Source organism: Thalassospira xianhensis MCCC 1A02616 (genome assembly GCF_003326475.1).
Taxonomy (GTDB): Bacteria; Pseudomonadota; Alphaproteobacteria; order Rhodospirillales; family Thalassospiraceae; genus Thalassospira; species Thalassospira xianhensis.
The window spans coordinates 1-55,159 of record NZ_JPWA01000023.1 but is presented as its reverse complement, the minus strand read 5'-3'; the positions used below and the strand labels follow the sequence as shown (position 1 = coordinate 55,159).

The window sequence follows — 55,159 nt, the reverse complement described above, 5'->3', positions numbered from 1 at the left end:
AACTTTATCGTTGATGGCGGCTGGGTCTGATCCGGGCGGGGTATAAACGCCGCCGCGGATTTTAACCGTTACAGATTATCAAGCAGATTATCAGGACAGATTTCATGAGACTGGTTCAATACAAGGATACGAGCGGCGCGCAGCATGTGGCCGTGGTCGAGGATGCCAAGACCCTGATCCCGCTTAAGGGCGTTGCCACCACGCGCGAGCTTGCCAGTGCGGCAATTGCCGAAGGCACGACGATGATCGCGGCCGCCAAGGCGCGCCTGGGCGACACCCGCGTTGATTATGACGAAGTCGCCAAATCCGGCCGTCTGTTGCCACCGATCACCCATGCCGATCCGGCGCATTTCCTTGTTACCGGAACGGGGTTGACCCACCTTGGCTCTGCCTCGGCACGGGCGAACATGCACAAGGCCGATAACAAGGCGGCGGACGAAACGGATTCCATGAAGATGTTTCGCATGGGCGTTGAAGGCGGCAAGCCGAAAGCAGGCGAACAGGGCGTGCAGCCGGAATGGTTTTACAAGGGCGATGGCTCCGTCGTGGCCAATCCGGGCGCGGATATTCCAAGCCCGTCCTTTGCCCTTGATGGCAGCGAGGAACCCGAAATTGCCGCGATTTACGTAATTGACCCCGAAGGCAATCCGGTGCGCATCGGCTTTGCGATTGGCAACGAGTTTTCCGACCATGTGATGGAACGCCAGAATTACCTTTATCTGGCGCATTCGAAATTGCGTGCCTGCGCGATGGGGCCGGAATTGCTTCTGGGCGATCTGCCAAGCCATGTTGAAGGCACGTCACGGCTTTATCGCGATGGCAAGGTGATCTGGGAAAAACCATTCCTGAGTGGCGAGGACAATATGTCTCACTCTCTCGCCAATCTTGAATACCATCACTTCAAATATGATCTGTTCTGCCGCCCGGGCGATGTGCATGCGCATTTCTTTGGCACGGCGACGCTTAGCTTTGCCGATGGCATCAAGACGCAGGATGGCGACGAGTTCGAGATCGAGGCCGCCCCGTTTGGCCGCGCATTGCGCAACCGGCTGAAAACGCAGGCGGAACGCAAGGTGACGATCAGGTCGATCTGATTGGTCGGATCTATCTGACGCCCAAGGGATATCTGGGTTTTACCAAGGGGCCACGATAAAAGCCCCGTCTCCCTCCAGAGCACTTCGTGCCCCGGCTCAAGTTATTGGGCCGGGGTTTTGTTTTTTGAGGTCGATGAAGTTGATGCTTTTCGCCAGTGTTTTGAGGTGCTGGCGTATTCAAGAATTCGAAAATCTCAGCACGGTAGGGAGAATGGTCTTTATCTTGCATAGGTTGCAGTAGACGCAATGTAAAAATGTTTCACATGCAAATGCATAGGCCGGTATGGCCGCATTTAAATACGGGAAGATATTCATGGTCGCTGCACTTAACGCTTACTCACAAGGCTTGTCGGTACAGGAAAGTGCTTCGCGCAGTGCGGGCAGGGGAGCAGTAAAGACAGAGGCCCAAAACCAATCACCCGGCAATAGCGGCGCGAGGTCCGCCGATACGGTGGAAATATCTGCCGAGGCGCAAAAACGAATGCAGGCGGAAGAGGCACAAAATGCCGCGCTTGATGAAAAAATTTCTTACTTCGAACAATTCAGGCCAACCCGAGAAGGGTTTTCTTCGCGTAACCTGGCTCAGGGTATTGTAGACCCCGGGGCGCAACCATTCTCGCAAAATCGTTCTTTTGAAGAAGTTGCGCAAGCTGCCCGTGAAAACATGGACGGCAAATATCAGCAGATGCGCGACAGTGGTGAGCCATATGGCACGGATAATTTTGAAGGGAAAGAATGGTATTCTCTCATGGGCGATTTAGATCGTCGGGCCCTTTATGCCGTGGCAAGCAATGAAGGGGGATCTTTTTCCAAAGAGGAGCAAGATATAGCGAGAAATATCATGCTCGGCCAGCAGGGTATGGCTATGGGGCTGTATAACGGCCCAACCCGTCTGGCGGGAGAGTTTACAGCTTTGCTCCCGACCTCCAATGCCGATCATATGCGCAACTATAAGGCGGGCATCCAGTTTCTCGATCAGGTGAGCATCGAAGAAAAAGCAATGAGCGTTGAATGGGCGTATCAACGGGGCAGCCTGCAATACAGCTATGAACTCATGGCGCGTGGCGAGGGGGTAACCCCGCAGAATTTCGATATCGATCATCCGCTTGTGAATCTGATCTTGGGAGCACTGGAATCATCCTCCGGCTTTAGCCGTGATGCAGATGTCAGCAGCAAGGAAGAATTGCTTGATGAACCGTGGTTTGAGGGCTACGTAGATCGCCTTGATAATGTCATGGCGCAAGTGCGTGACGTATACGGCCTGTCTGAATAATTAAGTCTCCATGCTTCAAAAAGAGGACAAAGCCTTTTTGTTGCTGATGCGTGCATGTGCGATTGGGCCGGGGTTTTGTTTCTGGGGGACACAGGGCCTTTCAGATTTCATCATCCCTTGTCTGGCAGACGCATTCGATATTGTTGCCGTCCGGGTCCAATATGAAGGCGGCATAGTAGTTCGAATGATAGTTGTGTCGAATGCCGGGTGCGCCGTTATCGCGGCCACCAGCGGCAAGGGCGGCTGCGTGAAACGCATCGACAGTCGCCCTTTGGGGAGCCGAAAACCCAATATGTATCGGGCTGTTTACAGGTTTACCATCATGGAACCACAGTCTGGGGTAGCCATCCCTGCCAAGGCCGTAATGTATTGCGCCCGAGCGGGTTTGCATCGCGTTCTGGCTGATAATGCATTTGATGCCAAGCGGTGCCAGCGCGGCTTCGTAAAAGCGTTTGGAGGTGTCGGCATTTGTTACGGCAAATTCGATGTGATCCAAAAACATGCAGAGTTCCCTTTTGGTCGTGATCGGGTGTCAGACGTCCATGATTTGCGTGTCGGCAATCGTTTCGGCAAAATCACTGCCAAATAAACCAAGCGGTGTCTGGAAGCCCGGTTTGACGGTACCTGCCAGAACGCGGCGGGCGGCCTCGGCCGCGGCAAGCGGTGTGAAAGAATAGCCATTGACCGTATCGAGCCGTGCCCGATGGATTGAGCCATCCATGTCTGTGATTTCGACCGCTGCCTGATAGCGGTTTGCCTGTCGTTCGGTTTCCGATGGGCCGTCAGGGAGGTCGGCAAGGTTGCCGTTGGGAAAAGCATCCCCTGAAACATGAACATATGTTTCAATGTCGGGGATACGGGTTGCCTGCCACAGGGTAATCAGGTCCGGCAATGTTAAGGGGATACCAGATACCGGCCCGTTGCCGAAATCGAACATCTGTAAATGACCGGAGGTGCGGGGCTGGAGTTTGCCATCTTTGCACACCAGTGTTTCGACCATCATGTTTTCGGAAGCGCTGATGGCCGAGCCGCGCGACATCGTGCCGGAAACATGCAATGCGATGGCAATTTTCCTGGCATTCTTCGTGTTTTTGATCACATGACCCGCAAGAGACCCAAGTATCGCAACGCTGCCGCCACTTCCGGGCAAGAGCATGACGCCTGCTGTCGCCGCCGATGCATCAAGCTGCTGTGCAAGGAGGTAGCTGTTTAGTTCGGCGGATACATCAAGATAATGCACCCCATTGCGAATGGCGGCATGCATCAATGGTTCTGCCGTATGCAGATACGGCCCCGCGCAATTCAAAAGCACGCCACAATCAGATAGGGCCGCGTCAAGGGTGTCAGGGTCGTCGAGGGCGAACACCCGTGTGGCGACACCGAGGTCTTTGGCGAGTATTTCAAGCTGTTGCGCGTTACGTCCGGCAATCAGAAGCGGCAGCCCGAGAGAGTGTGCCGCTTTTGCCGTCAACCGGCCTGTATACCCGGTTGCGCCATAGATGATGAGGTGTTTCATGATGCGTGCTGCCAGCTTTTGTAAACGAATTCGAGACTGTATCCATCGGGATCGCGAACCTGCGCCGCGTAGTAGTGCGGGTCGTAATGCAATTGTGCGCCGGGGGCGTGTATCTCCGTCGCACCGGCTTCGAGAGCAGCCGAATGGGCGGCTTTAACCTCTGCCTCCGAATTGGCAACAAAACCTATATGCACGGCATTCATCGAGGGTTCTCCTTGGCGGAGCCAGAAGAAGATACGCCCGTTGGCGCCAAAGCCCTTCAGGTCGGGATGGCCCGCCGGGCCGTCTTTTCCGTCATAATCGTGACGCACCGTAATGTGCAGTGAAGGCAGGACTGCTTCGTAAAATGCGATGGAGCGCGTCATATTCGAAACGGTGAGAAAGATGTGGTCCAGCATGTCTATTGATATCCTTGACGGTGATCAGATCATGTAGCCGCCGCTGATTTCGATGGTCTGTGCATTGACCCAGCGGTTATGCGTCGAAAGCAGGCTTGCGATGGCTTCGCCGACGTCTTCGGGTTCGCCGACGCGGCCCAGAGATGTTTGCCCGGCAAGCAGGGTTTCGAATTCTTCGTTCAGACCGCCGCCCAATTCTGTGCGGATCGGGCCGGGGGCAATGGCATTTGCGCGAATGGACCGGTTGCCAAATTCTTTCGCCTGATAGCGGGTCAGGGTTTCAAGAGCGGCCTTGAAACTCGCATAGGGGGCAACGCCAGCGGTGGCGACGCGCGATGTGGCACTGGTGACATTGATGATATGCCCGCCATCCGCCATCAGCGGGAGCAGGGTTTGGGTCAGGAAGAACGGCCCCTTCAGATGAACCTTAAACAGGCCATCGAACTGTTCTTCGGTTACGGTCTCCATCAGATTATAAAGACCGTAACCGGCATTATTGACCAGATAATCGAAATCAGTGCGATCCCAATGTGACGCCAGCGCATTTGAGACAGCGTCACGGAAGGCCGGAAAGGTGAGGCTTTGGGAGACATCAAGCGGCAGGGCGATGGCGTTGCCGCCTTTTTCAACGATATGATCCACCACGGCCTGAGCCTTTTGCGGGTTGGTATTGTAGGTCAGAATGACGCCCAGTCCGGCCATTGCGCAGGCGGTTGCGGTTGCAGCCCCGATCCCGCGGCTTCCACCGGTGATGATGACGATTTTCATGGTTGGCTCTTTTTGTTGTGTTGACTGATGGAGACAACATATGACGGAGCCGCTGTGCCTGCTCACCCGTTCCTGTCTGGAACTTGCCTATTTCTGCTTTTGTCTTGTTCGCGGTTCTTCCTTGTGACTAAAGTCCGGCCATGGAAAAGCAGCTTGCAGAACTCAGACATCTTGCCAGTCGTGCGGAAAACCGGAAAACCGAAACGGGTATTCCCCGGGTTGCCATGGTGCAGGGCGAAATACCGGAACATCATCTTTCGGCTGTCTATGAGCCGATGGTGAACCTTATTTTGCGCGGTTCAAAAACGATGACGGTCGGGGATCGGACCTATCACTATGATCCTGCCACCTATTTCGTGATGTCGGTTGATTTGCCTGCGGTCGGTTCGGTGCATCCATCAGAAGAGGGGACACCTTATTTGGCGGTCAGTCTGACATTGTCGCCGCCGGTTGTGGCGGATTTTCTTGCTGACTTGCCTGTTCCTGCCAATGGCGGGGTTGATCGTTCCGGCTTTTCGGTGGCACCGGTTACGACGGAATTGTTGGATGCCTGGCTTCGCATGTTGCGGTTGATGGACAAACCTGACGAGATTGCGGCACTTGCGCCGGCATATGAGCGGGAAATTCTGTTTCGGGTCTTGCAGGGGCCGCTTGGCTGGATGCTGCGCGATATTGCAATGCCTGATACGGCCCTGTCACGTATTGCCGTGACCATCCAATGGATACGGGAAAATTTCGCCGAGCGACTGAGCATTGATTCTTTGGCCGGAATGGCCGCCATGAGCGTGTCGGCATTTCATCGGCATTTCAAGGCGGTTACGGCGTTAAGTCCGCTTCAGTACCAAAAACGCATGCGGCTTCTTCAGGCGCGGTCCATGCTTGTTTCCGGCGCGGGCAACGCCACCAGTGTTTCTTTTGGCGTGGGTTATGAAAGCGTGACGCAGTTTAGCCGGGAATATGCACGGTTCTTCGGTTTGCCGCCTTCGCGCGATATTGCACGACTTCGAAAATCAAACGGAAAAACGGGCGGGTAATGGTGGCGGCAAGCCTGATCCAGCCCCAGACTCAGACCCAGACCCAGACCCAGACCCAGACTTTGCCATGGCAAGACCGGAAGACCAAAGTCATCGCGCAATGTTACATTTCGCCGGTGCGTATGGTTTCGGCACCCTTGGCATGGTCAAGCTTGCCCAGGGTTGTCGCCAGAGCGTGCTGCATCTTCCTGGCCGCGCCAGAATATGCGCCTTCAAGCGTTGCGGCCTGTTCGCTGACCACTTCGGGTTGACGTCCTTCCAGGCGGGCTTCGATGAGGCAATGCTTGTCGGACCTGCCGGACTTGTCGCCATCTGCATCGGAAAGGTGGACTTCAATGCGGGTGATGTGTCGGCTGTAGCGATCCAGATGGTTGTAGATCCGGGCTGAAACGTGGGCGGAGAGTTCTTCTCCGCCCGCTATGTTATTGTCGGTATTGACCTGAATTTGCATGACGAATTCCCTTGCTCATCCTTGCGTTTTTTGGCGGGTTTATTGCTTGATGCGGGAAATCTTGGTGCCTTCGATGCTGACGCTGAGCATCAGGCCTTCCTGATCGAAGATGAAGGCATAGGCATCATCCTTTAGGGTTGATGTGGACAGGTTCTTGGCGGCACCTTCGTCCATCACGACCACGGTCGGCCCAACGCCGATTTCCCAGCCGTTGGATTTATCGAGATAGTCTATCGCCTTGTCGGTCATCAGAAACACGGCATAGCCAAAGGATTGCGCGCCGGCCTGAAGGCCCCAGGAGGCCGAAACGGAGTTGTAATACTTGTCGAACTTGCCGTCCTCAAGAAGGGCGCCCTCGCCATAGGCACCGCCAAAGACCAGACCCGCCTTGATAATGCGCGGGAATATCAGGATGGCTTTGGCTTCCTTGGAAAGCTGCTTGGCGACCGGGTGGGTGCCATAGAGCTTTTGCAGGGACTGGTTTGATAAAGTGTTGAGTTCCTCGACCGAAGCCGCATGTGCGACAGGGGCCGTGGCGATCGAGATTGGAAGGGCGGTCGCCCCCGTGAGGACGAGCGCAATTAGTATTTTTCGGATGATTGTCATGTTGGCAGTCCTTCTGAATGAGAGAGGTTCTTAGGGTCACACGGCGCGGCCCTGGAAGGCACGGATAAGCCAGAACACGATGAAGATCGTCAGGATCAAGCCAAGAACACCGCCCAGTCCAACGCCGCCATATGTGCTGTAGCCGTAATATCCACCACCGCCGCCGATAAGCAGGAGCACCAAAACGATGAATATGATTGTTCTCATTACCTGAAATTCCCTTTGAAAACGGATGACCTTCGCGGCATCACGGACCGAGACGTCCGTTGTCTGAAACCCTGGTGAGCCTGCGGCATGTTTTAGACCGAGTTCCGGCAAGCCCAGTCCGTTAGCGTGCCAATGATCGGCGAATAACACACCGCAGCGCGATCAGGCCGCGACCGACGTGATGCCGTAATGGGCGCGGAATTTTTCTTCAAAGGCCGGGTCAATCATTTCAGAGGCGTCGTAGGCCTCACGGTCTTTTACCTTCTGGCGATTGACGCTGATGTTCACCAGTTCGTCCTCCGAATTGATGTCCTTTACCGAGCGCGGGGAGATCAGCACCTTCTTGCCGGTCCACCAGTTTTTTGTATCGATGACGAGGTAATGAATGCCCCAATCAGCATCCTGGATGATCATGTCCTCGACGTGACCGATCTCGCCGTCCGTGGCATTGATGTGATAGCCGGTGACCTCTTCGACGCTGCGCAGATGCACGTCACCGCTGTTTTTGCGGGCAAGGATCATTTCCTCCTCGCGCTGTTTTGAGGCGGATGAAACCGGCATCGCGCCGCCCATTCCGCCCAGGTAACCGTAACCACCGGCCATGCCCGCACCGCCGGTCATGCCATAGCCGCTATTCCAATACGGGCTGTATCCGTAGTAACCGTAAACGTCGGTTTCCATCTGTCGCGACACGGGCTTGTCCGTGTCTACCTTCGGGCTTTCCTCGATCTGCTTTTTTGTCAGTTTTATGGAGCATTCCTCTTTGTCGGTATCGAGGTGGTCCATCGCCGATGTCGGCAGCAGAACCTTGCGACTGGAGAGCCAATTGCCGGTATCGACAACCAGCCACCGGACGAGCCAGTTGGTGTCATCGAAGAAAAAGTCGCTGATCTTGCCGATTTTGCCGTCACTTGCCGAGATGGCGTAGCCAATGATCTTCGATCCATTCCACAACATGTCAGACTCCTTTGCGTTATCGGGGATTGTTGATAACACGGTGATTCTTAAACTAGTTCAGGTGGAACGGAGCTGATGCATATTAACTTCCGCGTGCATTTATTTGATTGGTTGAAGGCAGCGTGATGGGGACTGCATAAAGAAAACCCCGGCAGTCAGGGGAACTGCCGGGGTGCACTGGGCCCGCCTGATCAAGCATCAGGGTGGGGGTGGGGCGATGCTTAAGCCTGTTCGGTTGCGGGAACAGGGCTGGTCCGCAGACCCAGTGTAACGATGATCGATGCGCCCACCAGCAACATGCCGGCGATGGTAAACACGCCAAGCGCGCCGCTGGCGTCAAACAGAAGGCCGCCAACGCCAGAGCCCGTCGCAATCGCAAGCTGGAACCCGGCGACCAGAAGGCCGCCGCCGCTTTCGGCCTCATCCGGGACGGTGCGCGTGATCCAGGTTGACCATGCGACCGGAACGCCGCCAAAGGCCATGCCCCAGATCGCGACAAGAACGGTGGTCGGGACAATCGCGCCCTGGATGGAAACCATGCCGATCCCGGCCAGCCCCATGATCATCGGCATCAGGGCAATCGTCATGCGCAGCGACCGCGCAACCAGCGCACCGCCGACATAGGTGCCGATGAAATTGGCAAGACCAAAGCCGAGCAGAATGCCCGAAACGCCCGCCGTCGCAACGCCGGTGATGTTTTCAAGGAACGGCCGGACATAGGTGAACAGGGCGAAATGGCCGGTAATGATCAGGACCAGCGAAAACAGGCCGAATTTCATGCGCGGGCGGCTGATGACCTCGACCAATGTGCGCAGCGTTGCACGGCCCCGCGGCGGCATTTTCGGCAGGGTCAGGAACTGTACGACGAGGGCTAGAACGCCGAGCAGGGAGGCGAGCAGGAACACATCGCGCCAGCCGATCACATCGCCAAGATAGCTTCCGAGCGGGGCGGCAAAGATGGTGGCAGCGGAAACGCCGCTAAACAGGATGGAGAGCGCGCGCGGAATGCTTTTTTCCGGCACAAGGCGCATGACGGTGGCGGCCGACATGGTCCAGAAACCGCCCAGCGCAATGCCCAGCAGCACACGACCGGCCAGCAGCACCACAAAGCTTGGCGCGGTGGCGACCATGATGTTGGAGATGGTCAGCAGCACGGAAAAGCCCAGCAGGACATAACGGCGGTCAATGCTGCGGGTGACGGTTGCGGTCAAAAGGCTTGTGATCAGGGCCAGAATGGCGGTGGTTGACATCGCCTGACCAGCGAGGCCTTCGGTAATTTGCAGGTCATCGGCCATCGGGGTCAGCAGGCTTACGGGCAGGAATTCGGCCGTGACCAGCCCGAAAACCCCCAATGTCATGGAAATAACCGCCCACCAGGCCGGCGCGCCTTGCGCGGCAGCAGCCGTGGGCCTATTTACTGTCTCAGTCATCGAATGTCCTCTCGGATAGAGTGTTTGTGCATTGCAATCAGAATAGAGTGGACGTGCCGGACGGGCTATGCCAGTTTCTCCTTGATTATTGATCAATCGTCCGAAATTGGGCGAATTATCCCGGAACTGATGACATGCAGATGCTTTCCAGTGACCTGATCAGCGAGCTTTTGCTCGGCATGCGGCTTGACGGGCTGCATTACAACCGCATCCAGATTTCCCCGCCCTTTGGCGTACGATTTGGCGATGACCCGACGCGCGCACAGTTTCATTTCATCGCGCGCGGGCGGGTTTACCTGCGCACCGATAGCGGGGTTGTCCATACGCTTGAGGCCGGTGATGCGGTGCTTTTGCCGCGTGGCGGCATTCATGCGCTGCTCTCGGACCCGTCCATCCCGTGCCTTGACGTGACCGATTACAGTGTCACGACGATCTGTCGCCGGGTGGATGACATTCATGCCTGCAAGGCGGAGCAGTGCCGCAGCACCGATACGCTTATTTTCAGCGGCTGCATGGAATTTGACCTTGGCGGGATGCATCCGCTGGTCAGCATGATGCCGGAAGTCATGCAGGTCGGAACCCTTATTGATCGAAACCCCGAACTTTTACCGGTGCTGGAAGCCATGGCGCGCGAGGTTTCGACCGAGCGCGCCGGTTTTGCCGGCATCCTGACGCGGCTTGCCGATGTGGTGTCGGCATCGATCGTGCGCGACTGGGTCGAATGTGGATGCGGTGATGCGCAAGGTTGGGTCGAGGCATTGCGCGACCCGCGCATGGGGCGTGTGATTGCCGCCATCCATCGCGATCCGGGCCGCAACTGGACCGTCGAGGCGATGGCATCGGAAATGGGCAGTTCGCGGTCGGTCTTTGCCGAACGGTTCCTTGAAGTCACCGGGGTAACGCCGCTTCGTTATGTCACCGAACTTCGCATGCGGCTTGCCAGCCAGTGGATCACACGTGATCGCATGTCGATTGATGTGGTGGCCGAACGGCTTGGCTATGGCTCGCAGGCGGCATTCAGCCGGGCGTTCAAACGCACGACCGGCAAATCACCGGGCACGATCCGAAGTCCCCGGACGGAGCGCGAAACACGGGTGGCCTGAGACCGGTCAGAAATGCCCGTAAAGGGCGCGTGTGCCATTTTCGGCGGCGTCGCGGAGGGCGGCGAGTAGCGTATCGCGTTTCTGTTCGATCAGGGTCGGCGATGCGCCGAATACCGAAAGGGCGGAAACCATGCGGCCATGCTGGGTCAGGATCGGGACGGCGATGGCGTAAATGTCGCTTTCGCGTTCGCCGTTATTTGTTGAAAAGCCCTGTTCGCGGATGGTGCGCAGTTCGGATTTGAGTGCGGGCAGATCGGTGATGGTGCGATCCGTCATACCGGTCAGGCGGATGCCATCGAAATAGCGGTCCTGTTGATCAGGCGCCATGAAAGCCAGCCACAATTTGCCATGTGCCGTGCAAAAGGCATCAAGGCGCGATCCGATGCGGATATCGACATAAAGCGAACGATCCGGCAGGGCCTTGGCGATGCAGACCGCCATGTCGCGATCAAATTCGGTGGCCATGCAGGCCTCGCCGACATTACGGGCCAGATCGTCCAGCACCGGCTGGATCAGATTGGGCAGGCTGCCATCACGCAGCACGCGATCCCCCAGATCGGCAAAGACATAGCCCAGCCGGAACACCCCGCGCGCAACCATGCGCAGCGCACCGGCGTGCTCAAGCGTATGCAGGAACCGGTGGGCGGTGATGGTGTTGATGCCAAGGGCGGCCGCCGTGTCGCTTGCGGTCAGTTCTGTTCGTCCCTCGGCAAACAGTTCGAGGATGCGAAACGCCTTGAGCACCGATCCGTTAAGCTGGCTTGGCATCCTGTTTCCTTTGGTCTGGTGGTTTTGTGCCGCACGCGCGTGATTTTGCATCGCGGTGCCTTGACGCATGCCCGATTTCAAGAATAAACTATATTATAAATCAAATTTCAAATATAGAAATATAGCAGGAACGTCAAATGAAAAATGACAAGGCGCACATCACGCTCACCGCAGGCGGGGCCGTTCTGGCGCGGATGAAAGCGATCGGGGTGGACTATATCTTTGCCAATTCGGGTACGGATTTTCCGCCGATCATCGAAGGGCTGGCCGAAGCCAATGCCAAGGATATCGAGCTTCCCAACGCGCTTGTCATGCCGCACGAAAACGCCGCGATGGGCATGGCGCATGGCTATTACCTTGCTACCGGCAAAACGCAGGCGGTGATGGCGCATACCAATGTCGGGTTGGCCAATTGTGCGATTGGCGCGATCAATGCCGCGACGGAGCATGTGCCGGTGATCCTGATGTCGGGACGCACCCCGGTTATGGAACAGGGGCGGCTTGGCGCGCGCACGGTTCCCATTGGCTGGGGCCAGGAAATGCGCGATCAGGCGGCGATGGTGCGCGAGGCATCGAAATGGGAATATGAACTTAAATTCCCCGAACAGGTGCCCGATGTGGTTGACCGGGCCTATGCGATTGCGTCGTCCGTGCCCAAGGGGCCGGTTTATGTTTCCCTGCCGCGCGAGGTTTTGTGCGAACCCTGCCCAGGGGATGCGATTGACGCGCCGCTTCGCATGCAGCCGGTTCGGGTGATGCCACCGAAGGAAAGCCTTGAGGACGCAGCACGCATTCTTGCCAATGCCAAGAACCCGGTGATCATTGCCCAGCGCGGTACGGGCACGGCGGAGGCATTTGATCGCCTGTCGTCACTGGTGGATCAGTGGGGCATTCCGGTGGTGCAATATTGGGCGATCCAGCTTGCCCTTGGCACCGATCATCCGATGATGGCGGGGATGGACCCGGCACCGTGGCTTAAAAATGCCGACGCAGTTCTGGTGATTGATTGCCTTGCCCCGTGGTCGCCCGATATTCATACGCTCCGCCCCGATTGCAAGGTGATCCAGATCGGGCAGAACCCGCTTTATTCGCGTTTTCCGGGGCGCAATTTTGCCGCCGACCTATCGCTGACCGGGGAAACCGGCGATGTGATCATGGCATTGGCCGATGCGCTGGATCGCCATCATGGGGATCATCGCGAAATGTGCGCGGACCGGCGCGAAAAGGTCGCGGCGATCAATGCGGGCACGCGCAAGAAGGCGCTTGCGGTGGCCGATGCCGGATCGGTTGATCCGATGAGCAAGGCCTATGTTTCGCGCTGCCTGTCGGAGGCGATTGTCGGGCGATCGGCAACGGTGTTTTCGGAGCTTGGCTGCCCGCTGGAGCCACTTTCGCTTTCGGAACATGGTAGCTGGTATCAGGAACCGCATTCCGGCGGGCTTGGCTGGTCCTTCCCGGCATCGATGGGCTATCAGTTGGCGGATAAGGATAAGCTTGTGGTCGCCACCATGGGGGACGGATCCTACATGTTTGCCAATCCGACGGCATGCCATCAGATTGCCGAGGCGCTGGAGCTTCCGATCCTGATCCTTGTTCTGAACAATAATGAATGGGGGGCGGTGCGTCAGTCGGTGACCGGGATGTATCCCGACGGTTATGCCGCGAAAACCAACCAGATGCCATTGACCGGCCTTAAACCCAGCCCCGATTTCACCAAGGTCGCGGAAGCCAGCCGTGCCTGGACGGCGAAGGCCGAACGGGCAGCCGATTTGCCGGAAATCCTGCGCCGTGCGATTGCGCATATCGACACCAACCGCACCCATGCGCTGGTCGAGGTGACGATTGCGCCGTAAGGGGTGGTGATGCAGAGCCGATGATGAAAACCGGGTGTCATGGTGATGATGCCCGGTTTTTTTATGATTTAGGCGCGTCATCGGCCTATGATTTACCGATTATGGAAATCAATCGACGCGGGAGCGTTCGCAGAACATGGGAAATCTGATGGAAAAACATCCGGAGAAAAGCGTGCCCGCCAAGGATGTTCATGACGGGGTGAAGCTGCTTGATAGCGGTGTGAATTTTGTCGGCGAGCAGGTTTCCTATCCGTCGGGCAAGGCGCGGATCAGGTCGGTGCTGGCGACGATGGCGCCGGGGCAGAAAACCGGCTGGCACAAGCATGGCGTGCCGACCTATGGATATATCCTTGAAGGGCAGATTACCGTCGATTACGGCGATGCGGGAAAAACCACCTATCGGGCCGGGGAAGGGGTGCTTGAGGCGATGGATTACTGGCATGAGGGGATCAATGATGGCGACGTTCCCGCGCGTGTCGTTGTCGTCTTTATGGGGGCCGAGGGCGCGGAAAACGTGATCTACAAGCCTGAAGACCCATCTAGCGACGTCTGATTTTGCAAGGTGATAGTGGATGCGGCGGGTTCGATTACCGGGGTTCATCTTTTAGCTGGTCAAAAATCCACTGCCCAACCGGGCCAAGCGGCTTGTCCTGACGGTGAGCGACGACAATGTCGAGGACCGGCATGTGATTTAGTCCATCCCAGCTTTCGGGATCGAGCAGGGCGAGGGTTCTGTTGCGGATATGGTCTGCGACCATATGTTCGGGCATGCCGCCCCAGCCAATCCCGCGTAAAATCATAGCAAGTTTGGTTTCAAGGTCATTGACCTTCCAGTAATTCAGGGCCTGAACAGCGTGATTGCGTTGCAGGGTCGGGGCATCGCGCGCCGATGTGATGATCTGGGTGTGGGCGTGCATCGCATCGATATGGATTTTTCCCGGAAACCAGGCGAGCGGATGGTCCGGTCGTGCCACAGCACACATTCTGACCTGCCCGCAGGCAGCCCGGGCATAGTCGGAACCAAAGGGAATGAATTCCGGCAAAATCGCAAGATCGGACGCGCCGCTGTCAAGGACTTCGGTTGTCTGGATCGTAACCGTCGACAGGCTTACGCGGACTGTCGGGAATTTCCGGGCGAGAACCGCAAGGACATCCATCAGCGGGGCGTTTGATGCAAACTGGCTGATTGTAATCGTGATCGAAGCTTCGAGCCCGTCAGCGATGCCTTTGGCGTGTTGGCGGTAGCTGGAAATATCCGCCATGACCTTGCGTGCATGGGGCAGCAGGGAATGTGCCGCCTTGGTCAGGGTCGGACGATAGGCCGTCCGGTCAAACAGTTCCAGATTGGTCTGTTCTTCGAGTTTCTGGATCGTGTAGGTGACCGACGATTGTGTCCGGTTCAGATGCCGCGCGGTGGCGGCAAAGCTTCCGAGGTCGGCAATGGTGACGAAGACCCGCAATTGATCAAGGGTGATGCCAGACATAAAGCTTCAACTTTTTTGAATGAGATAATCATAAATATAGAATTTTTTTTATGGTCTGACACTCGTAAATTTTGTGCAGGAGCGAAATAGGGGAGGGGCACAAGGAGTGTAAGATCGTGCTGGGCGTTGATCCCCATGAGTTTTTAGTGCCGTTGATCCGGCAGTCGGTTTTGATGTTGCACCTGTTTGCGTTCGCATTTGCGTTTGTTCTGGTGGCGCGGGCAGACATTGCGATGCTGCGTGGTCAGTATCAGGAAGGCAGGTATGACCTAGGCAGGGATGCCGTTTACACGGCTTTGCTGTTGGGGGTGCTTTGGGTATCCGGGGTGGCATTGATCGGGCTTGGTATCGGGTTTGATGTTGCTGCCATTACCGCAAACGGCAAAGTATTTGCCAAGGTTACGGTCGTCACTATCCTGACGATCAATGGCATTTTCCTTCACCTTTATGCTTTTCCGGTATTTGCCGATAAACAGGAAAAAGCGTCATCGGTCAGGCTTTTGATATGCACGATCCTTGGCGCGGTAAGTTCCGTGTCGTGGTTTTGTGCATCTGCGTTCGGGGCCGCACGCGTGGTTGCGCCGTGGCTGGGATATCAGCATTTCATGCTGTTTTATGGCATCAGTCTGTCGGCCGGGCTGTTCGTTGCGATTTTGTTCGTAAGGCCGGTGTTGCGGCGTCAGCTTGAACGTCGGTCGTCGGTTGTGCCGTCTGCCGGCTTTGTTGCAGGGGCGGTTGCCGAATAGCCGGAAACAGTCGGGATGATTTCTGCCGGATGCGGAATATAAGGATTTCAATCACTACCCGGCCATGTGCCGGGTAGGTTTTCTGCGGCGCGATAGGCCGCCTTTGAGGCGGTATAAGCTTCTGCAAGGTTTGGCTGCCTGCTTTGTTAGCACTTTGAAATCGTTGCTTGCATCATAGGCAAAATCATTATTTGATTAAGGTGAATTCCTGATTTGCCTGCCCAAAGGAGCCAGCATGGATCGCGCTATTGGAACCTCGGGGCGTATTGCGTTCGCAAGTGCAATGCGCAATCTGCTTGCGGATGTGTATCCGGAACATGATCACGCGGAACTGGTGCGCCGGGTTTTTGATGTGCTGGACCTGCCGCTTGAGGGGGACGGGGCGGAGCCATGCGAGGAAAATCTGCGCAAATGGGATCAGCGCGATGCGTTTCTGATTACCTATGGGGACAGCATATCGCGCGATGGGCATCACGGGCTTGAAAGCCTTGGTGATTTTTATCGCACATGGCTTAAGGACTGGCTGACCGGGATACATATCCTGCCGTTTCATCCGTTTACGTCCGATGATGGTTTTTCGGTTAGTGATTTCAGTAGTTTGCGACCGGAACTTGGCACATGGGATGATGTGAAGGCATTGTCCAAAGATGCCACCGTGATGGCCGATCTGGTGGCGAACCATATTTCGGCATCGCACGTCTGGTTCCAGCAGTTCCTTGCCGGAGAAAAGCCTGGTGTTGATTACATCAAGACCGCCAGCCCCGATGATGATCTTTCCGATGTGGTGCGTCCGCGAAGCCACCCGCTGTTAAGCAAGGTCACGACATCGGATGGGGAAAAGCATGTCTGGTGCACGTTCAGCTATGATCAGGTCGATCTGGATTACGGCAACCCGGATGTGTTTTTTGAAATCCTGAAGATCGTTCTGGAATATCTTAAACATGGGGTGCGGGTCGTGCGGCTGGATGCCATCGGCTTTATCTGGAAGGTGGCCGGGACCAGTTCGATCAACCTTGATCAGACGCACAAGATCATCAAGGCATTGCGGCTTGCGACGACGGCGGTGCATCCGGATGTGCTGTTTATCACCGAAACCAATCTGCCGCTGCTTGAAAACCTGTCCTATTTCGGTAATCAGGACGAGGCGCATCTGATTTACAATTTCAGCCTGCCGCCGGTGATCATTCATGCGCTGTTATCGGGGCGGAGTGATTGCATCCGCAAATGCATCATGTCGATGCCACCAGCCCCGGCGGGCTGCACATTTTTCAATTTCACCGCCAGCCATGATGGCATTGGCCTGCGCCCGGCCGAAAACCTGATCCCGGATGCGGATATTGATGCCATGACCGACCATGCGCGCAGGATGGGCGGGCAGGTGAGTTACCGGTCGCTTAAGGGCGGCGGGCAGAAGGCCTATGAGTTGAACGTCACGCTGTTTAGCATGCTGGCCGAGAATTTTGCCGGGGATCGCACATATGGGCTGGAACGGTTTGTGATGAGCCAGGCGATTGCCATGTCGCTTGAGGGGGTTCCGGCGATTTATGTGCAGTCGATCTTTGCCACCGAAAACGATCAGACGGGATATGAGGAAACCGGCATTCCGCGCAGGCTTAACCGCAAAATCTGGCAGCTTGAGGAGGCGGAGGAACGGTTATCGGAAGAAGGGATTGCCAAGCGGGCGTTTGATCAGTTGCGCGCATTGATGTCGATCCGCATGGGGCAGCCGGCGTTCCATCCCAATGCGACGCAATATACCCTTAACCTTGGCCCGGAATTGCTGGGCGTGTGGCGGCAAAGCCATTTGAATGATCAAAGCATTTTCTGTGTGTTCAACCTGACCGATCAGGTGCAGGACCTTGATCTTTCGAAGATCAACCTGATCATGACGGAGGGCTGGACCGATCTGCTGTCCCAACAGGTGATCGAGGATTTCAACGGTATCCTGCCGCTGGCACCCTATCAGATCGTGTGGATTTCAAATATCGACGGGCGCAATCGCATTGATAGCCGGTTGTTGCAGCGTTATCGCGATGCGATGCCGGTTTGAGGAAGGCTTTCGGCCCGGTTGCTACGTTGTAATACTTAAAATCAGAAAAGCCTGATGTTTGCGCCTTGCATTGCGTCGTGATGCTTTCCTATGATCGATACAGAGTGAATGGACGTGTCGGGGAGCTGTTGCGTGATGGCCTATGCGCGGGAAATTCGGCTGGATGAGCTGCCGGAAGATGCGGGCGGGCATATTTCTCAATTGTTCGGGCTTTGGCAGGGGGCCTGCCGCAACGGTGATATTCCCGACCGCTGTGATCTGAATGCCGATATTCTGGCACCATGGCGCGACGATATTGGCATTTATGAATATCAGCCAGAACGCAATGATTTCGTCATTCGCATCGATGCGCCGAACATGATTGCGGCGAGTGGCGAGAATTATCAGGGATCAACCCCGCGCCAGATTGATCTGGATTTCGGAACGGCGGTCTATCCGACCCTGTGCGAGGTGGTCAGAACCGGGCAGGCACAAATCCACATGATCGGGGTTGAGCGCAAGCAGTGGGAAAACTGGCTGCGGCTGATGTTGCCGGTGCGAACCCGGTGCAGGAAGGGCGCGCCTGTCATTCAGGTTCTGGTAGTGCATTTTCTTTATAAGGTGTGATACGGGCCGATTTTTCGGCCGGGACTTGTTATTTTACCTTGTATTGCCAATTTTACTAATATTGGGAGAGGCAGAAGGTCACACCGCAGAATGGCCGAGACGACAGATTTCGAACTTGATGAATTACCCGAAAATATCGGGCCGCATGTCACCGATCTGGTCAGGGTCTGGTATGAGGCGCGCGCAGAAGATCCGGAGCAGATTGTACCGTCGCGTGACATTCTGACCGCAGAGCGATTGCGCCCGTGGATCGACGATATCACCATCTATGAATATATGCCGTTAAAGGAAGACTTCGTTGTGCGGATTGATGCGCCGTCGATTGTGGCGTTGAACGGCGAAAGCTTCCAGCGCGCCAGCCCGCGCGAGATCGATATGAAATACGGGTCCTGCCTGACACCGGCATTGTTCAATACCATGATGTGCGGACAGCCGACATTTTACCACGTTACCCTTGCCGTGCGCGCCGACCAGCATTGGCTGCGCGTCCTTTTGCCGGTGCGCACGCGAAACCGGGATGGCTATCCTGTCGACCAGATACTTGGCATCCGGTTCGACTATGAATACCAGTACGATATTTGATCTATTGCGATGTGCAGGTGCATGTTAAGTGCCGATCCCTGCATCGTTCAGGTCGTCTTCGACGGCAGCCGAAAGCTGTTCGAAGATATCGCCCATGGCACTTTCAACGCGTTGCCAGCTTGGGATGAAGGGGCTTTCGAGCGGGTTATCAAGGTAATGCTGCCCCGCACTCATGATGACTTCGGCCAGGACCTCGACACATTTTTCTTCTTCGTCGCGATTGATTTTAAGGCCGTTAAACAGCGCGTCCGCGCGGTATTGTTCGATCAGGTCAAGGGCGGTGCGGTAATAGGTGGCCTTGAGCGTGCGAAACGTTTCGTGCGAGAAGACGGTGCCCTGGGTTGCGAGTTTGCGGAACAGGGATTTCGCGATGTCGCTTGCCATGCGTGACAGGCCATCATCCTTTTCGGCCGGGTCAAATTCGCGGTGTTTGTGATCATAGATATCGGCGATATCGACCTGTGCCAGACGGTGGACCGTATGGTTGCGGTACATTTCCGAGAGCATTGAAATTTCAAGGCCCCAGTCGGATGCGACGCGAAGCCCATAGGCAACGTCGGTACGGATCGCCATTTCGCCCGATAGGGAATAGCGGAAGCAATCAAGGTAATTCAGGAAATCTGTTTTGCCGACGACCTGTTTAAGTGCGCGGATCAGGGGCGTGACAAACAGGCGGCAGACCCGGCCCTTGAGCGTGCCATTGGCAACGCGGGCATAATATCCCTTGGCAAAGGCGAAATTAAATGCCGGGTTGGCAATCGGATACATCAGACGTGCGGGAAGATCGGGCTTGTAGGTTGCGATGTCGCAATCATGAATGCCAATCACCGAGCTTCGCCCCGATGCCAGCGTATAGCCAAGGCAGTACCAGACATTGCGGCCCTTGCCCGGTTCATAGCGTGCCAGATCATATTCGGCGAGCCGGTCATGGACGCTGCGCAGGCGCGGGCCATCATTCCACAGGATGCGGACATGTTGCGGCAGGTCTTTGAAAAATTCCCGTGCATAGGCGTATTGCGTGGCATCGGCCCGGTCCAGTCCGACGACGATCTGATCGATATAGGTGGCCTGCTTCAATCCATTAAGGATGGTGGTCATGGCCGGGGTTTCAAGTTCGGAATAAAGGCAGGGCAGGATCAGGGTTTGCCGACGCTGGCGGGCGAAGGCGGTCATTTCATAAGCGAGTTCTTCGGGGTTGCGGTCGATGATGCGGTGCAGGGTCGTGATCGGCCCGCCCTGATGAAAATCAGCCATGAAGTACCTCGCTTTTGTTATTGGTATTGGTCAATTGATCGAGAAGAGCGTTGATGCCCGCGTTCCAGCCCGAAGGGCCCGGTTCAGGGGCGATGATCAGTTTTTGATCCTGTATCAATGCGGTTGTTGTCGATGCGTGTTTTTGCGGTATCTGGATCGGGAAATCGGCCGCGGCCAGCATGGTCGCGTCATTGGCGGAATCCCCCAAGGCGATTGTGCAAGGCGTTAAACCCGTTGAAGGCAGAACGCCGTTTTTGGCCAATAGTTTCAGCATGCGCGCCATTGCCGCCCCCTTGTCAGTCGGGCCGCAAAGGGTGTGGAAGCGCCCGCCCTTGACCAGTTTCAGGCCGAATGTTTCGGCAATGGTCCGGGCGGTGGTGACATCTTTGTCCGTCGGCGCCCAGATCAGCGGATCAGAGCAGTGCCGACGTCCGGCGCGCGCCGCATCATCGGGGGAAAGACCGGTTTGGGCGGCGATGATTTCGGGCGATGTGCTGCGGAAACTGGCGACGGGAATGGAGAGGGCAGCCCGGATGGCATCGCGGGCGGCGTCAATGGTTTCGGTGGCCGGGCCGGGTTGTTCGGTTTGATCGCCAAGGCGGATGACACCGCCATTTTCGCCAATCAATCCGTCAAACAGGTGATCGGTGGCATTGATATGGGAAAGTTCGGCCAGCGTTTTTGACGAGATCGCAATCAGCGGTATGCCAAGCTTTTTTATGCGTTCAATCGCCGGGGCCGCCGGGGCCCAGGAATAGGTGTCATGATCAAGCAGGGTGCCGTCAAGATCGGTGAAAATGGCGCAGTGGCTGTGTTCTGTCATCGTCCCGTTTGGTCGGTTTCAAAAGGCTTTTGACGGGGCCGGTGCAGTGACCGGAACTTACCTTAGCACACAGGTCGGGGCAGGGCGACAGTGGAAAGGTTAAATTTTATGCGTCGTTACATGTTGATGAAATTAAAGGCATTTTGATCCAGTATCGTGATCGAACGTATGAAAAATATCGAATTTGGCGTTTAATAATCCGTGAGGCTTATCAACATAAGATAAGTCGTGAAAAACAATAAAGTGACGTATCGGGGTAAGGCGGCAGCATATGCCGCAACCATGCAGGAGTGTGGTGTGGGGAAAAGACGGACGGGTGGTATCGCGCCTTTGCTGGCGTTGATGGTGCAGATCACGTGGGCAGCTGTGTGCGTGGTCGTCACGGGGGTATCCGGCGGGGCGGTCGCACAGGAGGCCGGAAAAACCGCAGAAACATCGGTGGCGAAGCCGGAAGTTCTGTTTGCGGTAGGCGAATGGCCGCCGATGATTACGGAAAATGCAGCCGGATACGGCATTCACACCAAGCGGGTGACCGAGGTATTCGAGGCGATGGGATACCGGGTGCGGTATGTTTTTGTGCCGTGGCGACGTGCTTATGAGCAGACCATTGCGGGGCAATATGCCGCGACATTCAGCTGGATCTGGACCGACGAGCGCGCGGCCGAGGTGCTTTATCCGCGCTATCCAATCGCAAAGGCGCGCCAGATCGGATTTTATCGCAAGGACAGGTTTCCGGTCGGGCTTGATATTGACGCAATCGCCGATATTGCCCCCCTGGGGCTGCGTCCGGTCGGGGTTGCCAGTTATTGGTACGAGGTTGAATTTCGCCGTCTGGGCATTCAGGCTGATATTGTCACGTCATCGGAAGCCGCATGGCGGTTTCTGGATGCCGGGCGGGCTGATATCTATTTTGACGAAAAGGATGTCGGCCTGATGGATATGGCGCGGGTTCTGGGCGAGGATGCGGTGAAACGCTATGGCATTACCGATCCGGTGCAATCAGAGAACATGTTCATCCTGTTTTCCCGGGATCACCCGCAAGGCAAAGTGTTGCGCGATGCGTTTGACGGGTTTCTGGATACCCCCGAAGGCCGGGCCATGTGTCGGGGCTGGGGTGTGTGCGAACAAACTGCAAGTGCCACGCCCGGAACGAAAATGACGGTTAACGGACAGGGGAGCGAGCAGGGAAATCCGGTCGGGGCAGATCAGGTGGGGGCAGATCAGGTTGGCGGTTTTTGACCGCCTTTTGATGATCCTTTGACCATCAGCGCCCCGATCAAAACCATCGGGATATGTTGCAATAACCATTGCGATATAGATGTTCGATTTGTCCTATCCTTTTCCCGGTTTATCCATTCTTCCCATGTGAAATCAGGCGTATTCTTTCCTTGTTGGAACGGTTCTTGTTCCAGAAAACCAACAAGAATAGTCGAGTGAGGATTACGTCATGCATGTCCCTGTTGCCATTATCGGCTGCGGTCCTTCGGGGTTGCTGCTTTCGCATTTGCTGCATGTGCAAGGAATTGACAGTGTGATCCTTGAACGCAAGGACCGCGCCTATGTCGAGGGGCGCATCCGGGCCGGTGTTCTTGAAATGGGGACGGTCGGCCTGATGGAGCGTGTCGGCGTTGATGCCCGCATGAAGCGCGAGGGCATCATTCATGGCGGGATTTATATCAGTGTCAATGGCAAGCGCCAGCATGTGAATATCGAAGAACTGACCGGTGGCGCGACCGTGATGATTTACGGCCAGACCGAGGTCACCAAGGATCTGATCGCTGCCCGTCTTGATCATGGTGGCGAGATCGTGTTCGAGGCCGAAGATGTCAGCCTGCATGATATCGAGACCAAGAAGCCGCGTGTTCGATATGTCAAGGATGGCAATCAGGTTGAACTGACATGCGATTATATCGCGGCCTGTGATGGCTTCCACGGGGTCGGGCGGCAGACGATGCCGCAATCGAAACTTCGGACATATGAAAAGGTTTATCCGTTTGGCTGGCTGGGTGTTCTGGCCAAGGCAAAGCCGGTGGCGGACGAGCTGATTTATGCGAGCCATGATCGTGGATTTGCGCTGTGTTCGATGCGATCCGAAACCGTTGTGCGCCACTATGTGCAGGTACCGAGCAGTGATGCGATCAAAGACTGGTCCGATGACCGGTTCTGGAACGAGCTTCGTCTGCGGCTAGGCGAGGCCGATGCGGAACTGGTCAATGAGGGCGAGGTGTTTGAAAAAAGCATCGCACCGCTTCGAAGCTTTGTTGCCGAGCCGCTAAGCCACGGGCGTCTTTTCCTGGCCGGCGATGCAGGTCATATCGTGCCGCCGACGGGGGCCAAGGGGCTTAATCTTGCGGCGAGTGATGTGCATTACCTGTCCGAGGCCTTGATCGGCAAATTCAAGCAGAACCGGGATGATTTGCTTGAAACCTATTCCGATACCGCGCTTGCGCGGGTGTGGAAGGCAGAGCGGTTTAGCTGGTGGATGACATCGATGCTGCACACATTTGATGATCATCACGATTTTGACGGCCGTATTCGCAAGGCCGAGCTGGAATATATCCTGTCATCCAAGGCAGGTTTGACGACGCTTGCAGAAAACTATGTCGGTTTGCCTTACTGACCGGCATGGTTCGGAGCCCCACGCTCCGTAATCCGCCCAGATTTCTGCAAGGGATGAACGGCCCGTTCCCACGACGGGCCGTTCTTTTTTGTCAAAGGCGGATTTCCGTTGGAAAAACGTGTTGGCCCGGGGGCGCAGAATGCCGCGGTTTGAAGCGGGTGCCCCCAAATAATCACAATTTTATGTGGAACTTCTTTGGGGTCCGGTTCGTTAGGCAAGTGTCGAATAAGTTAATGGATAACCACAGGAGTTTTATGATGGTGACCAAGACTGATACGGATAATGCAAAACTTCAGGCCGATGTCGAGGCTTTGCGCAAGGATCTTGCCGAAGTCACCAAGACGCTCAAAACGATGGGAAGCGATCGGGCCAATTCCGTTGCCCAATCCGCCGCAGAGCGCGTCCGCGAGGTTTCCGGCCAGGTTCACGACCAGTTTGACCATGCACGCGGCGTTGCCGTTGATCAGGTGCGCGAGCGCCCGCTGACTTCGGTTGCGGTGACGTTTGGCATTGGTATGCTGGTTGGCGGTCTGCTGCGTAAATGATCGATCAGATCGTTGAAGCGATCACTGAAATCGCAAAGGCCGCCGCCGTAAAGCTGGCGGTCTTTGCGGTTATCGGGGTAACGATCCTGATCGGGATCGGGTTCCTGCTGGCGGCGGTGTTCATTTATCTGGCCGCGCAGTTCGGGACACTTGGTGCTGCCCTTGGTCTGGGGACGGTTCTGGTCGCGCTTGGCTTGGTGGCGCTGGCGATTGTTCTGCAACGCGACCCAAGTGACGGGATTGCGCGACAAGACAAGGCTGATGCCGACCCGGCACGCAGTGAAGATGCGCTTTTATTTGATATGCTGATCCATGCGGCCCGCGCCGGTTACGCAACCGGGCAGGGTGACAAGCCGCAAATGCAGGATGGCCTTGAACGCCTGGTTGCCGATTTATCCGCCCTTGGCGTGTTTGATCGGCCGGTTGGTGCGACAACAAGCCCCGCCGAACAACCGGGTACACCAGACGAGCCGCGAAACGGCAGCACGACATCAGATTCAAAAATGGCGGGATAACCGGATGGTTCCCGCCATTTTTCATTTCAGATTTCCGAAACCTTATTCGCCGTGGAAATGCACCGTGCCGATAAAGGGCAGGTTGCGGTTGGCCTGTGCGTAATCGATGCCATAGCCGACGACAAATTCGTCGGGAATGTCAAAGCCGCAATAATTGATCGGAATTTCGACTTCGCGACGCGACGGTTTATTGAGCAGCGTGCAGATTTCAAGCCGGTTCGGATCGCGGGTTTTAAGCAACCGGACCACTTCGGACAGGGTATAACCGGTATCGATGATGTCTTCGACCAGCAAAACGTCCTTGCCGCGGATTTGACCGTCAAGATCCTTGACGATGCGAACATTGCGCGAGCTTTCGGTGGAATCGCCGTAGCTTGAGGCGACCATGAAATCGACTTCGACCGGAACGGTCAGTTTGCGGGCCAGATCGGCGATGAAAACGAACGATCCGCGCAGCAGACCGACAACGATCAGTTTTTCGGTATCCTTGAAGTTTTCATTGATCCTGGCGGCAAGCGCATCGATCTGTGTGGCAATTTCGTCCGCCGTTATCAGCGGCTTGACATCATAATCGGCCATCAATCTCGGTCCTGAAGCGTTATGGGATGATTTCCCGCTTGCTATCACAAGCGATCCGCCATGACCAGCCCGTGAATGGTAACAGAAGTATAATCCCGTAGAATTCATGCCCTGTTGCACGCCCTGATTGTGCAACAGGCGGGCCATCTATACGACGGCTTTTTCATCAGATGGAAGCTGTGCAGGTGGGACCCGATCAGGCGGCTTTGAAGATCACCGGTTCGTCGCCTTCGTGCCACTGGTCATATTTGACCATTGCGGCCGCAAACCACCGGGAATTCAGGAATTCATCAAGCCAGCGTTGCAGATGGACAAATGGCATCGCATCAAAGGCATCCGTGTCGGTATTGGCGAACTGGCGGATGAAGGGTGCAATCGCAAAATCGGCCAAGGCCGGGCGGGTGCCAAACAGATATTTGCCAACCGCCAGACGGCCATCGAGCCGGTTAAGGATTTTTTCCGCGTCACGGCGATGTTCGGCCGGATCGGCATCCTCGTAGCGGTTGAAATATTTATAGCGATCGAGATGATGTTTGAACGGCCCGTCATTTTGCGAAATCAGGGCCAGCATGTCTTCAAGCGTGCCGCTTTCGGGTTCCAGCCATTTTTCCGGATCATTTTCGGCCAGCGCCCAGACCATGATCTCAAGGCTTTCATCGATCACGTTGCCATCGGGCAGGATCAGCACGGGCACGGTGGCCTTGGGCGAGGCATCGATCATGGATTGGGGTTTGTCGCGCAGAACAACTTCGCGCAGTTCGACATCGATCCCGCTTGCCAGCAGGGCCATGCGGGCGCGCATCGCATAGGGGCAGCGACGGAAACTGTATAAAACCGGGCGTGCTGTTTGTTTGGTCATATAACCCGATTAGCCGTTGGGGCAGCGCATTGCAACCGCTTATCGGACACAAAGCGGATTGTCATGCGTTAGACATTCACGTATCGACTTCCTATGTTCAAAAGACGGACAAGACGGGATCGAGCCAGAAAATTGCGTCCTTTGGGGCCTTTTTTGCGCAAGCGGGGTTGATTTCATGGCACAGTTTGTGAAAGGACAATGCCCGTTATTTATTTCGTAAGACCGGTTTGGGGACGTGCTGGCGCGAACAAGCTGCGCCGTTTGCCCCGAACACGGTTCAAAGACCAAAGCCGATCTGACAGAAGCAAGGGACCAGTTACATGACACCGACCGAAATCGCCCGCGTTACCGATTATCTGCGCCGCACTTTTGATAATCCGAAAATTGCCGTCGATGCGCCCAAGCGCAAAGGCCACCCGATTGAAATGCGCGTTGGCGACGAGTTTGTCGGTGTTGTGCACCGTGACGAGGACGAAGGCGAAGTCAGCTATTCGCTGAATATCGTGATCCTTGAAGAAGACCTGCCGCCGGCCCCGTAAGATCGGTTGCCAAAAGGTTTTGCAAAACGCCCCGTGCCAGTAATGGCCGGGGCGTTTTTGTTTGGGCATCGCGCGGTTTGAAACAAAATGCCCGCTGATACGTTCGTTAACGGGGCTGCCAAGGCCCGCGTGCAGCCTGCACATTTCGCCATCGTTATACGAGGTATCTATGATCGCATGGATGGAGCAGCACGGTACTGTGCTTCAGCTACTGATCAGCTTTGCGACATTGCTGGTCTGGATTTTCTATGCCCAACTGCTTTTTCAAAGCTATCGCCGGGCCAGACGTCCCAAAATCGTGATCAACCAGTTGCTTGATCATGCGCAAACCGCGCGGTTCCTGATCAGCAATATGAGCCAGGAAGCCATCCATATCGAAACGGTTTTGCTGTGCATTGATAGCGGCAATGACCGTGTCTGTCAGGTCATCACCGATGCCGAACCCGGCGAGGGATCCGATGCCCGGAATGAGGACGGGGAGCATCACGGGACGGATGGAAGTCGTGCGCTTTCCGAACGGCTTGACGATTTTACCCTGCAGGGGCCATTGCCGCCGGGGAAATGTATCGAACTTGGTTCGGCCAATCGTCTTCTGGCCCGGGTGCGCCGCCAGATCGCAAGAACATCGGATGATAACGAACAGAAATTCCCAGGCCGGGATCGCGATTGCCGGATCGAGATCATCGTGATCGGTGTTTACAGCTCCGAAAAGGGTGTGATCGGGGCCAGCCGAGCCTTTGTCTATGACCGGGAATTCCGGCTGCGTCCCGAAGAAATCAAAACCACGCAGCATACCGGCTTTTTCGCCCGGCGCGAGATGGGCAGACTGCATTCGCAATATATCTGAGCCGGGAAAAGGCAGGGGTATCCCGGCCAGCCATTTCATCACATCGCCACGGATTGATCACAATCGTTGGACATATCAGGGGGTGATCGCAATCAGTTACGGAATATCATGACACGAACCGACGATCCGCTTCCCAAAGACGGGGCAAGGCTTTCATCGATCTTTGATGCCCTGTTAAACGATGATCAGGCCGTGCAGCCCGCAGATGGCGGGGCGCAGGGTATCAGCCCTGATATCAGTCTGGGTGCGCTGTTTGATGCGATGGGTGAAAAAAGCCAGGGGGCGTTGATTGTCCTGTTTGCGCTGATTGCCTGTGTGCCGGTACCGGGGCCGAATGCGATCCTGACCATTCCGCTGGCGTTTCTAGCGCTGCAACTGGTGATCGGGCGGAAAAAACTTTATCTGCCCGACTGGATGCGCCGCCGCAGGATTGGTCGCCGTCGCCTGAGCGGGTTTTACCGGCATATGCGGCCACGGCTGATCTGGCTTGAAAACCGGATGTCGGACCGCTGGCAGTTCTTTGTCCCGGCGCAGCGCATGCCGGTGATCGGTCTGATCTGCCTTGTCATTGCCTTCATCATTGCCATTCCGATCCCGGTTCCCGGTGCCAACAGCATCCCGGCACTTTGCCTTGTCGTTGTCGGCCTTGGGCTTGTGTTATCAGACGGGGTGGCGATTGCCGCCGGGATTCTGGTTGGCGGGGTGGCGGCAACCGGGATTGCGGGCCTGACATGGTATAGCGTGACTGCGCTGGCGGCGTGATCGCTTGCAAACAAAAAAGGCTGCGAAATCAATCGCAGCCGTTTTGTTTTATACGGTTATGTCCGGGCCACGATCAGGCGGCCTGGGCATCCTCGGCCTTGATGACCTTGTGGTTGTCTTCGTTCAGGCCAAGTTTCCAGTAGCTTGAGATATAAAGATCATCCTTGCCCAAGCCCCGATCATTGCGGAAATGATCGCGCAGCATTTTCATCGCGGTAAATTCGCATGCGGCCCAGACCGACGGGCGGCCATCAGTCCATGGCAGTTTTTTCACGACATCGGGCAGGGCATTGGCATTTTCGCCCGGATGCGGATTGATCACCCATTCGATGGTGACGTTTTCAGGCTTTTGCAAATCCTGCATGTCGGCCTCGGACGCGATTTCGATCACGGCGTAACCGCGTGCATCGGATGGCAGCGTTTCGAGATTGACCGAAATGGCGGGCAGCGCCGTCATATCGCCGACAATCAGGAACCAGTCGGCGGTGGGATCAACAAGCTTTTTCGGGCCGGGGCCGCCGATGGTGATCAGATCGCCGGGTTTGCAATTCACCGCCCAGTTCGAGGCCGGGCCGCCGTGATCGTTATCATCGGAACCATCGCCATGCATGACGAAATCGATATCAATTTCCCGGCCCTGATCGGTGATGCGGTCATGACGGACGGTATAGGTCCGGCGCAAAACCCGGTCCTTTTCATCGCCGTCGATGGGGAAGATCAGTTTGACATAGGCGCTTTCCTGATCGTCGGGGAAGGATGCGATGCCGTCACCGCCCAAGGTCACGCGCAGCATATTGGGCGTGACATAGGTTTTGCGGATGACGGTCAGATCGCGGGGTGCTGGTTTGTTCATTCCAAGCTCCTGTAGGGATTATCTGTTTTCAGGATTCCAGATTGTCGGCCATCAGGCTGGCAATTTCGTTGAAATCCGTGATTTGTTTCTGGCTTAAACCGGTGGCCATGCGCGTGCGGATTTTGGCTTCTACGGCACGGTATTCTTCCATCAGCGCATCGCCCTTTGGCGTCAAATGCAGGGTCTGGCTTCGCCCGTCTTCGGGATGGGGGCGGCGTTCGATCAATCCGTTTTCTTCAAGTTCCTTGACAAGCCGCGTGATGCGGCCCTTGTCCTGCCCGGTGCGGGCGGCGATTTGCTGTGCGGTGACGCCGGGGCTTTTGATGATCCATTTCAGCGTGCGCATCTGCGAGATTGGCAAGGGCATATCGGCATCCTGCAAACCTTCGCGCATCGCACGCTTGAAGGCATGGACAAGCCGGTGAAGGGTTTCGCCGGGGACATGCGCATTTGCGGGTTTGGTTGTTGGCGTTTCCGTTGGCGTTTCCATTGGCTTACTCATCGATATGTTTCTGTCTTGCCAGTGCGCAAGGTGTTGCGGGGTTTGTCATGACTGCTTGGCGACGGCATCCGCACCATGCGGGGCGATGATGCCGATGCGGATGGCATATTTGCGTCCCTCGCAAATGGCGGCCGATATCAGGGCAAAGCCCGCCGCAACCCCCATGATCGCGGTCAGATCAAACGCACCACCGGTACCGATCAGGATGGCGGCCAAGGCCGCACCGACCGATTGCCCGGTCAGGCGTGCGGTTGCCAGCATGCCGCCGGCACCGCCGCTTCTATCCCGTGGGGCGCTTGTCATCATCAGGCGGTTATTGGGCGACTGGAACAGGCCAAAGCCAACGCCGCAGATCATCAGGCAGGCAATGATCGCAAGGGCAGTATGGGGGCTTCCGGCCGGGATCAGGGTGACGGAAAACAGGCCGATGGCAAAAATCCCCATGCCGATGCCGGTCAGATGGATCGGCGAATATCGATCGGCCAGCCGCCCGGCAATGGGGGCGATGATGGCGGTCGCGACCGGCCATGGCGTCATCAGAAGGCCGGTATCGACAGCACTATAGCGCAGCACGTCATGAAAATAGAAGGGGAGTGCGACAAAGGCGATGAATTGGGCGCAAAAGCCCGCAATCGATGACCCGATGGAGCAGGCAAAGACCGGACGCGCCAGCAGATCAAGCGGCAGCATCGGGCGTTCGCGCGAGAACTGGCGGCGCACAAGGAAGAAACCGGCGGTAATCGCTATCACGAATTGCCCCGCGATCAGCATCGGGTGGCTTTGGGTGCCGATATTGCCAAGCGCCGAAATCAGCCCGCCGAATGCCAGCACGTTCAGGAACGCACTGATATAATCAAACCGGGTGCGGGTCGGTTTGGTATAGGGCAGGGCAAAGGTGCCGAGGCCGATTGCCACGATGGATATCGGGATATTGATCAGAAACAGCCAGTGCCATGCCGTCACCGCCAGAATGGCCGAGGCAATGGTGGGGCCAGCAGCGGCCGAGATCGAGACCACCATGGCAATCAGCCCGATGGCGCGGCCAAGCTTTGCCTGCGGGACGCTGTGGCGCATAAGGGCGGCGTTGATGCTCATCAGGGCCGCCCCCCCCAGACCCTGCAACACGCGGGCGAAAGTCAGGAATTCGATATTGGGGGAATAGGCACACAGGGCCGATGCAATGCCGAAAATCACCATCCCGGCCAGATAGACCTTGCGAAAACCGATGGCTTCGCCAAGCGCGGACAGGGGCAGCAGGGCGACGACAACCGCCAACTGATAGGCGGTGATGACCCAGATGGCATGCGCCGGGCTGACATTCTGATCCTGGGCTATGGCAGGCAGGGCGACATTCATGATCGAGCCGTCAAGAACGGCCATCATGACGGTCAATAACACGGCGATCATGGCGAATGACCGCTGGGGCTGCGGCAATCCGTCGGCGTGGATGGTTTTTGATATCTTCATGTGGGGCAACATTCCGAAAACAAAGCGTGCGGTGGCAAGGGGGCGCGAGGAGCGGGCAAACGGGGCAAAATGCCACCCGATATCGCGGTTGCTGGCACGGTTATATGGTTGACTTTATCAACCAATATAAAATGTGGTTGATTTTGTCAACTTGTTTTCGGGGCTGTTCTTCTGGGGCTGTCCTTAGGGGTAGTATTCGAAGGTATATTAGAGGTGTATCATTCAGGATGAATAAGGGAGGACAGAATGATGAAAATGATGATGGTTCTGGGGATCGGTGCGCTGCTTGCGATGGGGACCGCGCCGGTGCCGAAATATGCAGCGCAGGGTTCAATTGCGTTTGATCAGGCGGTTGAACATGGTGGCGGTTGCCGCAAAAGCTCCCCGCCGGGGCAGTGTTGCCATATGGATAACAAGGCTGGGTCTGTGCATTGTCATTGAGGGCATGTGAGAAAGAGAAATATTTTGTGGGGGACTTTCTATGGGCTACTTTAAATCGTGGGCCGACTATTATTCATTCCAACTGGAAGTTCGTTTGAAGCAGCGATATATGCGGAGCAAGGAAGCGGAAAGTTTTCTTGCAGCAATCAAGACTACTTCTAAGTCACGAGTTCAACTATTGGGGGAAAAACGATCATTTTGGCGAGCACAGGTTGGAATTACTACTAGAGAAACTGAAGATGATCCATATGAGATAGAATGTGCATTTCCACCAGAACGTATGAAGCCTCTAAGAGGTAAGGCGACTGAGGGGCGCGCAAATCCGAGGGGCATACCTTACTTGTATCTAGCAACGACAAAAGAGACTGCGATGTCTGAAGTTAGACCATGGATCGGTGCCGAAATTTCTGTTGCTCATTTCGTGACAGCAAGAGAATTGCAAATAGTAGACTGCTCAAGGGGGCATGACGCACTCATCCCAATCTTCGAAACCCCCAAACCGGAAGAAGTGGATGATCTTGCATGGGCAGAGATTGCTAAGGCGTTCTCCAAACCTACTACGCAAGGTGATCAAACTGCAGATTATGTGCCGACGCAAATCATAGCTGAGCTGCTAAAAATCGAAGGTTACGATGGAATTGCATATAAAAGTCAATTCGGCGAGAACGGTTTTAATGTGGTTCTGTTTGATATTGATGATGCTTATCTCGTGAGTTGCGGGATTTATAAAGTAAAAAACATTCAGATGAATTTTTCACAGCAAGACAATCCGTATTTTTGTTCACGACCTAAGAATTTATAGTTTATAGTTTTGTTTGATGTTTTTGTTTGTATTATTTTTTTGTTCTGTTGAACACCCACTCAACAAATACCCCCGTCGGTGCTTCCCAATCTACCATCTCGACCAAGCAATATGTAACGGGGCGTTTTTTTTGAGCTGGAATGTTTCGTCGAGTTCTTCCCATGCGAGCCACTCGCGGTGCTAATGGCTTCGTCAATCGGGCTGGCGGTGGTGATTTTGATTGGTAGGGCCTTGATTGCGATGGGGGCCGCACCGGTTCCAACATATGCAGCGCAAGGTTCAATCGCGATTGATCAAGCCGTTGAACATGGCGGCGTCTGCCGCAAAAGCCTCCCCGCCTGGGCAGTGCTGTCATATCGATAACAGGGCGGGGTCGGTGCATTGTCATTGATGAAGAAAAATAGTGCTTTCGATTGGAATACAGCAACAAGACGTACTCGGAGCAATGATTGGCGACCTATAACGATCTCGAAGTATTTGATCTGAAATGATAAATCTGGGGCGGATGCTTCCTATTCATATGCGATACACCCATCTCCTTTTATGAATTAAATGATGTTTTTTTTACCAGCTTCGTAAGTGCTGTAAATTCTTTGGATCTCTCGAAGCTTCTCTCAATAGCTATTAGTCCAATGTCAGGTGATGCTTGAAGTTCACGTAGATTGGTGGGTGCCTTGCGCTGATCTATCTTTACATATGCGACATAACCCGCAAGATAAAAACGAATATAATTGACGCCATCAAAGCGACTGCGATCAGGATCAAGCATTGCACCCGAAGCTGTTTCAGAGTTGAAGACTGCTAGTACTACCGAAAAATCGTCGGGAGTTCCGGGGTTTTTGTCCAAGATCATTTGGCGTATTTGGTCAATATGTGGTCCCAACTCAACTTTTCTGAAGAAAGGTTGTTTCGTTGTTGATGATCTCCATAGAAGTGTCAAAAAAAATAACTTGAACAATTTATAATCAAAATCTTCTGGAGGTATTTTTTTCGCCTTAATATTTGGCCTTTTTTTCCATACCGATTTCGACCCCAAAAAAATTTCATATGCATATTTGTCTGGTGCTGAAAACATAGACTCACAATCTAGGCAAACAAGTTCTGGATCGTAAACTCCAGTAGCCGACCTAGAGCTGTAAAACCCTTTTACATTTGTAATAAATTTATATGGTTCATAGCCTTTTTCTTTTGGAAACCCATAAAGGCTTCGTGGAATAATATGGGCTTTAACTAATTTTTTGTCTTTTCCGCAAAACTTACATGTCGCCATATTAATTACCCGTATTCATCAAACACCCACTCAACAAATACCCCCCCGTCGGCGCTTCCCAATCGACCATCTCTCCCACGCAATAGGTGCCGGGGCGTTTTTTGAGTTGGAAAGTTTCGTCGAGTTCTTCCCATGCGACACCGCCCGCCGTGCTGATCGCCTCGTCAATCGGGCGGGGGGTGATGATTTTAAGCGGGAGGGCCTTGATCGCGGTGGCGAGTTTGGCGGGGTCGTTCAGGGTTTCACGCGGGGTGACTTCGAAAACGAGCGCGGTTTTGGTGGCGTCCAGACCGAGTGTTTTGCGCAGGTGATTACCGAGCGAGTTTTTGCCGCGTGGTTTGGCAAGGCGGGCTATGACGTCGGCCAGGTCGCGGTCGGGCGTTAGGTCGAGCGTCACGGTGGCATCGCCGGTTTCAAGCCATAGATCGCGAAGGGCTGCCGAGATGGCATAAACTGCACTGCCTTCGATCCCGGTTCTGGAAATCACGAATTCGCCGCGCACGGTTTGCGGGCCGGATTTGGTTGTGACCGTCAGCGTCACGGCCTTGACAGGCGACCCCGCGCATTTATCGATCAGATGGTCGGTCCAGGCGACGTCAAAGCCGCAATTGGCCGGTTTGAACGGGTTGCATCTGATCCCGGCATTGCGCAGGATTTCCATCCATTTGCCATCCGATCCCAGTCGTTTCCAGCTTCCGCCGCCCAATGCCAGAACGGTGATATCGGCCTTGGCCGTCACTTCGCCGTTCGGGGTTTTGAAAACGGCATTTTCGTTATCATCCCAACCGGTCCAGTAATGGCGGTAATGGATTTTGCAGCCCAAACCATCCAGACGCCTAAGCCAGGCGCGCAAAAGCGGGCTTGCCTTCATCGCGGTCGGGAAGACGCGGCCCGAGGAGCCGACAAAGGTTTCGATGCCAAGCCCCGCACACCAGTCGCGGATTTCGTTGGGGCCGAATGTGCGCAGATGCGGTTCGAGCCGTGCGCGTGAGGTGCCATAGCGCGACAAAAACGTTTCGAGGTCTTCGGCATGGGTGATGTTGAGACCCGATTTCCCGGCCATCAGGAGTTTGCGCCCGGCGCTTGGCATGCCTTCATAGATCGTGACGGCATGACCGGACCCGGCGAGGCGTTCAGCCGCCATCAGCCCCGCCGGACCCGCGCCGATGATCATCGCGGTTTTGCCGTTTGGTTTTGGGGGTGGGGTATCCGGGTTTGATGACATGCGGGGCCTTTGTGCGTGGGTTTGTCTCTGGCGGTTTTAGCCGGTTTGGCGGGGGATGGCAATTTGCGGGATTGTTCGCAGACGGGGAGCGGGAAGGGCGGAAGACCCGCGCAAATTCGACCTTGGCGGAAATAGGGGGCGGGGTGACTTGCGCATTAAGGGTGAAATCGACCCTTTTGGCGAAAAAATGCGGCAAAGATTGGCAATTTGTCGATAAATCGGCTAACAAAATTCCGAAGGTTATCATGCATTCAAAAATAATGATCCTGTGGAGGAAACATGCTTTCGATTAGGGGAATGGCGGGCGCGGCACGGCTGGCGCGTGGATCGGTTGTCGCACTGGCGATGGGGGCGAGTGCCCTTGTGGCGTTTGGCGCACAAGCCAACGAAAAGGTCGATATTGCGGCACTGGCGTTTGTTTCAAGCGCGCCGTTATTTATTGCCAAGGAAAAGGGTTACCTTGCCGACGAGGGCCTTGATGCCGAGATTTCGATCTTTCAGGCGGCCCAGCCGGTGGCGGTTGCGATTGCATCGGGCGATGCCGATTTTGGCGTGACGGCGTTTACGGGCGGGTTCTTTAACCTTGCGGCCAAGGGGGCGCTTAAGGTTATTGGGGCGCAGTTGCATGAAGATCCGGGCTATGACGGATCGGCCATTCTGGCATCCAATGCGGCGTTTGAGGCCGGGCTTACCTCGGTTGATAAATTGCCCGGTCATAGCTTTGCCCTGTCGCAGGTGGGGTCGAGCTTCCATTACATGATCGGCAATGTCGCCGAGAAGGCCGGGTTTGACCCCGAAAGCGTTGAATTGAAACCGTTGCAGTCGGTGCCCAACATGATTGGCGCGCTGAAAAGCGGGCAGGTCGATAGCATGATCATCGTGCCGCATATCGCAAAGCCGTTGGCCAATGCGGGGGCGGCGCATATTATCGGCTGGGTGAAGGATTACGTGCCTTATCAGGTCGGTGGCCTGTTTACATCGACCGAGAATGTCGAAGAAAACCGCGAGATGGTCGAGAAATTCGTGCGCGCCTATCAGAAGGGTGTCGCGGATTACCGTGCGGCCCTTTTGGCGACGGATGCGGATGGCAAGCTTGTTGAGAGCGACACCACGCAGGAGATTTTGGAGATCGTGCATAAATATGTCTATGCCAACGATCCGGCGGACAAGGCCTATCCCAAAATCCGCAATGGCGCGATGTTCATCACCGAGGAAGCCAGACTTGACGTTGCCGATGTGAAGGCGCAGGTCAAATGGTATCAGGATCGCGGTTATGTTTCCGCAGATGCCGATCCGGCGAAATTCATCGATACCAGCTTTATCCCGGCCCTTGGTCAGTAACTGAGCGTATTTTCCGACCGGGCCGCCATTTTGCGCGGCCCGGTCGTTTCATTTGTAGATTTCAGATAAACGGATTGTGCCATGCGGCTGCAAATCAAGGGCATTTGCCATTCATATGATCAGGTCGAGGCGCTGCGCGATATCGATTTTGGGATCGAACCGGGCGAGGTCGTCGCATTGATCGGGCCGTCGGGCTGCGGCAAATCGACATTGCTGTCGATCATTGGCGGGTTGCTGGCCCCCACACGCGGCGAGATTCTGATTTGCGACAAGGCGACGCCCGAAGGGTGCCTTAACCCGCTGACTTATGTGTTTCAGGATTTCGCGCTTTTGCCGTGGCGGACGGTGGCGGGCAATATCAGCCTTGTGCTGGAAGACCATGGATTATCCAAGGCGGACCGTGATGCGCGGGTGGCAGAGGTGCTGGAGCAGACCAATCTGTGGGATTTCCGCGATGCGTATCCGAAACAGCTTTCGGGCGGGATGAAGCAGCGTGTGGGGATTGCGCGTGCGCTTGCCGTCCGCCCGGCGGCTTTGTTGATGGACGAGCCGCTATCGGCCCTTGATGCGCAGACGCGGATTTTGCTGCTGGATGAATTTGCCGCGTTATTTGCCCGCACCGGCATGACGGCGGTTTATGTGACGCATAACCTGAACGAAGCGGTGCGGCTGGCCAACCGGGTGGTGGCATTGCGCCGTCGCCCCGGCACGATCAAGGAAATCCACACAATCGATATTCCGATTGCAGAGCGGCGCGAGGGCATGCCGGAGCTGATCGCGCATGAGAGCGCGCTTTGGAACCTGATCCGGGACGAGGCGATTGCGGCCGATAAGGAGCTTGAAAATGTCGCATGATATCAGCGAAGTCCGGGCGGAGCGCCAAAGTGCGGCGTCCCCAGCAAGTCAGGTGCGGTTTCGCGCCACGGGCTTTAATCCCAAGGCCAATCCGGTTGCGGCGTGGGGCTTTTTCGTTGCCGTGATTGCGCTTTGGCAATTGGGATCAAGTACCGGGGTGATCAGCGAGCTTGCGATGCCAAGCCCGGTTGCGGTGGCCAAGGCGCTTTGGCAATTGATCGTCACGGGTGATCTTTGGCTGCATCTTGGCGCGTCGTTGCAGCGGCTTGTTGGTGGCTGGATCATGGGGACGGTGGCCGGGCTTTTTGTCGGTTTTCTGGTGGGGATGTTTAGCTGGGCGCGCTCGCCCGGTGTGGCGTTTGTATCGGCCCTTTTCCCGATCCCGAAAATTGCGCTTCTGCCGCTTTTCATCATCTGGTTCGGCATTGGGGAGCCATCAAAATTTGCCACCATTGCCTTTGGCGTGTTTTTCCCGACCGTGATCAATACATTCGGTGGGGTGGATAACGTGCAGCGCAACCTGATCCGCATGGGGCAAAGCTTTGATCTGCCGATGTGGTCAGTGATCCGCAAGATCATCCTGCCCGGTGCGTTGCCGACCATCCTGTCGGGTTTCCGTATTTCATCGTCGATCGCGATCATCCTTCTGATTGCGGCCGAAATGATCGGCGCGCAATACGGCATCGGGGCGCTGATCCTGGCTGCCGGGAACCTGTATCAGACCGATCAGTTGATTGCCGGTGTGGTGGTTCTGTCGCTTTTGGGGCTGTGTGTTTCGTGGCTTTTGGGAAGGCTTGATCGCTGGTTGCTGGCATGGCGATAAGCCAATCCTGATCGATGATATCAAAGGCCGGTTCGGGCATGCGGACCGGCCTTTTTGCTCTGTGGCCTGATGTTGAAAATGACTTTTATGGAACCTTGATCGGGTGGGGGACGTTCCGGGGGCAGTCGCAACAGAAAGGCAGGTTAATATGCATAAAAACCAATGGATACTTGTTGCCGACGGCGGTCGCGCCCATGTGGTGGCCGTCACGTTTGATGCCGAAGGACGGCATCTGGAAACGGTTACGGAAATGCAGGCTGATAACCGGTCCAGCCGGGAAATCGCCAGTGACAAACCCGGACGCGGTTTTAACAATCCCGGCGGCAACCAGCAGCGCCACGCCATGCCACCATCGACCGACCCGCATGAACATGCGCAGATGGAATTTGTCGACGATGTCGTCAATTACCTGACCGACAAGCGCAAACACGGCAAGTTTGACAATCTGATCGTGATTGCCCCGCCCAAGGTGATGGGCGAGGTGCGCAACAAAATGCCCAAACCCTTGGCCGAGGCGCTTGACGGGGAAATCGTCAAGGATCTGACCAAGATACCGCTTGATGACTTGCCCAAGCATCTGAGCGGGACGGGGGCTGGCTTTAACCCGTAATCCTTAATAACGACATATCAAGGCCGGGATGTTATCGGTGGTCCTGTCGGAATTGCATCGGTGACATCGCGGCCTTTTTGGCGAAAAAGCGTGAAAAATATCCGGCATCGCGAAAGCCCAGTTCATCAGCGATCTGCTGAACCGCGATGTCGGTATAGATCAGGGTGCGTTTGGCCTCCAGGATCAGGCGGTGATGGACGACTTCGATGGCGGTCATGCCATAGATGTCCTTGGCGATGCGGTTTAGCTGTGTGGTGGTGATGCCGATTTCACGGGCGTAAAATTCCAGCGGCTTGTGCTGCTTGTAGAAGGTTTCGATCAGTGACTGGAATTTGCGGAACTTCGCAGTTTTCTGTTCCTTGCGGCTGAGCCGTGCGGGATCGCCCGACGGGGCATCGCGCCCGATGGCCAGCAGCAGCAACCCCAATATGTTGCGCAGTGCATATAACCGCCCGGTATTATGTCCGTAATATTCCGCGACCAGTTGACGGATCAGGAAATCGGTCGGGCCGGGCTGATCGGCGGTTCCTGATCCATCGACACAAAGCGGCCGGTCGAGGCGCGCAAACAGTTTGGGGGCGGGGGAAAGGATTTCCTGCAAATGGTAATCGGTCAGTGAAATGACCCAGCCATCGATATCGGGGCTGAAGCGAAAGCCGTGAACGGTGCCGGGCGGCATGGTGAGTATCTGCCCGACCTGCATGGTGAATTGCCGGTCGTCAAATTCGATCCCGGCGTGGCCGCGTGTGATGTAAAGCAGCTGAAACAGATTGGCATGACGGTGCGGCTGAATGTGCAGGTCATGCAGTTTGGATCGCGACGGGATGCTTTCGAGATGGAAGAATTCCGGTTCGGAAATGGCAATCTGCTCGGCGGTTCCGGGCGCGGTTTCGCCGGTTTCACCGTAAAGCTTGTAGACCGGAATGCTGTTGCGGGTTGCGACCATGATCATGTTTTGCTGTTTGCTTTGGGACAGTCTAGCGGTTTTCGGGTTTGACCAAAAGAAAAGCCCGCCAGATCGGGCGGGCTTTTCGGAAGCTTATGATGCGCGTTGCTAACCGCCGAGCAATGTCGGCACAAACAGGGTCAGCACCGGCACAAAGATCAGCAGCAGAATGCGCAGGATTTCCGCCGCAAAGAAGGGCATGACACCGCGGAAGGTCTGGCTCATGGGGACGCCATCGGCAAGGGCGTTGATGATGAACACATTCAATCCCACCGGTGGCGTTATCAATCCAAGCTCCACGACAATCAGGGCCAGAATACCGAACCAGATTTTAAGATCCTCCGCCCCCATGCCATAGGCAGCCGTTGCCGCAGTCGCCCAATCGCCGCCATTGATATCGACCAGGGCCGGCCAGAAGAACGGGATGATCACAACGATCATCGACAGGCTTTCCATGAAGCAGCCCAGAACGATCAGGGCGAGCAGCATCAGAACCATGATCAGCCACGGATCAAGGCCGCTGGTTGCGGCGGCCTCGGCCATATAGGCCGGAAGGTTGGCACGGCTGAAGAAACCTTTAAGGATTTCGGCACCCAGCAGGATGAAGAAGATCATCGAGGTGGTGACAGCCGTATCGCGCAGCGACTGTTTCAGACCGGAAAATGTCAGGCCACCCTTGCCGCGCAGGCGCATATAGGCACCGTAAACCAGAATGGCAAACACACCCACACCAGCCGCCGGGGTCGGCGTAAACAGACCGGCCCCAAGACCGAGAATGATCGATCCGAAAATCACCATGACCGGGATCAGGCGCAGCAATGCCTCGCGGCGTTCCGCCGGTTCCATCGGTTCGGGGATCGGGGCGAGGCTTGGATTCAGGCGGACCTGAATGGCAATCACCCCCATAAAGAACGCAACCGCGATCAGGCCGGGAATGATGGCCGCCTGGAACATCTGGATGATCGATGCCTCGACCGTGACGGCATAGATCACAAGTGCGACCGATGGCGGGATCAGGATGCCAAGCGTGCCGCCCGCGGCAAGGGTGCCGGTGGCAAGGCGCGGCGAATAATTCAGACGGCGCAATTCGGGCAGTGCGACCTTGCCCATGGTGGATGCGGTGGCAAGCGATGATCCGCAAACCGCACCAAACCCGGCGCACGCCCCGATGGCAGCCATGGCAACGCCACCGCGGAAACGACCCAGAATGGCGTTTACGCCCTGAAACAGATCGCGTGACAGATTGGCTTGACTGGCGAGATAGCCCATCAGGACAAACAGCGGCACGACGGACAGTTCATAGTTTGACACAATCCCGTAAAACAGGGATTTGAACTGTTGCAGATAGGGTTCAAAGCGCAGGAACGGGAAGAACAGGCTGAGCACATAGTTGCCGCCAATTCCGACACCGATCATGGCAAGGCCGACAGGAACGCGCAGTGCGAGAATAAAGAACAGCAGTGCAAGACCGCCAAGGCCGATTAATTCGCGTTCAGACATTGGCCGGGGCCTCGCTTTCGAAAATCTGGCTTGCGGCAATCAGCGCCCACAGGAACATCGATACGATGCCCGGCACATAGAACGGCCAGATCGGCCAACCCAGAATTGCCGACAGGGTATTGTCGCTGCGCACTTCGATCAGGCCGTGGACCATCATATAGCCAAGGAACAGGGCCAGAAGCGTCATCAGGACGCCCGAGATGATATCCACGCCGCGCGCGAACCATTGGGGAAACATTTTGATAAAGACATCGACGGCGACATGGCCGTAGCGGGTCTGGCAATAGGGGAAGAACATCAGGGCTGCCGAGCTGACAATCATACTGACGAAGTCTTCATAGCCGATAATTGCCGGGAAATTGGCACCAAACAGGCGCGCAATCTTGTCCAGGCCGAATGCGGTAACGTTCACGATCGTGACCACGGCAATCAGCAGGGCCAAAAAACCGCCAGCCACGGCAAACCAGGATGCGGCCTTATTCAGCACGTGTTTCATGTGTCATACAATCTTGCGGGAATGAGGGGTCACGCAAATATATGATACGTGACCCCGTCAGATTTGCCAGTAACTTGAAAAGATTACTGTTTGGTATTGGCGAGAACGGCGGCTTTGGCCTTTTCGACCAGTGCGGCACCGTCGATGCCGTTCGACTTTGCTTCTTCGATCCAGCGATCAACAACCGATGCGGATGCATCGTCAAACGTTGCTTTTTCTTCCGGGGTCAGTTCAACAACCTGACCCTTGCCATCGTTGATCATTTTCTTGCCGACTTCTTCGACATTGTTGAAAACGTCACCGATCTGGGCGGCAAAATCGCGACCGGAGTTACGGTCGATGATTTCCTTGAGATCGTCCGGCAGGCTGTCGTAACGGTCCTTGTTCATGGCGAACAGGAAGACCGAGGTCCCAAAGCGGGAATTAACGCCCTGGCCTTCGACCGAGTAGGAAACCAGTTCAGCCAGTTTGAGCGGCGGGACGACTTCGAACGGCACAAGGCCGCCGTCAACCACACCAAGCGACATGGCCTGCGGCAGGGCCGGGACCGGCATGCCAACCGGTTCTGCGCCCCAGGATTCAATCACCCAGGAACCGGTACGGGTCGGCGTACGCAATTTAAGACCTTTGACGTCGGCAACGGTGCGGACTTCTTTTTCCGTCAGGTGGATGGCCTGACCGGCATGAACGTGAACGGCCAGCGGATGGATGTCTTTAAGGTCCGGTGCCATGTCTTCCATCATGTCCCAGATCGCGAGGTTGGTCGCGCGTGCATCCCCCAAATGGACACCCGGAAGTTCGAAAACTTCGGTGTGCGGGAATACGCCCGGGGTGTAACCCGGCAAGGTCCAGACGATATCGGCGACACCGTCACGGACCTGACGATACAGTTCCGGCGGGTTGCCGCCCAGCGACATGGACGGGAAGATTTCAAATTTGATACGGCCGTTTGATTCTTCTTCGATCTTTTTCGCCCACGGTTCCATCATCTGGGCCTGGGCCGGTGCTTTCGGGCCCAGGAAGTGATGGATCGTCAGGGTTACTTCCTGCGCATGTGCGCCAAACGACACCATGGTCGCAACGGCGGCACCTGTTAGCAATTTCGTGATGTTTTTCATTCTTTCCTCCTTTGAACGTCCCCTGGCGTCGCCAAACGCCATCAAACGTCTCAGCCATGATGCGTTTTTATCTGCAAAGTTTTCCTGAAGTTTTTCTTGTTGTTTTTATTGTTCTTTTTGTTCGCATGTTTGCCGTTTACGCACAGCAGTGATGCCAATTTGTAATCAATCTAATGGTCGCCGCATGGTTATGTATAATGATATTGGCGCTTGTTTTCATAACCATATGATTATGTATCGTGGCGGGAATGGGTCGCGTGATGCAGGGCGGCTTCTTCGCGGACGGCATTGATCAGCATTTCGACCGGCGGGGATACCGGGCTGTCGATGCGGGTGGTCAGGCCCACGGGGCCAAAGGTATCGCTGGTATCAATTGGCAATTCGACAAGATGGCCTTCGGCAATGTCGGATGCCACGGCCCCGTTCGAGATGATCCAGATCGCATCGGTTTCGCGGGTAAAGGCACGGCCAAAGGATGTCGAAACGGTCTCGATCCGGTCGGGCAGGGCGCCGATGCCATGTGCAATCAGCATCTTGTCGACGGTTGAATGAATGATCGCCTGCTTGGGCGGGACCAGAACGGTAAATTCGCGGATGCGGGTGATGTCCGGGTTTTTATCGGCCAGCAAAGGATGACCGGGCCGCGCGACCAGCGAGATATGTTCCGAATATAAATGTATGAAGGACAGGCCCGACATCTGATCGGGTTCAGCCAGGCGACCGACCACCAGATCAAGTTCGCCGACGCGCAATTGGCCCATCAGCATCACGTTTGGCCCGGCCACGACCTTGACCGTTGTATCGGGGCTTAGTGCCTTGAACCGGCGGATGGCGTTTGGCATGACGCTGGCGGCGACGGTTGGCAGAACACCAAGATTGATCGAAAGCCCGCCCTGCATGCGGACCTGGCTGATGCTGTCGACCCCCTGGCGAAGGGCGGTGACGCTGGCACCGGCATAGCGCAAAAACACCTTGCCGAAATCGGTCAGGGTTACACCACGTTTGGATCGGTCAAACAGGCGGGCATCAAGATGTTCTTCGAGTTCGCGGATGGTCTTGGATACGGCCGGCTGGGTGATGGATAATGTGTCGGCGGCCTTGACGACGCTGCGCTGGCGGGCGACCTCCAGAAAGCAGGTCAGATGGCGGAATTTAATGCGTTGATCAAGCATGCGTACCATTCCAGAAATCAGATATTCCTGTTTTATATAATTGTATAGTTATGCAATTAACGCAAATCCTCATTTTACATAACCAAAACCGCCTGCCAGATTATGGGTAACAAGTCAGGGTGGAAATAACATGAGTCTACAAGTCGCCCCGATCAACGGGACACATATCCATTATTGCCAGACCGGCCCAAAAAACGGCCCGGCTTTGGTGTTTTCAAATTCGCTGGGTACGGATCTTCGTATCTGGAACGATGTTGCCCCGGCCTTTGCCGACCGGTTCAATGTCATAACCTATGACAAGCGCGGGCATGGTTTGTCGGGCATTGGCGGGGCGGATTACACTATCGACCTGCATGCCAATGACCTGATCGGGCTTCTGGATTATCTGGGCGTCAAAGACGTCATCATCTGCGGTTTGTCCGTCGGCGGACTGATTGCGCAGAAGGTCGCGGAACTGGTGCCCGCCCGTGTTCGCGGCCTGATCCTGTGTGATACCGCGCCGAAACTTGGCGATGCGGATGGCTGGAACACGCGCATCAATGCCATCAGGGAAGGTGGCATCAAGGTTCTTGGCGATGCGATCATCGAACGATGGTTGTCGCCGACATATCGCCGCGAACGGCCGGTTGAAACCGCGATGTATCGCGACATGCTGGTCCGCACCACGGTCGAGGGATATGTCGGAACGTGCGTTGCCCTTCGTGATGGGGATCTGCGCGATGCGGCAACCCGGATTTCAGTGCCGGTACTTTGCGTTTGCGGATCGGATGATCTGGCGACACCGCCCGATGTGGTGCGCGAGATGGCCGGGATGATCCCCGGTGCCGAATTCGAACTTATAAACGGGGTCGGGCATTTGCCGTGCCTTGAAACCCCTGAATTGCTTTCCCGGTTGATCGACCGATTTATCAAGGAGAAGAACCTTGTCTGAGAACCGGTATGAAGTCGGTATGAAAACCCGCCGTTCCGTTCTGGGTGATGCCCATGTGGATCGCGCATCGGCGAATGTCACGGAAATCGATGCCGGTTTTCAGCGTTACATCACCGAGAATGTCTGGAATGGTGTCTGGACCAGCGATGCGTTTACCAAGCGCGAACGCAGCATTGTGACCATCGCGCTTCTGGCCGGGCTTGGCCATGAAGAAGAACTGGCGATGCATATCCGTGCAACGCTCAATACCGGTGCCACGCGCGAAGATATCCGTGAAGTTCTGATGCATGTTGCGGTCTATGCCGGTGTTCCCACCGCCAATACGGCATTCCGCATTGCCAAACAAACCTATGCCGAGATTGATGCGGCCGCCAAGGGAGAGTAAACGCCATGTCCACCTTTAAACCGCGCGACTGGGGTTCCCACGCCCCCTTTATCGCACCCGGTTACAAGTCCACCATCCTGCGCGGCCCGACGCAGGCACCACTTGCGATCAAATCAGGATTGAGCGAGGGCACCGGCCCGCGTTTTGCCCCGGCATCGGTGCGCAAGCTTGACTTCGATCTGACCAAGAACGGCATCACCAATGGCGAGCCACTGGGCGAACGCATTGTGGTGCATGGCAAGGTCATGGATACCGATGGCCGCCCGCAGCCCGACATTCTTGTCGAGGTCTGGCAGGCCAATGCGGCGGGGCGTTATGTGCACAAGTTGGATCAGCATGACGCGCCGCTTGACCCGAATTTCCGCGGATCGGGCCGGTGCATGACGGATGCCAACGGCAATTATGTTTTCTATACCATCAAGCCAGGTGCCTATCCGTGGGGCAACCATTTCAATGCATGGCGTCCGAACCATATCCATCTGTCGCTGTTCGGGCCGGGCTTTGCCACGCGCCTTGTGACCCAGATGTATTTTCCGGGCGATCCGTTGCTCGAACTTGATCCGATTTTCCTGGGCACCGAGGACGCGGCAGCACGCGAACGCCTGATTTCGAAATTCTCGATCGAGAAGACCGAGGAAGGCTTTGCCCTTGGTTATCAGTTTGACATCGTCCTGCGCGGACGTAATGCCACCCCGATGGAGAATTAAGTCATGGCATATGGTGAAACCCCTTCGCAGACGGTTGGTCCGTATTTCGCCTATGGCCTGACCGCAGGGCAATACGCGTATGACTTTACCGACATTGCCGATACGACCATCGCCGGACCGGACGCAGACGGCGAACATATCCGCATCACCGGCCGGGTACTTGATGGCAATGGCGATGTCGTCAATGACGCGATGATCGAAATCTGGCAGGCCGATGCCAACGGGGCCTATACCGAAAATCCGGTTGATGTTGCATCATCGGGTTTCCGTGGCCTTGGCCGTTGCGGTACCGGCACGGACGCGCAGAACCGCTTTTATTTTGACACCGTCAAACCGGGCGTTGTTGCCGATGGCACGGCCCCGTTTGTCAATGTCATCGTGTTCATGCGCGGCATGCTGGTTCATGCCTTTACCCGTTTCTATTTCGATGACGAGGCAGCACTTAACGCCAAGGACGACATCCTGCAATCGGTTCCCGCCGATCGCCGTGACACGCTGATTGCCAAGCGTGTCGAAACCCGTACCGGGGTTGAATACCGGATCGACATTCATATGCAGGGGGACGCGGAAACCGTGTTCTTCGACGTGTAAGTCGCTTCGGTCTGGATGGCTGTGTTCGCTGCTTTGGGGAAAGCCGGTGGTCACAGCCATCCAAATCATTCCAACGCATCCGGCTGAGATATGCCGCGTTTTATTGTTCTGGTTACCACAGGAGTTTTACCGTGGTTGCACGTTTCATGTCGCTTAAAGAGGCTGTCGCATCCTGCATCAAGGATGGCGATACCGTCTCGATGGAAGGTTTCACGCATCTGATTCCGCATGCCGCCGGGCATGAGGTCATTCGTCAGAGGATCAGGGATCTGACCCTGATCCGGATGACGCCCGATATGATCTATGATCAGCTGATCGGGGCCGGTTGTGCAAAGAAACTGGTATTTTCGTGGGGCGGGAACCCCGGTGTCGGGTCGTTGCACCGGTTGCGCGATGCGGTTCAGGAAGGCTGGCCGCACAAGCTTGAGATCGAGGAACACAGCCATGCGGCAATGGCGAACGCCTATGATGCGGGGGCGGCGGGGCTGCCCTGTGCGGTGTTCAAGGGATATCGCGGGGCGGAATTGCCGCGCGTGAACAAGAACATCAAATTCATCGAATGCCCGTTCACTGGTGAAAGTCTGGCAGCCGTTCCGGCCATTCGCCCGGATGTTGCCGTGGTCCATGCCCAGAAAGCCAACAAGAAGGGCGATGTCCTGTTTGAAGGCATTGTCGGGGTTCAGAAAGAAGCCGTTCTGGCGGCCAAGAAGTCGATCATCACGGTCGAGGAGATCGTCGATAACTTTGACGATGTACCCTACAACGCCGTCATGCTGCCGAACTGGGCGGTGACCGCGATTGTCGAGGTGCCGGGTGGCGCACATCCGTCTTATGCCCAAGGCTATTACAAGCGTGACAACGCGTTTTACAAGGCGTGGGACAAGATCGCCAATGATCGTGACAGCTTCACCGCGTGGATCGATGAGCATGTCATGAAGGGCGGCCCCGAAGATTTCGCCGCCAAGCGCGAAGCGAACAAAGGGTAAGCGGAGGAAAGATCATGGTTGACTATACCCCTACCGAAATGATGACGGTTTCTGCCTCGCGCGCACTCAAGAATGACGATGTGTGCTTTGTCGGCATCGGCATGCCGTCGGCAGCGTGTAACCTTGCACGTTTGACCCATGCGCCGGAACTGACCCTTATTTATGAAAGCGGCACGATTGGCACGAAGCCGGACGTATTGCCGTTATCCATCGGCGATGGCGAACTTTGCGAAACGGCCGTCAATACCGTGCCGGTGCCGGAAATGTTCCGTTACTGGTTGCAGGGCGGCAAGATTTCCGTCGGCTTCCTTGGCGCGGCACAGCTTGATAAATACGGCAATATCAATACCACCGTGATCGGCGATTATGATGATCCCAAGGTCCGCCTGCCGGGCGGTGGTGGTGCGCCGGAAATCGCGACGAGCTGTGGCGAGGTGTTTCTGGTGATGAAACAAAGCAAGCGTGGCTTTGTTGAAAAGATCGATTTCGTGACTTCGCTTGGTCATGGCAAGGGCGGTGATGACCGCGCGTCTTATGGTGTCGATACCAAAGGCCCGTCGCGACTGATTACCGATCTTTGCATCATGGAACCGCATCCGGTTGGCAAGCATTTCATCGTGACATCGATCCATCCGGGCGTGACGCGCGAAGATATTATCGAAAACACCGGCTGGACTGTTGAATTTGCTGATGAAGTCGCCGAAACTCCGGTGCCCGACGCGCACGAGCTTCAGGTCCTGCGTGATCTGCATGCCCGCACCGCCAAGGCCCATGAAGGCCAGCAGTAAGGACTTTGAATATGGCTGATGCTTATATCTGCGATTTTATCCGTACCCCGATTGGCCGTTTCGGTGGCAGTCTTTCGTCGGTTCGTGCGGACGACCTTGGTGCCATTCCGCTTAAGGCGTTAATCGAACGCAATCCGAATATCGATTTCGGCGACGTCGATGACGTGATTTTCGGATGTGCCAATCAGGCCGGTGAAGACAATCGCAACGTGGCGCGCATGTCGCTGCTTTTGGCCGGTTTGCCGGAAACTGTGACCGGTACGACGGTCAATCGTTTGTGCGGGTCGGGTATGGACGCGATCATCATGGCCGCACGTGCGATCAAATCGGGTGAGGCCGATCTGATGATTGCGGGCGGTGTCGAGAGCATGTCGCGTGCACCGTTCGTGATGCCAAAGGCCGAAAGTGCCTTTTCGCGCAATGCGGAAATCTATGACACCACGATTGGCTGGCGTTTCATCAATCCGGTGATGAAAAAGCAGTATGGCGTTGATTCCATGCCCGAAACCGGTGAAAACGTTGCCGAGGATTTCAAGATCAGCCGTGCTGATCAGGATGCCTTTGCCGCCCGGTCACAGGACAAGGCGGTGGCCGCACAGGAAAACGGCAATCTGGCCGCAGAAATCACGCCGGTCACCATTCCGCAGCGTAAGGCCGACCCGATCATCGTTGACAAGGATGAACATCCGCGTCCGGGCACGACAGCCGAAAAGCTTGGCAAACTGCCGACCCCGTTCCGCGAAGGCGGCTCGGTAACAGCAGGCAATGCATCGGGGGTTAATGACGGTGCGGCGGCATTGATCATTGCATCGGATGCGGCGGTCAAGAAATACGGCCTGAAACCGATTGCAAAGGTGATTGGCGGTGCGACGGCGGGTGTTGCGCCGCGCATCATGGGCTTTGGCCCGGCACCGGCCAGCAAGAAGCTTCTGGCGCGTCTTGGTCTTACGACCGATCAGCTTGACGTGATCGAACTGAACGAGGCCTTTGCCTCACAGGGGCTTGCGACGTTGCGCGATCTTGGCATTGCCGATGACGATGCGCGTGTGAACCCGAATGGCGGGGCGATTGCGCTTGGTCATCCGCTTGGCATGTCGGGCGCACGTATTACCGGGACGGCTGCGATGCAGTTGAAACGTACCGGTGGTAAATATGCGCTGGCGGCGATGTGCATTGGCGTCGGGCAGGGCATTGCCATTGTGCTTGAAGCGGTCTGATTGATCGTTTGATTTCAAAAGGGCCCCTGTACCGTTGAAGAACGGGCAGGGGCTTCTTTTTGTGTTGTTGACCGAACGCAATAGCGGCGCGACACTAGGGTTCTGACCCCTGCCAAACTGAAATAACACCTGTTTAAACGGTGGACCAAACCAGATGACGATTTCGCCCTTTGATTCTGCGATGCTTGGCAATCTGTTTGCCGATGCGGAAATTGCCGCCCTGTTTACCGATGATGCGCAGATCGCATCGATGGTGCTGTTTGAGGCGGCATTGGCATCGGCCGAGGCACGCGCGGGCGTGATCCCGGAAGCAAGTGCGAACCGTATTGCCGATGTTTGCCGCGAATTTCGCCCCGATCCCGCGACATTGGCGGCGGGTACGGCAAATGCCGGAGTGCCGGTTCCGGCCTTGGTCAAGGCGCTTAAGGCCGAGATTGGCGGGGATGATGCGCGTTATGTCCATTTTGGCGCGACCAGTCAGGATGTATTTGATACCGGCCTTGTTTTGCGCCTTCGCGATGCGGTGGCGATTATCCGCCGCCGGACACGCAAGCTGATCAAGGCATTGATTGCACAGGCCGAAACCCACCGGGCAACGGTCATGATCGGACGAACCCGTTCCCAGCAGGCCGTGCCGACCACATTCGGGCTTAAAGCCGCCGGATGGCTGGCACCGCTGGTGCGGATTGATCACCGGATTGATACGTTATGTGCCGATCTGTTCCGGTTAAGCTTTGGCGGGGCGGCGGGGACGCTGGCATCCATCGGGGACAAGGCGATCGAGGTTGAACGCAATCTGGCCGATGAACTTGAACTGCCCCCAACCGATATGCCGTGGCACAGCCAGCGCGATGTTCTGGTCGATTTTGCGGCACAGTTAACCGCACTTAGCGGTGCGCTTGGCAAGATGGGGCAGGATTTGGTGTTGTTGGCGCAATCCGAAATCGCTGAAGTCCAGCCGGGCAAGGGCGGCGGATCATCGACCATGCCGCATAAATCCAACCCGGTGCAGGCCGAAATGCTGATCACGCTGGCGCGGTTCAATGCCGGGCAGCTTGGCACATTTGCGCAAAGCCAGATCCACGAACATGAACGATCCGGGGCAAGCTGGTTGCTGGAATGGCTGACATTGCCGCAGATGATTATGGCGACAGGGGCCGGACTGGCGCAGGCGGTTGATATGGTGCCGAACCTTAAGGTCAATGCCGATCGGATGGCAGCCAATCTGGAGCTGTCACGCGGGGCGATGCTGGCGGAGGCCGCGACCTTTGCCCTTGCCGAACATCTTGGGCGTGACGAGGCGGACAAGCTGGTCAAGGACGCGCTTGCGCGGTCGGCTGCCAGTCAAAGCAATCTGTTTGATGAGTTGCCCAAACTGACCGATGTCGGGATTGACTGGGCCAAATTACGCGACCCGGCGAATTATATCGGACAGGCAGATGATTATATCGAGCGGGTGGTGACAACCGCACGGCGGGCGATCAAGGACAGTTGAAACAGAAAGGCGGTCGGGAAATGACCGCCTTTTGATTTTTGCACGCGATCAGGCCACGGAGCGCAGGCGTTTTTCGACGGCATAGTTATGGATCGGGACCCCGGCGACTTCGAAGTCGCGGCGTTCAACCACGTGAAAGCCCTGTTTTAACAGGAAGCCTTTGGCGAGTTCGCTGGCTTCGGAATAGAGCTTTGCGATGTTGCGGTCGCGCGCCGCTTTTTCAAGGGCGTCATACAGAGCTGTGACCGCACCCGTACCGGAGAGTTCGGGCAGGGCATATAGAAAATGGATGTGCCCATCGGCTTCGAGATCGCAAAAGGCGAGGGGCCGGTCGTTTTCATCCGCGGCGATCAGGCGCAGCCGACCATCGTCCATCAGTTCGGCAAATCGTTCTGCGGTTGGGGCAAGGGTTGCCCAGATGCCGACCTGATCGGGGTTATAGGTACGTGACCCCAACTCCGTAACAGAACGCGTGTAAATTTCGGTCAGGGCCGATGCATCATGCGCACGATACGGGCGGATGGTGATCAATTCTGTGTGCTCCATGCAGTGTCAAAGAACCGGACTTCAAGTTCGGTTGCCTTGCGGAAACAGGAAAGACAGTTTGCGCGGGCAGCGTCATCGAGTGTCGGTCCGGTTTTATCGAGCTGATCATTGAGGAAGGCGACGACGCTTTCGAAATAGGTCCCGATATGCAGATCAAGCCATTCGGCGTACCAGAATTCTTTGGGGTGGCTTTCGATTTCATTGTGAACCCGATCCGCCCAGCCAAGATAGGTGCCTTCGGCCACGGCCAGAACCGCTAGCATGCTGGCGTAGTCGTTGCTTTCCATTGCGGTGCGCATCAGATCCTTGAAGGCGCTCGTGACGTCCCAATCCGGCATTTCGCGGCGTTCCTGTTCGGTGACGCCCAGCGCATCAAGTGATCGTTCGAAATAGGTGTTTTCCGGTCCGGTCAGAAGGGCGAGAAACTGGCAGGCCGGAATCCGGTCCGGCAGCGTTGGCGCACGTGATACGGCACCGGCCAGAAGGGCAACAAACCGGTCGATGAAACGGTGGTCCTGAATCAGATAGTTTTTGAGATTGCGGTCGGGAACCGCGGCCTTGCCCCAGGCATCGGTGAAGGGATGATGGGTGACCGTATGCCAGTCATCGGCAACACACGCCTTTAGCCATTGGGAAAACGTGCGGCCCGGATTTTGATCGTGCCAGATCGGCCAGTCGGCAACGGATGCAACAGTATCGGTCATTCCCATTCCCATCTTTTTGCTGTTTGAACATGGGCGTAGCATGCGTTTCAAGTGTCCGCAACAGGATCATGATGCCGCATTCCTTGCGATAGATCAGTTTTAACACAAATAAATGATAAAATTACATTTGTTAATTATAATATTGTATATTATCAGGGTGATATTGATCCCGTGGTTTTCAGAAACAGGAGTTCCCCATGAAATCCAATGTCGGAAAAATTGATCGTGCTTTGCGTGTTATTCTTGGCGTGGTTCTGATTGCGCTGCCGTTTGTTGTTGCGACGGAGACCGGCCCGTTTGCCGCCCTTGGCGGATTTGGCTGGGTGGCGATGATTGCCGGTGCAATCATGATCCTGACCGGTGGGATGCGGTTTTGCCCGCTTTATCGCATTCTGGGTATCCGGACATGCCCGATTGATACAAAATCCGCCAGATAATCGACTTTTATGATGTCGGGGAGTTGTCAGCCGACGGATATAGTGGCATCCGTAATCTTGGTATTCCGCTTTTACGTTCCAAGCGCATAAGCGGTCCTTGTGACCCAGGAAAACGGACCTGCAACGATGAAACGCCTGAATGATGAACTGACCGTCTCGCCGCAGATGCCCCTTGATGCTGTTAATGACATCGCCGGGGCCGGTTTCAAGACCATTGTCTGCAATCGCCCGGACAACGAGGACCCCGGTCAGCCATCATTCGCCGAAGTCGAGGCAAAGGCGAAAAGCCTTGGCCTTGCAGCCGTGTTTCTTCCGGTTGCAAGCGGCAATGTTTCGGATGCCGATGCCGATGCCTTTGCCAAGGTTCTGAGCGAAGCTGAAAAGCCGGTCTTCGCGTATTGCCGTAGTGGCACGCGCTGCACGATCCTTTGGTCGCTTGCCAGTGCCGGTAATTTGCCGGTTGAAGACATTGTCAAAACGGCTGCCGGGGCGGGATATGATATGTCGCCTTTGGCCCCCCGGATTGCCGCGCGCAGCTAACCTGCCGAAAATGCACTTCCGGTTTCATCCGTTTCATGGCGAAATGGATGAAACCGCCTTGATCCATGAGATCGGCAAGTATTGATACTTCGGGTGCCTTTTGACCAAACTTGACCTTCGTATCGCAACAGATGGGGACCTTGATGCCCTGTGCGAGATCGAAAACAGTTCATTTGATATTGACCGTCTGTCGCGCCGCGCTTTCAAGCGTTTCCTTGGCAGCGAGACTGCGCGTCTTTGTGTGGCCGAACGTGAAGGTGTGGTGGTTGGCTACGCACTGGTTATTTTCAGATCCAACGTCGCGATGGCACGGCTTTATTCCATGGCAGTTTTGGAGGCGCGTCGCGGGCAGGGGATCGGTCGGGCACTTTTGACCCGGGCCGAGGAACTCAGCCTTGATTTCGGGGCACCGATCCTTCGGCTTGAGGTCAATCCGGATAACGAAACGGCGATTGGATTGTTCAAGGCGGCGGGATATCGCGAATTTGCCCTTTATCCCGATTATTATCCCGACCATTCCGACGCGCTGCGTATGGAGCGCGTTTTGGTGCCGCAATCCCTGCGTCGGCCATCGCCGATCCATTTTTATCACCAGACCATGCCATTCACCTGTGGCCCGGCAGCGTTAATGATGGCGATGAACGCGCTTGATCCCGAAATTGAGATGGATCGCAATCAGGAAATTGCACTTTGGCGCGAGGCAACGACCGTTTTCATGACATCGGGGCATGGCGGGTGCGGGCCGCTTGGTCTTGGACTGGCGGCGCATAAACGCGGTTTTGATGTCGAGGTTTTAAGCAGCCGCGACGGGCCGCTTTTTGTTGATACGGTGCGTAAACCCAAGAACCGCGAAGTTGTCGAGCTGGTGCATTATGATTTCGCCCGTCAGGCCCGCGAGGCCGGTATTCCTGTAAAAACCGGGCCGTTCAGCATTGCAGAAATCGAAGAACGGTCAAAACATGGCAAGATTGCACTTGTCCTGATCAGCCAGTATCGGATTTACGGCGATAAAATCCCGCACTGGGTAGTGGTTTCGGGGTTTGATGACCGGTATGTCTATGTCACTGATCCGGATATTGGCGAAGACCACGAACCATTTAGCGGAAGCGATTGCGTATCAACGCCGATCCTGCGCAACGAGTTTGACCTTATGGTCCGTTATGGCCGCGACAAGCTTCAGGCGGCAGTCTTTATTGAAAAAAGGGCCGGATAAACCGGCCCTTTGTCATTTTGATTACCATGCATTACGGACGCGCGATCTTGCCCAGAAGGTGGGCGATGATCCGGCGATACAGGTCCATGCCGAGCACGACATCCTCGACTCCGCCATCGATGTTGGGGTTGTCGTTGACTTCGATCACCATCGGGCCGTGCGGGGTTTCTTTCATATCCACACCATAAAGACCGTCGCCCATCAGGCGGGCCGCAGCCAAAGCGGTGGAAACGATATCAGCCGGGGCATCTTCGACGGCGACGGTTTCAAAGCCGCCTTCCTCGAACGATTTGCCGTCATCTTCGTGTTTGACGATCTGCCAGTGGCCGGGTGCCATGAAATAGCGGCTGGCAAAGAGTGGCTCGCCCCCCAGAACGCCAATGCGCCAGTCAAAGGTGGTTTCGACATATTCCTGAATGACGAGAAGTTCGGAATTTTTGAACATCTCGGTCGCGACTTCGGCCAGATGTTCGGGTGATTTCACCTTGCGCACCCCGCGCGAGAAACAGCCATCGGGCACCTTGAGCACCGATGGGAAGCTGAATTGCTGGCCGATTTCGGCAATGCGGCGCTTGTCGAAAATCATGCTGCGCGGGGCGGGAATGCGGTGAGTGCGCAGCAATTCGGCAAGGTAAACCTTGTTCGTGCAGCGCAGGATTGAGTCCGGATCGTCAATCACCGGAATGCCTTCCTTGCGCGCACGTTTGGCAAAGCGATAGGTGTGATGATCAAGGGCGGTGGTTTCACGGATCAGCAGCGCATCAAATTCCGACAAATGGTGGAAATCCTTGGCGGTGATCAGTTCGGCCTTGGCACCAAGGTCGGATGCGGCCTGAACGAACAGGGCCAATGCATCGCTATCGGATGGCGGAAGGACCGCATCGGGATCATGCAGGATCGCCACCAGCGCGCTTGGCGGATTGCCGCCA

63 protein-coding genes (1 of these 63 cut by a window edge) are annotated in these 55,159 nt (G+C 55.8%); 35 read left to right on the top strand and 28 right to left on the bottom strand.

Translation table 11 applies throughout. The features are described from left to right. The 3 genes from TH5_RS17245 to TH5_RS17235 all read left to right on the top strand — a co-directional run. A protein-coding gene (locus tag TH5_RS17245) for an SDR family NAD(P)-dependent oxidoreductase (protein WP_114122907.1) crosses the window boundary here: on the top strand, positions 1 to 30 show its final stretch. 744 nt of this gene lie to the left of the window's left edge; only the last 30 of its 774 coding nucleotides appear in the window; the start codon falls outside the window, past its left edge; it ends in the stop codon at positions 28 to 30. Positions 31 to 104: 74 nt separating this feature from the next. Then, positions 105 to 1,094, top strand: a complete 990-nt coding sequence (gene araD1 / locus TH5_RS17240; RefSeq protein WP_114122884.1) for an AraD1 family protein — start codon at positions 105 to 107, stop codon at positions 1,092 to 1,094. Between the two features lie 313 nt (positions 1,095 to 1,407). Beyond that, positions 1,408 to 2,367, top strand: coding sequence for a hypothetical protein (locus TH5_RS17235; RefSeq protein WP_147250124.1), 960 nt, complete (start codon positions 1,408 to 1,410; stop codon positions 2,365 to 2,367). Between the two features lie 100 nt (positions 2,368 to 2,467). Here the strand turns inward: TH5_RS17235 and TH5_RS17230 are convergent, their stop codons facing one another. Genes TH5_RS17230 through TH5_RS17215 form a run of 4 tightly spaced genes read right to left on the bottom strand, consistent with a single transcriptional unit; the run spans position 2,468 to position 5,049 of the window. Continuing rightward, positions 2,468 to 2,869, bottom strand: coding sequence for a VOC family protein (locus TH5_RS17230; protein ID WP_114122882.1), 402 nt, complete (start codon positions 2,867 to 2,869; stop codon positions 2,468 to 2,470). A gap of 30 nt (positions 2,870 to 2,899) precedes the next feature. Beyond that, the gene (locus TH5_RS17225; protein WP_114122881.1) at positions 2,900 to 3,883 is read right to left on the bottom strand and encodes a saccharopine dehydrogenase family protein; all 984 of its coding nucleotides are present in this window, start codon (positions 3,881 to 3,883) and stop codon (positions 2,900 to 2,902) included. Beyond that, positions 3,880 to 4,281 (bottom strand): VOC family protein, encoded by a 402-nt coding sequence (locus tag TH5_RS17220; RefSeq protein WP_114122880.1) that lies wholly within the window; start codon positions 4,279 to 4,281, stop codon positions 3,880 to 3,882. The genes TH5_RS17225 and TH5_RS17220 overlap by 4 nt, the downstream gene beginning before the upstream one ends. Positions 4,282 to 4,305: 24 nt before the next feature. Next, entirely contained in the window at positions 4,306 to 5,049 is a 744-nt protein-coding gene (locus TH5_RS17215) for an SDR family NAD(P)-dependent oxidoreductase (RefSeq protein ID WP_114122879.1), read from the bottom strand. Between the two features lie 140 nt (positions 5,050 to 5,189). On the opposite strand from TH5_RS17215, the gene TH5_RS17210 reads away from it, so the two are divergent. Next, positions 5,190 to 6,083 (top strand): AraC family transcriptional regulator, encoded by an 894-nt coding sequence (locus TH5_RS17210; RefSeq protein ID WP_114122878.1) that lies wholly within the window; start codon positions 5,190 to 5,192, stop codon positions 6,081 to 6,083. A 103-nt stretch (positions 6,084 to 6,186) separates the two neighbouring features. Here the strand turns inward: TH5_RS17210 and TH5_RS17205 are convergent, their stop codons facing one another. The 5 genes from TH5_RS17205 to TH5_RS17185 all read right to left on the bottom strand — a co-directional run bounded on the left by TH5_RS17205 (position 6,187) and on the right by TH5_RS17185 (position 9,734). Then, positions 6,187 to 6,534, bottom strand: a complete 348-nt coding sequence (locus tag TH5_RS17205) for an HPF/RaiA family ribosome-associated protein (protein WP_114122877.1) — start codon at positions 6,532 to 6,534, stop codon at positions 6,187 to 6,189. A 39-nt stretch (positions 6,535 to 6,573) separates the two neighbouring features. After that, a complete protein-coding gene (locus tag TH5_RS17200; protein ID WP_114122876.1) occupies positions 6,574 to 7,140 on the bottom strand; it encodes a lipid-binding SYLF domain-containing protein in 567 nt (188 codons plus the stop codon). A gap of 36 nt (positions 7,141 to 7,176) precedes the next feature. Next, entirely contained in the window at positions 7,177 to 7,347 is a 171-nt protein-coding gene (locus TH5_RS17195; protein WP_114122875.1) for a DUF3309 family protein, read from the bottom strand. A 162-nt stretch (positions 7,348 to 7,509) separates the two neighbouring features. Continuing rightward, positions 7,510 to 8,304 carry a PRC-barrel domain-containing protein gene (locus tag TH5_RS17190; protein WP_208638475.1) on the bottom strand — a complete coding sequence of 265 codons (795 nt, stop codon included), beginning with the start codon at positions 8,302 to 8,304 and terminating at the stop codon, positions 7,510 to 7,512. A gap of 221 nt (positions 8,305 to 8,525) precedes the next feature. After that, positions 8,526 to 9,734 (bottom strand): MFS transporter, encoded by a 1,209-nt coding sequence (locus TH5_RS17185; RefSeq protein WP_114122874.1) that lies wholly within the window; start codon positions 9,732 to 9,734, stop codon positions 8,526 to 8,528. Positions 9,735 to 9,868: 134 nt separating this feature from the next. On the opposite strand from TH5_RS17185, the gene TH5_RS17180 reads away from it, so the two are divergent. Then, complete coding sequence (locus tag TH5_RS17180; protein ID WP_114122873.1) at positions 9,869 to 10,837, top strand: AraC family transcriptional regulator; 969 nt, start codon at positions 9,869 to 9,871, stop codon at positions 10,835 to 10,837. A gap of 6 nt (positions 10,838 to 10,843) precedes the next feature. On the opposite strand, the gene TH5_RS17175 is transcribed toward TH5_RS17180, so the two are convergent. Next, entirely contained in the window at positions 10,844 to 11,674 is an 831-nt protein-coding gene (locus tag TH5_RS17175; RefSeq protein WP_244204958.1) for an IclR family transcriptional regulator, read from the bottom strand. A 68-nt stretch (positions 11,675 to 11,742) separates the two neighbouring features. Between TH5_RS17175 and TH5_RS17170 the strand changes: the two genes are divergently transcribed. Next, positions 11,743 to 13,458 (top strand): thiamine pyrophosphate-requiring protein, encoded by a 1,716-nt coding sequence (locus TH5_RS17170; protein WP_114122872.1) that lies wholly within the window; start codon positions 11,743 to 11,745, stop codon positions 13,456 to 13,458. A 148-nt stretch (positions 13,459 to 13,606) separates the two neighbouring features. Continuing rightward, positions 13,607 to 14,011 (top strand): cupin domain-containing protein, encoded by a 405-nt coding sequence (locus tag TH5_RS17165; RefSeq protein ID WP_167443581.1) that lies wholly within the window; start codon positions 13,607 to 13,609, stop codon positions 14,009 to 14,011. Positions 14,012 to 14,045: 34 nt separating this feature from the next. On the opposite strand, the gene TH5_RS17160 is transcribed toward TH5_RS17165, so the two are convergent. Next, a complete protein-coding gene (locus TH5_RS17160; RefSeq protein WP_114122870.1) occupies positions 14,046 to 14,942 on the bottom strand; it encodes a LysR family transcriptional regulator in 897 nt (298 codons plus the stop codon). A 116-nt stretch (positions 14,943 to 15,058) separates the two neighbouring features. Here TH5_RS17160 and TH5_RS17155 point away from each other — a divergent pair, with 116 nt between their 5' ends. From TH5_RS17155 to TH5_RS17140, 4 genes are all read left to right on the top strand, one after another. Next, on the top strand, positions 15,059 to 15,688 hold the full coding sequence (locus TH5_RS17155; protein WP_208638474.1) for a hypothetical protein: 630 nt from the start codon (positions 15,059 to 15,061) through the stop codon (positions 15,686 to 15,688). Between the two features lie 235 nt (positions 15,689 to 15,923). Further along, entirely contained in the window at positions 15,924 to 17,738 is a 1,815-nt protein-coding gene (locus tag TH5_RS17150) for an alpha-amylase family glycosyl hydrolase (protein WP_114122869.1), read from the top strand. Between the two features lie 135 nt (positions 17,739 to 17,873). After that, entirely contained in the window at positions 17,874 to 18,344 is a 471-nt protein-coding gene (locus tag TH5_RS17145; RefSeq protein ID WP_114122868.1) for a hypothetical protein, read from the top strand. 90 nt (positions 18,345 to 18,434) lie between these two features. Next, positions 18,435 to 18,926: a hypothetical protein gene (locus TH5_RS17140; RefSeq protein ID WP_114122867.1), complete on the top strand. Its 492-nt coding sequence runs from the start codon at positions 18,435 to 18,437 to the stop codon at positions 18,924 to 18,926. A 24-nt stretch (positions 18,927 to 18,950) separates the two neighbouring features. On the opposite strand, the gene TH5_RS17135 is transcribed toward TH5_RS17140, so the two are convergent. After that, positions 18,951 to 20,180 carry a glycosyltransferase family protein gene (locus TH5_RS17135; protein ID WP_114122866.1) on the bottom strand — a complete coding sequence of 410 codons (1,230 nt, stop codon included), beginning with the start codon at positions 20,178 to 20,180 and terminating at the stop codon, positions 18,951 to 18,953. Next, entirely contained in the window at positions 20,173 to 21,003 is an 831-nt protein-coding gene (locus tag TH5_RS17130; protein ID WP_114122865.1) for an HAD-IIB family hydrolase, read from the bottom strand. Before TH5_RS17130 ends, TH5_RS17135 begins: the two co-directional genes overlap by 8 nt. A gap of 228 nt (positions 21,004 to 21,231) precedes the next feature. Here TH5_RS17130 and TH5_RS17125 point away from each other — a divergent pair, with 228 nt between their 5' ends. From TH5_RS17125 to TH5_RS17110, 4 genes are all read left to right on the top strand, one after another. Then, on the top strand, positions 21,232 to 22,242 hold the full coding sequence (locus TH5_RS17125) for a substrate-binding periplasmic protein (RefSeq protein ID WP_114122864.1): 1,011 nt from the start codon (positions 21,232 to 21,234) through the stop codon (positions 22,240 to 22,242). A 208-nt stretch (positions 22,243 to 22,450) separates the two neighbouring features. Beyond that, complete coding sequence (gene pobA / locus TH5_RS17120; RefSeq protein WP_114122863.1) at positions 22,451 to 23,623, top strand: 4-hydroxybenzoate 3-monooxygenase; 1,173 nt, start codon at positions 22,451 to 22,453, stop codon at positions 23,621 to 23,623. Between the two features lie 257 nt (positions 23,624 to 23,880). Further along, positions 23,881 to 24,168: an ElaB/YgaM/YqjD family protein gene (locus TH5_RS17115; protein ID WP_114122904.1), complete on the top strand. Its 288-nt coding sequence runs from the start codon at positions 23,881 to 23,883 to the stop codon at positions 24,166 to 24,168. Then, the gene (locus TH5_RS17110) at positions 24,165 to 24,683 is read left to right on the top strand and encodes a hypothetical protein (protein WP_114122862.1); all 519 of its coding nucleotides are present in this window, start codon (positions 24,165 to 24,167) and stop codon (positions 24,681 to 24,683) included. Before TH5_RS17115 ends, TH5_RS17110 begins: the two co-directional genes overlap by 4 nt. Positions 24,684 to 24,725: 42 nt before the next feature. Here TH5_RS17110 and hpt read toward each other — a convergent pair whose 3' ends face one another. Together hpt and TH5_RS17100 are read right to left on the bottom strand one after the other, a co-directional pair. Next, positions 24,726 to 25,262, bottom strand: coding sequence for a hypoxanthine phosphoribosyltransferase (hpt, locus tag TH5_RS17105; protein WP_114122861.1), 537 nt, complete (start codon positions 25,260 to 25,262; stop codon positions 24,726 to 24,728). 196 nt (positions 25,263 to 25,458) lie between these two features. Beyond that, entirely contained in the window at positions 25,459 to 26,121 is a 663-nt protein-coding gene (locus tag TH5_RS17100) for a glutathione S-transferase (RefSeq protein WP_114122860.1), read from the bottom strand. Positions 26,122 to 26,441: 320 nt separating this feature from the next. Between TH5_RS17100 and TH5_RS17095 the strand changes: the two genes are divergently transcribed. The 3 genes from TH5_RS17095 to TH5_RS17085 all read left to right on the top strand — a co-directional run bounded on the left by TH5_RS17095 (position 26,442) and on the right by TH5_RS17085 (position 28,269). Further along, entirely contained in the window at positions 26,442 to 26,660 is a 219-nt protein-coding gene (locus TH5_RS17095) for a DUF3126 family protein (protein WP_062953055.1), read from the top strand. A 169-nt stretch (positions 26,661 to 26,829) separates the two neighbouring features. Continuing rightward, a complete protein-coding gene (locus tag TH5_RS17090; protein ID WP_114122859.1) occupies positions 26,830 to 27,507 on the top strand; it encodes a hypothetical protein in 678 nt (225 codons plus the stop codon). 108 nt (positions 27,508 to 27,615) lie between these two features. Then, positions 27,616 to 28,269, top strand: coding sequence for an exopolysaccharide biosynthesis protein (locus TH5_RS17085; RefSeq protein ID WP_114122858.1), 654 nt, complete (start codon positions 27,616 to 27,618; stop codon positions 28,267 to 28,269). 73 nt (positions 28,270 to 28,342) lie between these two features. Here TH5_RS17085 and TH5_RS17080 read toward each other — a convergent pair whose 3' ends face one another. Genes TH5_RS17080 through TH5_RS17070 form a run of 3 tightly spaced genes read right to left on the bottom strand, consistent with a single transcriptional unit; the run spans position 28,343 to position 31,091 of the window. Further along, positions 28,343 to 29,122 carry a siderophore-interacting protein gene (locus TH5_RS17080; protein ID WP_114122857.1) on the bottom strand — a complete coding sequence of 260 codons (780 nt, stop codon included), beginning with the start codon at positions 29,120 to 29,122 and terminating at the stop codon, positions 28,343 to 28,345. A gap of 28 nt (positions 29,123 to 29,150) precedes the next feature. After that, positions 29,151 to 29,624: a MarR family winged helix-turn-helix transcriptional regulator gene (locus TH5_RS17075; RefSeq protein ID WP_244204957.1), complete on the bottom strand. Its 474-nt coding sequence runs from the start codon at positions 29,622 to 29,624 to the stop codon at positions 29,151 to 29,153. Between the two features lie 45 nt (positions 29,625 to 29,669). Continuing rightward, complete coding sequence (locus tag TH5_RS17070) at positions 29,670 to 31,091, bottom strand: MFS transporter (protein ID WP_114122855.1); 1,422 nt, start codon at positions 31,089 to 31,091, stop codon at positions 29,670 to 29,672. A gap of 246 nt (positions 31,092 to 31,337) precedes the next feature. On the opposite strand from TH5_RS17070, the gene TH5_RS17065 reads away from it, so the two are divergent. Further along, on the top strand, positions 31,338 to 31,532 hold the full coding sequence (locus TH5_RS17065; protein ID WP_244204956.1) for a hypothetical protein: 195 nt from the start codon (positions 31,338 to 31,340) through the stop codon (positions 31,530 to 31,532). A gap of 40 nt (positions 31,533 to 31,572) precedes the next feature. Further along, complete coding sequence (locus TH5_RS17060; RefSeq protein WP_114122854.1) at positions 31,573 to 32,334, top strand: RES family NAD+ phosphorylase; 762 nt, start codon at positions 31,573 to 31,575, stop codon at positions 32,332 to 32,334. 541 nt (positions 32,335 to 32,875) lie between these two features. Here TH5_RS17060 and TH5_RS17050 read toward each other — a convergent pair. Both TH5_RS17050 and TH5_RS17045 read right to left on the bottom strand, forming a co-directional pair. After that, entirely contained in the window at positions 32,876 to 33,604 is a 729-nt protein-coding gene (locus TH5_RS17050) for a hypothetical protein (protein WP_114122853.1), read from the bottom strand. 1 nt (position 33,605) lies between these two features. Next, a complete protein-coding gene (locus tag TH5_RS17045; RefSeq protein WP_114122852.1) occupies positions 33,606 to 34,829 on the bottom strand; it encodes a TIGR03862 family flavoprotein in 1,224 nt (407 codons plus the stop codon). A gap of 279 nt (positions 34,830 to 35,108) precedes the next feature. Between TH5_RS17045 and TH5_RS17035 the strand changes: the two genes are divergently transcribed. From TH5_RS17035 to TH5_RS17020, 4 genes are all read left to right on the top strand, one after another. Continuing rightward, positions 35,109 to 36,170: an ABC transporter substrate-binding protein gene (locus TH5_RS17035; RefSeq protein ID WP_244204955.1), complete on the top strand. Its 1,062-nt coding sequence runs from the start codon at positions 35,109 to 35,111 to the stop codon at positions 36,168 to 36,170. Positions 36,171 to 36,251: 81 nt separating this feature from the next. Further along, the gene (locus TH5_RS17030; RefSeq protein ID WP_114122849.1) at positions 36,252 to 37,025 is read left to right on the top strand and encodes an ABC transporter ATP-binding protein; all 774 of its coding nucleotides are present in this window, start codon (positions 36,252 to 36,254) and stop codon (positions 37,023 to 37,025) included. After that, entirely contained in the window at positions 37,015 to 37,848 is an 834-nt protein-coding gene (locus TH5_RS17025) for an ABC transporter permease (RefSeq protein WP_114122848.1), read from the top strand. Before TH5_RS17030 ends, TH5_RS17025 begins: the two co-directional genes overlap by 11 nt. Positions 37,849 to 37,996: 148 nt before the next feature. Then, positions 37,997 to 38,458, top strand: a complete 462-nt coding sequence (locus TH5_RS17020) for a host attachment protein (protein ID WP_114122847.1) — start codon at positions 37,997 to 37,999, stop codon at positions 38,456 to 38,458. 31 nt (positions 38,459 to 38,489) lie between these two features. Here TH5_RS17020 and TH5_RS17015 read toward each other — a convergent pair whose 3' ends face one another. The 5 genes from TH5_RS17015 to pcaQ all read right to left on the bottom strand — a co-directional run bounded on the left by TH5_RS17015 (position 38,490) and on the right by pcaQ (position 43,690). After that, entirely contained in the window at positions 38,490 to 39,410 is a 921-nt protein-coding gene (locus tag TH5_RS17015; RefSeq protein ID WP_114122846.1) for a helix-turn-helix domain-containing protein, read from the bottom strand. A gap of 102 nt (positions 39,411 to 39,512) precedes the next feature. Then, positions 39,513 to 40,904, bottom strand: a complete 1,392-nt coding sequence (locus tag TH5_RS17010) for a TRAP transporter large permease (RefSeq protein WP_114122845.1) — start codon at positions 40,902 to 40,904, stop codon at positions 39,513 to 39,515. Further along, the gene (locus tag TH5_RS17005) at positions 40,897 to 41,400 is read right to left on the bottom strand and encodes a TRAP transporter small permease (RefSeq protein WP_114122844.1); all 504 of its coding nucleotides are present in this window, start codon (positions 41,398 to 41,400) and stop codon (positions 40,897 to 40,899) included. Before TH5_RS17005 ends, TH5_RS17010 begins: the two co-directional genes overlap by 8 nt. Positions 41,401 to 41,483: 83 nt before the next feature. Beyond that, positions 41,484 to 42,518 (bottom strand): TRAP transporter substrate-binding protein, encoded by a 1,035-nt coding sequence (locus TH5_RS17000; protein ID WP_114122902.1) that lies wholly within the window; start codon positions 42,516 to 42,518, stop codon positions 41,484 to 41,486. A gap of 230 nt (positions 42,519 to 42,748) precedes the next feature. Further along, positions 42,749 to 43,690 carry a pca operon transcription factor PcaQ gene (gene pcaQ / locus TH5_RS16995; protein WP_114122901.1) on the bottom strand — a complete coding sequence of 314 codons (942 nt, stop codon included), beginning with the start codon at positions 43,688 to 43,690 and terminating at the stop codon, positions 42,749 to 42,751. A gap of 130 nt (positions 43,691 to 43,820) precedes the next feature. On the opposite strand from pcaQ, the gene pcaD reads away from it, so the two are divergent. The 8 genes from pcaD to TH5_RS16955 all read left to right on the top strand — a co-directional run bounded on the left by pcaD (position 43,821) and on the right by TH5_RS16955 (position 50,790). Continuing rightward, positions 43,821 to 44,621 carry a 3-oxoadipate enol-lactonase gene (gene pcaD / locus TH5_RS16990; protein WP_114122843.1) on the top strand — a complete coding sequence of 267 codons (801 nt, stop codon included), beginning with the start codon at positions 43,821 to 43,823 and terminating at the stop codon, positions 44,619 to 44,621. Then, on the top strand, positions 44,614 to 45,006 hold the full coding sequence (gene pcaC / locus TH5_RS16985) for a 4-carboxymuconolactone decarboxylase (protein ID WP_037991466.1): 393 nt from the start codon (positions 44,614 to 44,616) through the stop codon (positions 45,004 to 45,006). Before pcaD ends, pcaC begins: the two co-directional genes overlap by 8 nt. Positions 45,007 to 45,011: 5 nt before the next feature. Continuing rightward, the gene (gene pcaH / locus TH5_RS16980) at positions 45,012 to 45,713 is read left to right on the top strand and encodes a protocatechuate 3,4-dioxygenase subunit beta (protein WP_114122842.1); all 702 of its coding nucleotides are present in this window, start codon (positions 45,012 to 45,014) and stop codon (positions 45,711 to 45,713) included. 3 nt (positions 45,714 to 45,716) lie between these two features. Continuing rightward, positions 45,717 to 46,304, top strand: a complete 588-nt coding sequence (gene pcaG, locus TH5_RS16975; protein ID WP_114122841.1) for a protocatechuate 3,4-dioxygenase subunit alpha — start codon at positions 45,717 to 45,719, stop codon at positions 46,302 to 46,304. 131 nt (positions 46,305 to 46,435) lie between these two features. Continuing rightward, complete coding sequence (locus TH5_RS16970) at positions 46,436 to 47,290, top strand: CoA transferase subunit A (protein ID WP_114122840.1); 855 nt, start codon at positions 46,436 to 46,438, stop codon at positions 47,288 to 47,290. Between the two features lie 14 nt (positions 47,291 to 47,304). Further along, complete coding sequence (locus TH5_RS16965) at positions 47,305 to 48,078, top strand: CoA-transferase subunit beta (RefSeq protein ID WP_037991458.1); 774 nt, start codon at positions 47,305 to 47,307, stop codon at positions 48,076 to 48,078. Positions 48,079 to 48,089: 11 nt separating this feature from the next. Further along, the gene (pcaF, locus tag TH5_RS16960) at positions 48,090 to 49,295 is read left to right on the top strand and encodes a 3-oxoadipyl-CoA thiolase (protein WP_114122839.1); all 1,206 of its coding nucleotides are present in this window, start codon (positions 48,090 to 48,092) and stop codon (positions 49,293 to 49,295) included. Between the two features lie 154 nt (positions 49,296 to 49,449). Beyond that, positions 49,450 to 50,790, top strand: a complete 1,341-nt coding sequence (locus TH5_RS16955) for a 3-carboxy-cis,cis-muconate cycloisomerase (RefSeq protein ID WP_114122838.1) — start codon at positions 49,450 to 49,452, stop codon at positions 50,788 to 50,790. A gap of 48 nt (positions 50,791 to 50,838) precedes the next feature. Here TH5_RS16955 and TH5_RS16950 read toward each other — a convergent pair whose 3' ends face one another. Next, positions 50,839 to 51,321 carry a GNAT family N-acetyltransferase gene (locus tag TH5_RS16950; protein ID WP_244204954.1) on the bottom strand — a complete coding sequence of 161 codons (483 nt, stop codon included), beginning with the start codon at positions 51,319 to 51,321 and terminating at the stop codon, positions 50,839 to 50,841. Beyond that, a complete protein-coding gene (locus TH5_RS16945; RefSeq protein WP_114122836.1) occupies positions 51,318 to 52,040 on the bottom strand; it encodes a TenA family protein in 723 nt (240 codons plus the stop codon). Before TH5_RS16945 ends, TH5_RS16950 begins: the two co-directional genes overlap by 4 nt. A 197-nt stretch (positions 52,041 to 52,237) precedes the next feature. Between TH5_RS16945 and TH5_RS16940 the strand changes: the two genes are divergently transcribed. The 3 genes from TH5_RS16940 (at position 52,238) to TH5_RS16930 (ending at position 54,230) form a co-directional block, all read left to right on the top strand. Continuing rightward, positions 52,238 to 52,477, top strand: a complete 240-nt coding sequence (locus TH5_RS16940; protein ID WP_062953082.1) for a YgaP family membrane protein — start codon at positions 52,238 to 52,240, stop codon at positions 52,475 to 52,477. 126 nt (positions 52,478 to 52,603) lie between these two features. After that, positions 52,604 to 53,017, top strand: coding sequence for a protein tyrosine phosphatase family protein (locus tag TH5_RS16935; protein WP_062961409.1), 414 nt, complete (start codon positions 52,604 to 52,606; stop codon positions 53,015 to 53,017). A 100-nt stretch (positions 53,018 to 53,117) separates the two neighbouring features. Beyond that, complete coding sequence (locus tag TH5_RS16930; protein ID WP_114122835.1) at positions 53,118 to 54,230, top strand: GNAT family N-acetyltransferase/peptidase C39 family protein; 1,113 nt, start codon at positions 53,118 to 53,120, stop codon at positions 54,228 to 54,230. Between the two features lie 31 nt (positions 54,231 to 54,261). Here TH5_RS16930 and TH5_RS16925 read toward each other — a convergent pair. Continuing rightward, positions 54,262 to 55,159 (bottom strand): ATP-grasp domain-containing protein (locus TH5_RS16925; RefSeq protein ID WP_114122834.1); only part of this gene is annotated, 898 nt, incomplete at its 5' end.

Bases quoted from the DNA above. Each gene is read 5' to 3' on its own strand.
- TH5_RS17170 (WP_114122872.1), top strand. From the start codon at position 11,743: ATGAAAAATGACAAGGCGCACATCACGCTCACCGCAGGCGGGGCCGTT.
- TH5_RS17000 (WP_114122902.1), bottom strand. From the start codon at position 42,518: ATGAAAAACATCACGAAATTGCTAACAGGTGCCGCCGTTGCGACCATG.
- TH5_RS17230 (WP_114122882.1), bottom strand. From the start codon at position 2,869: ATGTTTTTGGATCACATCGAATTTGCCGTAACAAATGCCGACACCTCC.
- hpt (WP_114122861.1), bottom strand. From the start codon at position 25,262: ATGGCCGATTATGATGTCAAGCCGCTGATAACGGCGGACGAAATTGCC.
- TH5_RS17215 (WP_114122879.1), bottom strand. From the start codon at position 5,049: ATGAAAATCGTCATCATCACCGGTGGAAGCCGCGGGATCGGGGCTGCA.
- TH5_RS17075 (WP_244204957.1), bottom strand. From the start codon at position 29,624: ATGAGTAAGCCAATGGAAACGCCAACGGAAACGCCAACAACCAAACCC.
- TH5_RS17195 (WP_114122875.1), bottom strand. From the start codon at position 7,347: ATGAGAACAATCATATTCATCGTTTTGGTGCTCCTGCTTATCGGCGGC.
- TH5_RS17220 (WP_114122880.1), bottom strand. From the start codon at position 4,281: ATGCTGGACCACATCTTTCTCACCGTTTCGAATATGACGCGCTCCATC.
- TH5_RS16945 (WP_114122836.1), bottom strand. From the start codon at position 52,040: ATGACCGATACTGTTGCATCCGTTGCCGACTGGCCGATCTGGCACGAT.
- TH5_RS17130 (WP_114122865.1), bottom strand. From the start codon at position 21,003: ATGACAGAACACAGCCACTGCGCCATTTTCACCGATCTTGACGGCACC.
- TH5_RS17165 (WP_167443581.1), top strand. From the start codon at position 13,607: ATGGAAAAACATCCGGAGAAAAGCGTGCCCGCCAAGGATGTTCATGAC.
- TH5_RS17150 (WP_114122869.1), top strand. From the start codon at position 15,924: ATGGATCGCGCTATTGGAACCTCGGGGCGTATTGCGTTCGCAAGTGCA.
- pcaD (WP_114122843.1), top strand. From the start codon at position 43,821: ATGAGTCTACAAGTCGCCCCGATCAACGGGACACATATCCATTATTGC.
- pcaG (WP_114122841.1), top strand. From the start codon at position 45,717: ATGGCATATGGTGAAACCCCTTCGCAGACGGTTGGTCCGTATTTCGCC.
- TH5_RS17015 (WP_114122846.1), bottom strand. From the start codon at position 39,410: ATGATCATGGTCGCAACCCGCAACAGCATTCCGGTCTACAAGCTTTAC.
- TH5_RS17030 (WP_114122849.1), top strand. From the start codon at position 36,252: ATGCGGCTGCAAATCAAGGGCATTTGCCATTCATATGATCAGGTCGAG.
- TH5_RS17135 (WP_114122866.1), bottom strand. From the start codon at position 20,180: ATGGCTGATTTTCATCAGGGCGGGCCGATCACGACCCTGCACCGCATC.
- TH5_RS17010 (WP_114122845.1), bottom strand. From the start codon at position 40,904: ATGTCTGAACGCGAATTAATCGGCCTTGGCGGTCTTGCACTGCTGTTC.
- TH5_RS17020 (WP_114122847.1), top strand. From the start codon at position 37,997: ATGCATAAAAACCAATGGATACTTGTTGCCGACGGCGGTCGCGCCCAT.
- TH5_RS17005 (WP_114122844.1), bottom strand. From the start codon at position 41,400: ATGAAACACGTGCTGAATAAGGCCGCATCCTGGTTTGCCGTGGCTGGC.
- TH5_RS16940 (WP_062953082.1), top strand. From the start codon at position 52,238: ATGAAATCCAATGTCGGAAAAATTGATCGTGCTTTGCGTGTTATTCTT.
- TH5_RS17140 (WP_114122867.1), top strand. From the start codon at position 18,435: ATGGCCGAGACGACAGATTTCGAACTTGATGAATTACCCGAAAATATC.
- TH5_RS17080 (WP_114122857.1), bottom strand. From the start codon at position 29,122: ATGAACAAACCAGCACCCCGCGATCTGACCGTCATCCGCAAAACCTAT.
- TH5_RS17200 (WP_114122876.1), bottom strand. From the start codon at position 7,140: ATGACAATCATCCGAAAAATACTAATTGCGCTCGTCCTCACGGGGGCG.
- TH5_RS17115 (WP_114122904.1), top strand. From the start codon at position 23,881: ATGGTGACCAAGACTGATACGGATAATGCAAAACTTCAGGCCGATGTC.
- TH5_RS17190 (WP_208638475.1), bottom strand. From the start codon at position 8,304: ATGTTGTGGAATGGATCGAAGATCATTGGCTACGCCATCTCGGCAAGT.
- TH5_RS17175 (WP_244204958.1), bottom strand. From the start codon at position 11,674: ATGCGTCAAGGCACCGCGATGCAAAATCACGCGCGTGCGGCACAAAAC.
- TH5_RS17100 (WP_114122860.1), bottom strand. From the start codon at position 26,121: ATGACCAAACAAACAGCACGCCCGGTTTTATACAGTTTCCGTCGCTGC.
- TH5_RS17035 (WP_244204955.1), top strand. From the start codon at position 35,109: ATGCTTTCGATTAGGGGAATGGCGGGCGCGGCACGGCTGGCGCGTGGA.
- TH5_RS17025 (WP_114122848.1), top strand. From the start codon at position 37,015: ATGTCGCATGATATCAGCGAAGTCCGGGCGGAGCGCCAAAGTGCGGCG.
- TH5_RS17185 (WP_114122874.1), bottom strand. From the start codon at position 9,734: ATGACTGAGACAGTAAATAGGCCCACGGCTGCTGCCGCGCAAGGCGCG.
- pcaF (WP_114122839.1), top strand. From the start codon at position 48,090: ATGGCTGATGCTTATATCTGCGATTTTATCCGTACCCCGATTGGCCGT.
- TH5_RS17145 (WP_114122868.1), top strand. From the start codon at position 17,874: ATGGCCTATGCGCGGGAAATTCGGCTGGATGAGCTGCCGGAAGATGCG.
- TH5_RS17205 (WP_114122877.1), bottom strand. From the start codon at position 6,534: ATGCAAATTCAGGTCAATACCGACAATAACATAGCGGGCGGAGAAGAA.
- TH5_RS17160 (WP_114122870.1), bottom strand. From the start codon at position 14,942: ATGTCTGGCATCACCCTTGATCAATTGCGGGTCTTCGTCACCATTGCC.
- TH5_RS17110 (WP_114122862.1), top strand. From the start codon at position 24,165: ATGATCGATCAGATCGTTGAAGCGATCACTGAAATCGCAAAGGCCGCC.
- TH5_RS16965 (WP_037991458.1), top strand. From the start codon at position 47,305: ATGGTTGACTATACCCCTACCGAAATGATGACGGTTTCTGCCTCGCGC.
- TH5_RS17210 (WP_114122878.1), top strand. From the start codon at position 5,190: ATGGAAAAGCAGCTTGCAGAACTCAGACATCTTGCCAGTCGTGCGGAA.
- TH5_RS17045 (WP_114122852.1), bottom strand. From the start codon at position 34,829: ATGTCATCAAACCCGGATACCCCACCCCCAAAACCAAACGGCAAAACC.
- TH5_RS16935 (WP_062961409.1), top strand. From the start codon at position 52,604: ATGAAACGCCTGAATGATGAACTGACCGTCTCGCCGCAGATGCCCCTT.
- TH5_RS17065 (WP_244204956.1), top strand. From the start codon at position 31,338: ATGATGAAAATGATGATGGTTCTGGGGATCGGTGCGCTGCTTGCGATG.
- TH5_RS17225 (WP_114122881.1), bottom strand. From the start codon at position 3,883: ATGAAACACCTCATCATCTATGGCGCAACCGGGTATACAGGCCGGTTG.
- TH5_RS17050 (WP_114122853.1), bottom strand. From the start codon at position 33,604: ATGGCGACATGTAAGTTTTGCGGAAAAGACAAAAAATTAGTTAAAGCC.
- TH5_RS17235 (WP_147250124.1), top strand. From the start codon at position 1,408: ATGGTCGCTGCACTTAACGCTTACTCACAAGGCTTGTCGGTACAGGAA.
- pcaH (WP_114122842.1), top strand. From the start codon at position 45,012: ATGTCCACCTTTAAACCGCGCGACTGGGGTTCCCACGCCCCCTTTATC.
- TH5_RS17180 (WP_114122873.1), top strand. From the start codon at position 9,869: ATGCAGATGCTTTCCAGTGACCTGATCAGCGAGCTTTTGCTCGGCATG.
- pcaQ (WP_114122901.1), bottom strand. From the start codon at position 43,690: ATGCTTGATCAACGCATTAAATTCCGCCATCTGACCTGCTTTCTGGAG.
- TH5_RS17060 (WP_114122854.1), top strand. From the start codon at position 31,573: ATGGGCTACTTTAAATCGTGGGCCGACTATTATTCATTCCAACTGGAA.
- pobA (WP_114122863.1), top strand. From the start codon at position 22,451: ATGCATGTCCCTGTTGCCATTATCGGCTGCGGTCCTTCGGGGTTGCTG.
- TH5_RS17095 (WP_062953055.1), top strand. From the start codon at position 26,442: ATGACACCGACCGAAATCGCCCGCGTTACCGATTATCTGCGCCGCACT.
- TH5_RS17090 (WP_114122859.1), top strand. From the start codon at position 26,830: ATGATCGCATGGATGGAGCAGCACGGTACTGTGCTTCAGCTACTGATC.
- TH5_RS17085 (WP_114122858.1), top strand. From the start codon at position 27,616: ATGACACGAACCGACGATCCGCTTCCCAAAGACGGGGCAAGGCTTTCA.
- TH5_RS17070 (WP_114122855.1), bottom strand. From the start codon at position 31,091: ATGAAGATATCAAAAACCATCCACGCCGACGGATTGCCGCAGCCCCAG.
- TH5_RS16955 (WP_114122838.1), top strand. From the start codon at position 49,450: ATGACGATTTCGCCCTTTGATTCTGCGATGCTTGGCAATCTGTTTGCC.
- araD1 (WP_114122884.1), top strand. From the start codon at position 105: ATGAGACTGGTTCAATACAAGGATACGAGCGGCGCGCAGCATGTGGCC.